At 60.0% G+C, this 45,372-nt stretch carries 47 protein-coding genes and 4 pseudogenes; 24 read left to right on the top strand and 27 right to left on the bottom strand.

Features of this window, described 5'->3' with window-relative positions:
• Positions 1-74: 74 nt before the first annotated feature.
• Complete coding sequence (locus tag AC07S6_RS25180) at positions 75-503, bottom strand: GNAT family N-acetyltransferase (RefSeq protein ID WP_495113285.1); 429 nt, start codon at positions 501-503, stop codon at positions 75-77.
• A gap of 301 nt (positions 504-804) precedes the next feature.
• Here AC07S6_RS25180 and AC07S6_RS25175 point away from each other — a divergent pair, with 301 nt between their 5' ends.
• The 6 genes and pseudogenes from AC07S6_RS25175 to AC07S6_RS25150 all read left to right on the top strand — a co-directional run bounded on the left by AC07S6_RS25175 (position 805) and on the right by AC07S6_RS25150 (position 5,734).
• Complete coding sequence (locus AC07S6_RS25175) at positions 805-1,734, top strand: fatty acid desaturase (protein ID WP_495113284.1); 930 nt, start codon at positions 805-807, stop codon at positions 1,732-1,734.
• Between the two features lie 9 nt (positions 1,735-1,743).
• On the top strand, positions 1,744-2,535 hold the full coding sequence (locus tag AC07S6_RS25170) for a phosphate/phosphite/phosphonate ABC transporter substrate-binding protein (protein ID WP_495113283.1): 792 nt from the start codon (positions 1,744-1,746) through the stop codon (positions 2,533-2,535).
• Positions 2,536-2,643: 108 nt separating this feature from the next.
• Positions 2,644-3,165 (top strand): sigma-70 family RNA polymerase sigma factor, encoded by a 522-nt coding sequence (locus tag AC07S6_RS25165; protein ID WP_495113282.1) that lies wholly within the window; start codon positions 2,644-2,646, stop codon positions 3,163-3,165.
• Positions 3,166-3,275: 110 nt separating this feature from the next.
• Positions 3,276-4,226: an aliphatic sulfonate ABC transporter substrate-binding protein gene (locus tag AC07S6_RS25160; protein WP_495113281.1), complete on the top strand. Its 951-nt coding sequence runs from the start codon at positions 3,276-3,278 to the stop codon at positions 4,224-4,226.
• Between the two features lie 188 nt (positions 4,227-4,414).
• A pseudogene (locus AC07S6_RS25155) lies at positions 4,415-5,188 on the top strand (PAS domain-containing protein); the annotation flags it as partial.
• A gap of 120 nt (positions 5,189-5,308) precedes the next feature.
• Positions 5,309-5,734 carry a methyl-accepting chemotaxis protein gene (locus tag AC07S6_RS25150; protein WP_371321886.1) on the top strand — a complete coding sequence of 142 codons (426 nt, stop codon included), beginning with the start codon at positions 5,309-5,311 and terminating at the stop codon, positions 5,732-5,734.
• 106 nt (positions 5,735-5,840) lie between these two features.
• On the opposite strand, the gene AC07S6_RS25145 is transcribed toward AC07S6_RS25150, so the two are convergent.
• The 4 genes from AC07S6_RS25145 to gntR form a co-directional block, all read right to left on the bottom strand.
• The gene (locus tag AC07S6_RS25145; RefSeq protein ID WP_495113280.1) at positions 5,841-6,302 is read right to left on the bottom strand and encodes a hypothetical protein; all 462 of its coding nucleotides are present in this window, start codon (positions 6,300-6,302) and stop codon (positions 5,841-5,843) included.
• Positions 6,303-6,434: 132 nt separating this feature from the next.
• Positions 6,435-7,841, bottom strand: coding sequence for an MFS transporter (locus AC07S6_RS25140; protein ID WP_197882579.1), 1,407 nt, complete (start codon positions 7,839-7,841; stop codon positions 6,435-6,437).
• Between the two features lie 88 nt (positions 7,842-7,929).
• A complete protein-coding gene (locus AC07S6_RS25135) occupies positions 7,930-8,562 on the bottom strand; it encodes a glutathione S-transferase family protein (protein ID WP_197882577.1) in 633 nt (210 codons plus the stop codon).
• 425 nt (positions 8,563-8,987) lie between these two features.
• Complete coding sequence (gene gntR / locus AC07S6_RS25130) at positions 8,988-10,019, bottom strand: HTH-type transcriptional regulator GntR (RefSeq protein ID WP_161975083.1); 1,032 nt, start codon at positions 10,017-10,019, stop codon at positions 8,988-8,990.
• 225 nt (positions 10,020-10,244) lie between these two features.
• On the opposite strand from gntR, the gene AC07S6_RS25125 reads away from it, so the two are divergent.
• Complete coding sequence (locus AC07S6_RS25125) at positions 10,245-10,778, top strand: gluconokinase (protein ID WP_034128504.1); 534 nt, start codon at positions 10,245-10,247, stop codon at positions 10,776-10,778.
• Between the two features lie 84 nt (positions 10,779-10,862).
• The gene (locus AC07S6_RS25120) at positions 10,863-12,215 is read left to right on the top strand and encodes a GntP family permease (RefSeq protein WP_014719640.1); all 1,353 of its coding nucleotides are present in this window, start codon (positions 10,863-10,865) and stop codon (positions 12,213-12,215) included.
• 153 nt (positions 12,216-12,368) lie between these two features.
• Here AC07S6_RS25120 and alaC read toward each other — a convergent pair whose 3' ends face one another.
• Positions 12,369-13,580 carry an alanine transaminase gene (gene alaC / locus AC07S6_RS25115; RefSeq protein ID WP_495113279.1) on the bottom strand — a complete coding sequence of 404 codons (1,212 nt, stop codon included), beginning with the start codon at positions 13,578-13,580 and terminating at the stop codon, positions 12,369-12,371.
• A gap of 195 nt (positions 13,581-13,775) precedes the next feature.
• Between alaC and AC07S6_RS25110 the strand changes: the two genes are divergently transcribed.
• A complete protein-coding gene (locus tag AC07S6_RS25110; protein ID WP_054896715.1) occupies positions 13,776-14,258 on the top strand; it encodes a GyrI-like domain-containing protein in 483 nt (160 codons plus the stop codon).
• Positions 14,259-14,324: 66 nt separating this feature from the next.
• On the opposite strand, the gene AC07S6_RS25105 is transcribed toward AC07S6_RS25110, so the two are convergent.
• On the bottom strand, positions 14,325-14,816 hold the full coding sequence (locus tag AC07S6_RS25105) for a GNAT family N-acetyltransferase (protein WP_014719637.1): 492 nt from the start codon (positions 14,814-14,816) through the stop codon (positions 14,325-14,327).
• A 145-nt stretch (positions 14,817-14,961) separates the two neighbouring features.
• Here AC07S6_RS25105 and AC07S6_RS25100 point away from each other — a divergent pair, with 145 nt between their 5' ends.
• Genes AC07S6_RS25100 through AC07S6_RS25085 form a run of 4 tightly spaced genes read left to right on the top strand, consistent with a single transcriptional unit; the run spans position 14,962 to position 17,487 of the window.
• Positions 14,962-15,381 (top strand): YybH family protein, encoded by a 420-nt coding sequence (locus AC07S6_RS25100; protein ID WP_072435191.1) that lies wholly within the window; start codon positions 14,962-14,964, stop codon positions 15,379-15,381.
• A gap of 42 nt (positions 15,382-15,423) precedes the next feature.
• The gene (locus AC07S6_RS25095) at positions 15,424-15,777 is read left to right on the top strand and encodes a YciI family protein (RefSeq protein WP_056791533.1); all 354 of its coding nucleotides are present in this window, start codon (positions 15,424-15,426) and stop codon (positions 15,775-15,777) included.
• A 25-nt stretch (positions 15,778-15,802) separates the two neighbouring features.
• Complete coding sequence (locus AC07S6_RS25090; RefSeq protein WP_019819312.1) at positions 15,803-16,279, top strand: SRPBCC family protein; 477 nt, start codon at positions 15,803-15,805, stop codon at positions 16,277-16,279.
• Positions 16,276-17,487: an RNA polymerase sigma factor gene (locus tag AC07S6_RS25085; RefSeq protein WP_495113278.1), complete on the top strand. Its 1,212-nt coding sequence runs from the start codon at positions 16,276-16,278 to the stop codon at positions 17,485-17,487. Before AC07S6_RS25090 ends, AC07S6_RS25085 begins: the two co-directional genes overlap by 4 nt.
• 109 nt (positions 17,488-17,596) lie before the next feature.
• Here the strand turns inward: AC07S6_RS25085 and AC07S6_RS25080 are convergent, their stop codons facing one another.
• Positions 17,597-18,451 carry a LysR family transcriptional regulator gene (locus AC07S6_RS25080; RefSeq protein WP_495113277.1) on the bottom strand — a complete coding sequence of 285 codons (855 nt, stop codon included), beginning with the start codon at positions 18,449-18,451 and terminating at the stop codon, positions 17,597-17,599.
• Positions 18,452-18,539: 88 nt separating this feature from the next.
• On the opposite strand from AC07S6_RS25080, the gene AC07S6_RS25075 reads away from it, so the two are divergent.
• Positions 18,540-18,977 (top strand): multidrug/biocide efflux PACE transporter, encoded by a 438-nt coding sequence (locus AC07S6_RS25075; protein WP_060766497.1) that lies wholly within the window; start codon positions 18,540-18,542, stop codon positions 18,975-18,977.
• A gap of 11 nt (positions 18,978-18,988) precedes the next feature.
• On the opposite strand, the gene AC07S6_RS25070 is transcribed toward AC07S6_RS25075, so the two are convergent.
• The gene (locus tag AC07S6_RS25070; protein ID WP_014719630.1) at positions 18,989-19,747 is read right to left on the bottom strand and encodes an SDR family NAD(P)-dependent oxidoreductase; all 759 of its coding nucleotides are present in this window, start codon (positions 19,745-19,747) and stop codon (positions 18,989-18,991) included.
• A 106-nt stretch (positions 19,748-19,853) separates the two neighbouring features.
• Between AC07S6_RS25070 and AC07S6_RS25065 the strand changes: the two are divergent.
• A pseudogene (locus AC07S6_RS25065) lies at positions 19,854-20,749 on the top strand (LysR family transcriptional regulator).
• Here the strand turns inward: AC07S6_RS25065 and AC07S6_RS25060 are convergent.
• The gene (locus tag AC07S6_RS25060; protein WP_054896724.1) at positions 20,746-21,663 is read right to left on the bottom strand and encodes a LysR family transcriptional regulator; all 918 of its coding nucleotides are present in this window, start codon (positions 21,661-21,663) and stop codon (positions 20,746-20,748) included. The pseudogene AC07S6_RS25065 and the gene AC07S6_RS25060 overlap by 4 nt on opposite strands.
• 249 nt (positions 21,664-21,912) lie before the next feature.
• Here AC07S6_RS25060 and AC07S6_RS25055 point away from each other — a divergent pair, with 249 nt between their 5' ends.
• Genes AC07S6_RS25055 through AC07S6_RS25045 form a run of 3 tightly spaced genes read left to right on the top strand, consistent with a single transcriptional unit; the run spans position 21,913 to position 24,577 of the window.
• Positions 21,913-22,671, top strand: coding sequence for a 5-oxoprolinase subunit PxpA (locus AC07S6_RS25055; protein ID WP_495113276.1), 759 nt, complete (start codon positions 21,913-21,915; stop codon positions 22,669-22,671).
• Between the two features lie 56 nt (positions 22,672-22,727).
• A complete protein-coding gene (locus tag AC07S6_RS25050; RefSeq protein WP_495113275.1) occupies positions 22,728-23,606 on the top strand; it encodes a 5-oxoprolinase subunit B family protein in 879 nt (292 codons plus the stop codon).
• Positions 23,603-24,577, top strand: coding sequence for a 5-oxoprolinase subunit C family protein (locus tag AC07S6_RS25045; RefSeq protein WP_495113274.1), 975 nt, complete (start codon positions 23,603-23,605; stop codon positions 24,575-24,577). Before AC07S6_RS25050 ends, AC07S6_RS25045 begins: the two co-directional genes overlap by 4 nt.
• 114 nt (positions 24,578-24,691) lie before the next feature.
• Here AC07S6_RS25045 and AC07S6_RS25040 read toward each other — a convergent pair whose 3' ends face one another.
• The 3 genes from AC07S6_RS25040 to AC07S6_RS25030 form a co-directional block, all read right to left on the bottom strand.
• Complete coding sequence (locus tag AC07S6_RS25040) at positions 24,692-25,711, bottom strand: transporter (protein ID WP_495113273.1); 1,020 nt, start codon at positions 25,709-25,711, stop codon at positions 24,692-24,694.
• 146 nt (positions 25,712-25,857) lie between these two features.
• A complete protein-coding gene (locus tag AC07S6_RS25035; protein WP_197883916.1) occupies positions 25,858-26,166 on the bottom strand; it encodes a PepSY domain-containing protein in 309 nt (102 codons plus the stop codon).
• Positions 26,167-26,260: 94 nt separating this feature from the next.
• Complete coding sequence (locus AC07S6_RS25030) at positions 26,261-27,388, bottom strand: glycerophosphodiester phosphodiesterase (RefSeq protein ID WP_014719622.1); 1,128 nt, start codon at positions 27,386-27,388, stop codon at positions 26,261-26,263.
• Between the two features lie 232 nt (positions 27,389-27,620).
• On the opposite strand from AC07S6_RS25030, the gene AC07S6_RS25025 reads away from it, so the two are divergent.
• Complete coding sequence (locus AC07S6_RS25025) at positions 27,621-27,944, top strand: DUF2025 family protein (protein ID WP_014719621.1); 324 nt, start codon at positions 27,621-27,623, stop codon at positions 27,942-27,944.
• A gap of 130 nt (positions 27,945-28,074) precedes the next feature.
• Here the strand turns inward: AC07S6_RS25025 and AC07S6_RS25020 are convergent, their stop codons facing one another.
• Positions 28,075-28,395 carry an antibiotic biosynthesis monooxygenase family protein gene (locus tag AC07S6_RS25020; RefSeq protein WP_054918277.1) on the bottom strand — a complete coding sequence of 107 codons (321 nt, stop codon included), beginning with the start codon at positions 28,393-28,395 and terminating at the stop codon, positions 28,075-28,077.
• The gene (locus AC07S6_RS25015; protein WP_197883924.1) at positions 28,392-29,099 is read right to left on the bottom strand and encodes a CTP synthase C-terminal region-related (seleno)protein; all 708 of its coding nucleotides are present in this window, start codon (positions 29,097-29,099) and stop codon (positions 28,392-28,394) included. The genes AC07S6_RS25020 and AC07S6_RS25015 overlap by 4 nt, the downstream gene beginning before the upstream one ends.
• A gap of 79 nt (positions 29,100-29,178) precedes the next feature.
• On the opposite strand from AC07S6_RS25015, the gene AC07S6_RS25010 reads away from it, so the two are divergent.
• On the top strand, positions 29,179-30,063 hold the full coding sequence (locus AC07S6_RS25010; RefSeq protein WP_054896730.1) for a LysR family transcriptional regulator: 885 nt from the start codon (positions 29,179-29,181) through the stop codon (positions 30,061-30,063).
• A 25-nt stretch (positions 30,064-30,088) separates the two neighbouring features.
• Here the strand turns inward: AC07S6_RS25010 and AC07S6_RS25005 are convergent, their stop codons facing one another.
• Both AC07S6_RS25005 and AC07S6_RS25000 read right to left on the bottom strand, forming a co-directional pair.
• On the bottom strand, positions 30,089-31,408 hold the full coding sequence (locus AC07S6_RS25005; protein WP_495113286.1) for a methyl-accepting chemotaxis protein: 1,320 nt from the start codon (positions 31,406-31,408) through the stop codon (positions 30,089-30,091).
• Between the two features lie 326 nt (positions 31,409-31,734).
• Entirely contained in the window at positions 31,735-32,361 is a 627-nt protein-coding gene (locus tag AC07S6_RS25000) for a TetR/AcrR family transcriptional regulator (RefSeq protein ID WP_197883913.1), read from the bottom strand.
• Between the two features lie 122 nt (positions 32,362-32,483).
• Between AC07S6_RS25000 and AC07S6_RS24995 the strand changes: the two genes are divergently transcribed.
• The 3 genes and pseudogenes from AC07S6_RS24995 (at position 32,484) to AC07S6_RS24985 (ending at position 36,023) form a co-directional block, all read left to right on the top strand.
• On the top strand, positions 32,484-33,542 hold the full coding sequence (locus tag AC07S6_RS24995) for an MBL fold metallo-hydrolase (protein ID WP_495113272.1): 1,059 nt from the start codon (positions 32,484-32,486) through the stop codon (positions 33,540-33,542).
• 71 nt (positions 33,543-33,613) lie between these two features.
• Positions 33,614-34,345, top strand: a complete 732-nt coding sequence (locus tag AC07S6_RS24990; protein WP_495113271.1) for a hypothetical protein — start codon at positions 33,614-33,616, stop codon at positions 34,343-34,345.
• 231 nt (positions 34,346-34,576) lie between these two features.
• Positions 34,577-36,023, top strand: a pseudogene (locus tag AC07S6_RS24985) (amidase family protein).
• Positions 36,024-36,133: 110 nt separating this feature from the next.
• Here the strand turns inward: AC07S6_RS24985 and AC07S6_RS24980 are convergent.
• The 7 genes from AC07S6_RS24980 to argH form a co-directional block, all read right to left on the bottom strand.
• Positions 36,134-36,514 (bottom strand): helix-turn-helix domain-containing protein, encoded by a 381-nt coding sequence (locus tag AC07S6_RS24980; protein WP_133634482.1) that lies wholly within the window; start codon positions 36,512-36,514, stop codon positions 36,134-36,136.
• A 90-nt stretch (positions 36,515-36,604) separates the two neighbouring features.
• Positions 36,605-37,555, bottom strand: coding sequence for a hypothetical protein (locus AC07S6_RS24975; RefSeq protein WP_495113270.1), 951 nt, complete (start codon positions 37,553-37,555; stop codon positions 36,605-36,607).
• 54 nt (positions 37,556-37,609) lie between these two features.
• Positions 37,610-38,779 carry an MFS transporter gene (locus tag AC07S6_RS24970; protein WP_495113269.1) on the bottom strand — a complete coding sequence of 390 codons (1,170 nt, stop codon included), beginning with the start codon at positions 38,777-38,779 and terminating at the stop codon, positions 37,610-37,612.
• A 163-nt stretch (positions 38,780-38,942) separates the two neighbouring features.
• Entirely contained in the window at positions 38,943-39,764 is an 822-nt protein-coding gene (locus AC07S6_RS24965; RefSeq protein WP_495113268.1) for an ABC transporter substrate-binding protein, read from the bottom strand.
• 25 nt (positions 39,765-39,789) lie between these two features.
• A complete protein-coding gene (locus AC07S6_RS24960; RefSeq protein ID WP_003193648.1) occupies positions 39,790-40,554 on the bottom strand; it encodes an amino acid ABC transporter ATP-binding protein in 765 nt (254 codons plus the stop codon).
• 24 nt (positions 40,555-40,578) lie between these two features.
• Positions 40,579-41,457: an amino acid ABC transporter permease gene (locus tag AC07S6_RS24955; RefSeq protein WP_197883907.1), complete on the bottom strand. Its 879-nt coding sequence runs from the start codon at positions 41,455-41,457 to the stop codon at positions 40,579-40,581.
• Positions 41,458-41,618: 161 nt separating this feature from the next.
• Positions 41,619-43,046: an argininosuccinate lyase gene (argH, locus tag AC07S6_RS24950; RefSeq protein ID WP_495113267.1), complete on the bottom strand. Its 1,428-nt coding sequence runs from the start codon at positions 43,044-43,046 to the stop codon at positions 41,619-41,621.
• Positions 43,047-43,239: 193 nt separating this feature from the next.
• On the opposite strand from argH, the gene AC07S6_RS24945 reads away from it, so the two are divergent.
• Positions 43,240-44,199 (top strand): LysR family transcriptional regulator, encoded by a 960-nt coding sequence (locus AC07S6_RS24945; protein ID WP_495113266.1) that lies wholly within the window; start codon positions 43,240-43,242, stop codon positions 44,197-44,199.
• Between the two features lie 91 nt (positions 44,200-44,290).
• Here AC07S6_RS24945 and AC07S6_RS24940 read toward each other — a convergent pair whose 3' ends face one another.
• The 3 genes and pseudogenes from AC07S6_RS24940 to AC07S6_RS24930 form a co-directional block, all read right to left on the bottom strand.
• Complete coding sequence (locus AC07S6_RS24940) at positions 44,291-44,938, bottom strand: HAD-IB family hydrolase (protein WP_495113265.1); 648 nt, start codon at positions 44,936-44,938, stop codon at positions 44,291-44,293.
• A 53-nt stretch (positions 44,939-44,991) separates the two neighbouring features.
• Positions 44,992-45,168: an HNH endonuclease gene (locus AC07S6_RS24935; protein WP_420030049.1), complete on the bottom strand. Its 177-nt coding sequence runs from the start codon at positions 45,166-45,168 to the stop codon at positions 44,992-44,994.
• 66 nt (positions 45,169-45,234) lie between these two features.
• Positions 45,235-45,372: pseudogene (locus tag AC07S6_RS24930) on the bottom strand (ribonucleotide-diphosphate reductase subunit beta); the annotation flags it as partial.

The raw sequence follows: 45,372 nt of genomic DNA, 5'->3' as shown, positions 1-45,372 counted from the left end.
CGATAGCGGTGGGCCAGCTACCTTATTTGTAGCTGATACACCGCTATCGCAGGCAAGCCAGCTCCCACATTCGATCAGTGTTTATTCAGGACTGGGGCATTGAGCCCCATCGCAATCATCGGCTTATTGCGCTTGTAACGCACCAGCCGTTCACTCAGCGATTGCGGCAAAACCGTGTCCTGGCTGAACCCCATGCCCTGATACAACCCTTCCAGGTCCGGATGGCACAGCAACCAGACCGTCCCTTCACAACTCGCCACGGCCTCGCCAATCAGTCGCGCCGCTAGCCGCTGGCCACGATAGGTCGGCGCCACAAACACTCCCGTCAGCCACTGCCCACCCATCACCGGGCTCAAGCACAAGCCGGCCACGATCTCGGCATCTCGCACTACCCACAAACGGCCGCCCTTGAGCGCCTTCATCGATGAATTGTGACTGCGGTAAAACTTGTTCAGCAGTGGCCACAGAGGCTCGGCCAGCGGTTCGATGTGCAATGGGGGCATGGGTTCAGACAAGCGTTATCAAGGGCAGGGGATTATAAGCGCCTTCTGCCGGGCAATAGGTGGTATACCCAGTGCTACATCCCCTGTTAGTGGAGCATGCATCATGGCCAAAGGTATGGATTCAAAGAAAGCCGCGAAGAAAAAACCGGCAAAGACCGCGGATGAAAAACGCGCGGACAAGAAGACCAAAAAATCCGAAGCGGGCCTGTTCGGTCACTGAGTTACACGCTTAGAACCAAACGATCTACAAGATTTTCCCGCCTCATTGCACAGAGCAGGAAACACCTGCTCTGAGCTGCCGATGGCCAATTACCTTGATCCGACCCAACGCCGGGAAATCGAAGCCCTGGCGACGACCTTTGTGGCAAGAACCGAATGGCCGACCTGGCTACTGTTGATCGGCGTATATGCCGGCTGGTTCGCGGTGATCCTTGGCAGCCGGTGGCTGGGCCTGTGGCTGAGCATGTTGTTGCTGATTCCGCTGGTGACTCTGTGGCTATCGGTGCAGCACGAATTGCTCCACGGCCACCCGACCCGTTCGTTGTTGCTCAATAAACTCCTCGGCTATGCGCCTTTCGCGGTGTGGTATCCCTATACGCTGTACCGCGACAGCCACCTGTTGCACCACAACGACGACAACCTGACCCTACCGGGCATCGACCCGGAAAGCCGCTACCTCAATCAGCAGCAATGGAACAACAGCTCGCTGTTCGAACGTGGCGTGCATTGGCTGACCAAGACCGTGCTTGGCCGCTTCCTGCTGGCTGCGCCGTTGGCCATTGGCCGGTTGGCCCGTCACGAGTTTCAACGCCTGCCCCAGGTATGGCCGATGTGGCTGGCCCACGGCGCCGTCACTGTGCTGATGCTGAGTTTCATCGCCTACTACAGCGCGCTTGCGGTGTGGCATTACCTGCTGCTGGTCAGCGTGCCAGCGTTGTCCCTGGCTTCGATCCGTTCCTACTATGAGCACCGCCCCCATCCCCGGCCGGAACAGCGCACAGTGCTCAACGAAGCGTCCTGGCCCTGGGCCTGGCTGTTTCTCAACAACAATCTGCACCTGGTGCACCACGATCTGCCAAAGTTGCCGTGGTACCTGCTGCCCAGGGTGTACCGTGCCCGGCGCGAGCAGTGGCTGGCGCGCAGCGGTGGTTTCCTGGTGCAAGGCTACGGCCAGTTGATCAGCCGTCACGGCCTCAAGGCCATCGACAGTCCCCGGCACCCGTTTGCCTGAGAGGCGACCATGAGTGAACACTACGCCGACCTGCGCATGTACGTTGCGCCCGAGCCCATCCAGCAGGCCAATCAACACTGGCTGGCGCGCATCATCGAGCGCTTGAAGCTGCATCGTCTTGATGCCGACCACCTCGACTTCCGCGGCCTGTGGCTGGCGCCGCAATTGCTCGTCAGCCAAACCTGCGGCTACCCGCTGATGACCCAACTGCGCGGCCAGGTGCGCATTATTGGGCGCCCCCGTTACGAGTTGGCCCATAGCAGCCACGGCGAACATTGCAGCCTGCTGTTGACCCGCGCTGACAACCCGCGTACCCGCCTGGCGCAGTTCTACCAGAGCCGCGGCGTGATCAACGGCCACGACTCCAACAGCGGCATGAACCTGCTGCGTGACTGCCTGGCGCCGTTGCAGCGCGACGGGCGTTTCTTCGCCAGAGTCGGCATCAGCGGTGCCCACCGTGAGAGCTTGCGCTGGCTGCGTGAAGGCCACGCCGACCTCGCCGCCATCGACAGCGTCACCTACGACTACCTCGCCCGATTCGCCCCCGAAGAGGTCGCGGGCCTGCGCGTCATCACCCGCAGCGCGCCGAGCCCGACTTTGCCTTACATAGGTGCGCTGGGCTTGAGCGATGCGCAGGTAGCGCAGATTCGTGAGGCGATGAACCTGGCGTTGCAGGACCTGCCGCAGGTGGCGCAAACCCTCGGTGTGCGAGCTGTGCTTCCTGCCAGCGAAGATGACTACCAGGTGGTGCTGGATTACGAGCACAAAGCCGCCAGCATCGGCTATTCGGTACTTCAATAAGGTTATATAAAAATGCGTTTTAAATATTATTAAAGCATAAGAAGCCTTGCTAGGATTGCTTCACCGGAACACCGGACATACCGCGCAACCTACTCAGAAGGAGCCCCTATGTCCGGCGCCGATCGTGCTCACAGCGACTACGTGGGCTCACTGTTTCGCATTCATTACCCTTGGCTGTGCAGCCGCTTGCACCGCTACCTCAACTCCCGTGCCCACGCCGAAGACATCGCCGTCGACGCGTTTGTCCAGCTCTTGAGTGCACCTCAGGTAACGCCGATACGACAGCCTCGCGCATTGCTTACCACCATTGCCCAGCGCCTGGTGTACCAGGTGTGGCGCCGGCGTGACCTGGAGCGTGCCTACCTCGCTGCGCTGGATGACGATGCAGCCTGCGCCGAGGACCGGGCCCAGGTACTCGAAGCCCTGCAAGCGATCGATCTATCGCTCGACCGCTTGCCGGCCAAGGTCAAGACGGCGTTCCTGTTGTCCCGCGTCAACGGCCTGACGTACCCCAAGATCGCCGCCGAACTGGGGATTTCCCAGCGCTCGGTCAGTGACTACATGGCCCGCGCTGTTACCGGACTTGAATCCCACCCCGATCAAATGTGGGAGCTGGCTTGCCTGCGATAGCGGTGAGCCAGCCAACACCTCTGGCCATGACAGGCCGCCATCGCAGGCAAGCCAGCTCCCACACTTCCTGTGCTCACTTTGAATCTGATCGAACCACCAAGAGGCAACTTATGAAAGCAATCAGACACCTGCTGGGCAGTTCGCTGCTGGCATTGGCAGTAATGGCGCAACCCACCTCGGCGGCCGAACCTTCCACGCTGCGCATCGGCTACCAGAAAAGCTCGGTCAGCATGGTGCTCGCCCGTGAGCACAAGCTCTTCGAAGCCGCACTGCCGGGCACTCAGGTGCAGTGGACCGAATTCCTCGGTGGCCCGCCGCTGATCGAAGCGCTCAACGCCGGCAGCCTGGACATCGGCAATATTGGCGATATCCCGCCGATCTTCGCCCAGGCGGCCGGGATCGACTTGCAGTATTTTGCCGTCGAGCCCAACGAGGGCAAGGCCGAAGCAGTGCTGGTGCCCAAGGCCAGCACCGTGCAGAACGTGGCCGAACTCAAGGGCAAGCGCGTGGCATTGCTCAAGGGCTCCAGTGCACACAACCTGTTCCTCAAAAGCCTGCTGCACGCCGGGTTGCAGTGGAAGGATGTGAATGTGGTGTACCTGTCGCCTTCCGACGGCCGCGCCGCGTTCGAACAAGGCAAGGTGGACGCATGGGTGGTGTGGGACCCGTACTACTCGGCCGCCGTGATCGACGGCTCGGCACGTGTGCTGCGGGACGGTCAAGGGTTGAACCCTGCGGGCAGTTTCTTCGTGGTCAACCACCCGTTTGCCAAGCAGCACCCAGAGGCCATCGCCACGATTATCCAGACGCTTGGCAAGGCGCAGCGCCTGTCGCTTGATGAGCCTGCCGCGAGCATCACGCTGATGGCCGGCACCCTGGGCCTGCAACCGGCGGTGGTCAAAAGCTACTTCGAACATCGCTCGCCTGAGCCGATCCGCCCCTTGGCGGCCATCGATATCGCCAACCAGCAACGCACCGCCGACCTGTTTTTTGCCAACGGCCTGATCCCGAAAAAAGTCGATGTGCAGCAGGCTGTCTTCAAGCCCCTTGATCATCCCTGAGCAGCAATGCTGGCGGATTAATGGCCTTGCAGAGTGCCAAGGCCTGTCTATGCTCACCCAGAACCGTTAACGACGCTTGGCCGATAAAGCGTTTCCAATGGTTATTTCCCCATGCAGGTGTACCAGAAATATCCAACGTATGAATGGAATGCGCCCTCCAGGCGCCGGGAATCTAGGGTGATCTGACCATGTTCAACCGCCAGCACAAATCCGACCTGCAAGAAATCCAGCGTTTTTCCTGTGCCCTCACCGAAGCCAACGCCAAGCTTGCCGCCATCAGTCGCTCCATGGCGATGATCGAGTTCGACCGCACGGGAGTGATCCTGAATGCCAACGAACGCTTTTGCCAAACCATGGGCTACAGCGTCGAGGAGATCCGTGGCAAACATCACCGCCTGTTTTGCGAGGAGGTGTATACCCACACCGATGCCTACCACCAGTTGTGGCGCGATCTGGCGCGAGGCGAGGCGCTCAGCGGCACCTTCATGCGCCTTAACAAACGCGGTGAGCAAGTGTGGCTGGAAGCCAGCTATTTGCCGGTGCTGGACAGCGACCATCAGGTACGCAGTGTGATCAAGGTGGCGGCGGATATTTCCGCACGGGTCCATCACGAACACGAAAACCAAAGTCTGATCGACGCCATCAGCCGTTCCATGGCGGTAATCGAATTCACTCCCCAGGGCCAGATCCTCAATGCCAACGACAACTTCCTGCGCACGGTGCAGTACACGCGCGAAGAAATCATCGGCCAGCATCACAGCATGTTTTGCCACCGCAGCGAAGTCGAGTCCCCGGCGTATAAGGCGTTCTGGGCTTCACTCAATCGCGGTGAGTTTCACTCTCACCGCTTCGAACGTAAAAACAAATACGGCAAGACCCTGTTTCTGGAAGCCTCTTACAACCCCATCTTCGACACCCATGGGTGCTTGTACAAAGTGGTGAAGTTCGCCAGCGATATCACCGAGCAAGTCAGCACCCTGCGCACGGCCGCCGACTCGGCCCACGCCACTTCGGTGCAGAACGATGCCTGCGCCCGCAAGGGCTCGCAGGTAGTGCAGCAAACGGTGCAGATCATTGAAGCCATGTCCCACGACCTTAACCAGGCGGCGCAGAGCATCGATGCGGTGAGCAAACAGTCGGACATCATCGGCGCCATCGTGCAAACCATCCGCAGCATTGCCGAACAAACCAACATGCTGGCCCTGAATGCGGCGATTGAAGCCGCGCGGGCGGGCGAGCACGGGCGTGGGTTCGCGGTGGTCGCCGATGAAGTGCGCAGCCTTGCCGCTCGCACCAGCCAGGCCACCGTTGAGATCGTGGACGTGGTGCGCAAGAACCATGACCTGTCGTTGAGCGCCGTGTCGAGCATGCAGTCGAGCTTGAGCCGTACGGGCCTGGGCGTGGAGCTGGCGAACGAGGCGGGGCAGGTGATCCTGGAGATCCAGGAAGGGTCACGGCATGTGGTGGATGCGATCAGTCAGTTCAATTCGACGCTGCAATTGCAATAGCGCAGACCCCGCTCTATGTGGGAGCAGGCTTGCCAGCGATAGCATCACCTCGGTCTGGCAGATCCACCGAGTTGTCTGCATCGCAGGCAAGCCTGCTCGCACCTGTTTAGATCGCGGCCAAGGTTTCTTTAAGTGTCTGGGCTGGCGAAGCAGTAGCCTTCGCCGCCACCTGCTGCTGTTGCTGCTCTTTCAAGCGCTCGGCCACTTGTTTGGCGATGGCGTCTTGTTTGTCCTGGGGCATCGCCTGCACTTGTTCTTCGGTCAGCCCATGTTCCTTGAGTAACTGTTCACGAATACGTTCGGCTGGGGTCTTGCTCATGTATTCGGTGAACTCGGTACGTGCCCCATTAGTTGTGGCCTGTAACTGCACGCGAGTCTTGGCGAAGGCTTCGTCGATGCGATCGCTGGCCTTGTCCAATTCTTTCTGCGCGGCGGGCACTGTCACGCTGTGTTGCGCAGCCTGCAGGGCGCCGCTGTACAGCGCACTGGCGGCGGCGTTGGCGGGGTCCATGTCGGGTCTCGTGATCTGTTGCACGTTCGACGCCGCTTGAGTGTTGTTAACCAGCATGATCGGTCACCTATGAAAACAGACGGTGCGACAGCTGGAGCAAATACTGTGCCGGTTGCCAGACCCCAGTGTTTACTGGGGCTGGCGTCGTCGACGCGGCAAGCCTTCTCCTTGTGCGGCCAACCGTTGCCGTCAGTGAGCGATGTTCTCCAGCGCCAGGTTGCGCGTGCGCGGCCCAAACCAACTGATGGTAATCATCACGATCAACATGCTGCTGGCAATAAACGCCAACACGCCCGGCGTGCCCAGGTGCTCGAGGATAAAACCGATCAACAGGCTGCTGAACACCGTGGATAAACGGCTGAACGAATAACAGAACCCGACCGCTCGCGCACGGATATTGGTGGGGAACAATTCGCTCTGGTACGAGTGATAACTGAAGCTCAGCCAGGCATTGCAGAAGGTGATCATCACCCCGCAGAAAATCAGCCCTAACGCTGTGGTTTGCAGGGCAAACAGGCTGCCGAAGATCACTGCACCCATGGCCGAGCCGACGATTTGCCATTTGTTCTCGAAGCGGTTGGCCACCTTGACGAACAACAGCGGACCCAGCGGGTAGGCGAGGGTGATGATGAAGGCGTAGAGCAGGCTGTGGGTCACGCTGACACCCTGGCCCGAGAGCAAGGCCGGCAGCCAGTTGCCGAAGCCGAAGAAACCGATGGCCTGGAATACATGAAACACGATCAGCATCAAGGCGCGGCGACGGTAGGGCGGCTGCCAGATATCGGCGAAACGGCCATTGCCCTGCACGCTGATCGCTTCGGGTTCCGGTTCGTCCAGCGGCTTGCAGTGATCCTTTCGGCAGCGTGCCTCCAGGTTGTTCAGGATCGTGTCGGCCTCTTCGAAGCGTCCCTTTTGTGCAAGCCAGCGCGGTGACTCCGGCAGGCGCTTGCGCAGTTGCCAGATAAACAATGCAAACACTGCACTGCTCAACACCACCCAGCGCCACCCGGCGATACCGAACGGCGCCTGTGGCACCAGCCACCACGACATCAACGCCACGGCCGGCACCGACAGAAACTGGATAAAAAACGCAAAGGCAAACGCCGAACTGCGCATACGTTTGGGCACCAGCTCCGACAGGTAGGCGTCGATGGTCACCAGTTCGATGCCAAGGCCAATGCCCACCAGAAAGCGCATGCAGATGATGCCCACGGCCGAGGTTTGAATGCCCATCAACACCGTGGCCACCGTGTACCAGACCAACGCAAAGGTGAAAATAGCGCGTCGCCCGAAGCGGTCAGCGATGGGGCTGAGCAGGCTGGCGCCGAGGAACAGGCCGAGGAACGTGGCCGAGGCGAAAGCGGCTTGGTCGGAGAAACCGAAAACACCTTCGCTGCCGGTATGAAAAATCCCGTCGCTGATCAGGCCAGGGCTGATATAGGCGGTTTGGAATAGATCATACAGCTCGAAAAAACCGCCGATGGAGAGTAACGCCACCAGGCGCCAAATAGTGGCGACGGCGGGCAGGCGGTCGATGCGGGCGCTGATGTGGGCGGCGCGGGTGGGGTCTGAGACGCAGGCGGCGAGTGGGGGCATGAATAACCTTCAGTTAGGCGAGTTGGAAGCTTCGAGCTTTAAGCCAAACCGCTATTGGGCTTGGAGCTTAACGTGCGCAACTGCTTCTCTAATTGTGGCCGTCGAGCGCGAACGTCTTGAAACCGGCGTGCTGGCTGAGGCGTTGGTAATACGCCGCGATGGCGGGGTAGGGCGGCCGCTCCATGGGTGTCATCTGCCACCTATGTACCGAAAGGCCTATCAAGATGTCAGCGAGGGTGAACTCTTCGCCAGCCACGTAGGCGCCGGTCTTGGTCAACTGTTGTTCTAGCAGGGCCATCTTGTCATTCCAGGCCTGCACACCCGCCTGGATGCGTTGCGGGTCCTGATAGTCCGGGTTTTGACGCACCAGTGCGTGGAACGCATAGCCCCACGAAGGGTTGAGTTCGGTGGCTTGCCAGTCCATCCACTGTTCGACCCGTGCACGCAAGGCAGGCTCAATGGGTAGCAAGTCATGGCGCTGATAGAGGCCGACAAGGTAGCGGCAGATGGTATTGGACTCCCATAGCACGCCATGGTCGTCGATCAGCACTGGCACCTGGGCGTTGGGGTTCAAGGCGAGGAAATCGGGGGATTGGGTAGGCTTGAAACCGATGCCCCAGTCTTCGCGCACGTAGTCGATGCCCAACTCCTGGCAGGTCCACAGTACTTTTCGCACGTTGATTGAAGAGGTACGACCCAAGATTTTCAGTGAGTGGCCCATGGTGCTTCCCTGGCATCTAAGAGAGTGACCAATCTAGCAGGGGCCGGGCCCGGCGGCGAGGGTGTGAAGCGGGCACGGCCGAAAATGTGGGAGCTGGCTTGCCTTAATGCCAGTCAGTTAAGAGCTAGAGCAGACAACCAGTGACTTGTGGCGAGGGAGCTTGCTCCCGCTGGACTGCGTAGCAGTCCCATTTTTGGGGCCGCTTCGCGCCCCAGCGGGAGCAAGCTCCCTCGCCACAGTTACCGATTCTGTCTTAACTGACTGGCATTATGGCTTGCCTGCGAAAGCGGTGGTTCAGTTGAAGATACGTTGACTGACCCACCGCCTTCGCGAGCAAGCCCGCTCCCACAGGGGACCTGTGCCAGGCGCTGATTCTGTGGACACTACATGGCCCGCTCTCACATTGATTGCGTTCGGCTCGACGCTCAGGTGCTCTCGCGCACCTGCAACTCAAACCCCATATCCACCACTGGCTTGGCCACCTTGTTGCCCGCCATGATCGTCAGCAGATGCTCTGCTGCCCGACGCCCGATGGCTTCCCGTGGGGTGCTGATGCTGCTCAGGCGCGGCACCATGAATGACGAGGCAGGTAGGTCGTTGAAGCCCAGCACCGCCACACGTTCAGGCACCTTGATGCCATGGCGCAGGGCTTCGAGCAGGGCGCCCTGGGCCAGGTCGTCGTTGCCGAAGAAGACCGCGTCTACATCCGGATGGGCGGCCAGCAGTTGCAAAAACAGTTCGCCTCCCAGGCCCACGGAAGACGGGCGTGGCGTCAGCAGCTCCAGCGCCGGATCGTACATGCCGGCCTGTTGCAAGGCGCGGCGAAAGCCTTCGCCACGCAGCAAGGTGCGTTGGTCCAGTTGTGCGCCGATATAGGCCAGGCGCTTGCGCCCCCGGGACAGCAAGTGCGCCGCCGCGGTCTCGCCGGCGGCCAGTTGCGAGAAGCCCACACAGTTCACCCCGGCATTGGGGTCCAGATCCATCATGTACACACAGGGCACATTGCTGGCCTCGACCATTCGTCGCGCGCTTTCGGTGCGGTCAAAACCGGTCAGCAACAAACCCCGTGGCTGGTAGGCCATGTAGTTGCGCAGCAGGTCTTCTTCTTCATCGCGCGAATAATGGGAGTTGCCGATCAGTACTTCAAAGCCCTTGGGCCGCAGTACCTGATGGATAGCTTCGAGGGTTTCGATAAACAGCAGGTTGGACAGTGACGGCACCAGCACCACCACCGAATGGCTCTGCGCCGAGGCCAGGGCGCGGGCGGCGGGGTTGACCACGTAGCTCAGTTCGGCGGCGGCCTGTTGCACTTTTTCCACCAGTTCGGTGGCCACGGTACTTATACCGCGCAGGGCACGGGAGGCGGTGATCGGGCTGACGCCGGCCAGGCGCGCAACTTCATTGAGGGTAGGGCGGCCCGTCGTGCGGGTATTTTTATCGTTCTTGGAGGTCATCAGGCGGCTTGCCAAACAAAAATCGAGGCACTAAGGTAGCGCTGTCTCCAAAGGGCTGCAAATTCTTGGATAAAGGGTTGCCTGATCCTGTCCAGCTCTTGAAGTCAATCTGTTGGAACGGATGCACGCGTCACTCCATAAAAATGACAAGTCGGCGCGGGAAAAGCCTGTTTTTGCACTAGCCTTACGCTATGCAAAGGTAGCGCTATCTGCGTCCTGAGGTGTTTCATGAGTCAACCTGTTACCGCCCTGGTCATCATGGGTGTTTCCGGCTGTGGCAAGTCCAGCGTCAGCCAAGCCCTGTGCGCCCTGAACGGCGCCACTGCCATTGAAGGCGACAGCTTTCACCCTGCCGCGAACATCGAAAAGATGAGCGCCGGCCACCCCCTCAACGACGACGACCGCGCCGGCTGGCTCGACATCCTGTGCGATGAACTGCGTCGTGCGTTGAAAGCGGGCGAGCATCCTGTACTGACCTGTTCGGCCCTGAAGAAAAAATACCGTGACCACCTGCGCGAAGCTGCGCCGGGCCTGGGCTTTGTCTTCCTGGAGCTGACCCGTGAAGTCGCCGCTGACCGCGTGTCTCACCGCCCCGGCCATTTCATGCCGGCAAGCCTGATCGACAGCCAGTTCGCCACCCTTGAATCGCCCAAGGGCGAGCCGCTGACCCTGGCCTTGAACGCCAGTGAGGACAGCGTCGAGGAACTGGCCGCGCAGACCCATACCTGGTGGCGCAAGCACGGCTTTGAACCTACTCATTAATTTTTTGCCGGAAAAGATAGCGCTATCCCCGGCAGGAAGTTCAACACCCGCTTTAATAACAACAACAAACAGGAGAGACCCCCCATGTTTGGCATGTCCCACGAGTCTTACCTGCTGCTAGATGCAGTAGTCACTATCATCGGGTTGATCGTACTGATCACCAAGTTCAAGGTGCACCCGTTCATTGCACTGATCATCGCGGCCGGTTTCCTCGGCCTGACCTCGGGCATGCCCGTGGACAAGATCATCAAGGCGTTCCAGGACGGTTTCGGCGGGGTGCTCGGCTTTGTCGGCATCATCCTCGCGCTGGGCACGATGCTCGGCAAGATGATGGCCGAGTCCGGCGGTGCCGATCAGATCGCCCAGACCCTGATCCGCGCCTTCGGCAAGGAAAAGGTCCAGTGGGCCATGATGTTCGCCGCGTTTCTGGTGGGCATCCCGCTGTTCTTCGAGATCGGCTTTGTGTTGCTGATCCCGCTGGTGTTTATCGTCGCCCGGCGTACCGGCGTGTCGTTGATCAAGATCGGTATCCCGCTGCTGGCCGGTCTGTCGGCGGTGCACGGCCTGGTGCCACCGCACCCGGGCCCGCTGCTGGCCATCGGCGTGTTCGGTGCCGATATCGGCAAGACCATTCTGTACGGCCTGATCGTCGCACTGCCGACCGCCATCATCGCCGGCCCGATCTTCGGTACGTTCATCGCCAAGTACATCCCGGGCAACCCGTCCCAGGAACTGGTGGACCAACTGGCCCGCGAGACCGATAACAAGTCGCTGCCCAGCTTCAGCATCACCCTGGTCACCGTGCTGCTGCCGGTGTTCCTGATGCTGCTCAAAACCTTTGCCGACATCGCGTTCGCCGAAGGCAATGTGGTACGCAACTGGATGGACATGATCGGCCACCCCATCACCGCACTGTTGCTGGCTTTGCTGTTGTCGCTGTACACCTTTGGCCATCGCCAGGGTATCCACTCCAAGCAGATCCTCAAGCTGCTCGACGCCAGCCTTGCGCCCACCGCCGCGATCATCCTGATCATCGGTGCCGGTGGTGGCTTCAAGCAGATGCTGGTGACCAGCGGCGTGGGCGACGTGATCGGCCATATGGCGGTGAACGCGCAGATCAACCCGATCCTGCTGGCGTGGCTGGTGGCGGCGGTGATTCGGATTGCCACCGGTTCAGCGACGGTTGCGACCATTACCGGCGCGGGCATTGTGGTGCCGGTGGTGGGGATGATCCCTGGCGTCAACCGCGAGTTGCTGGTACTGGCGACGGGCGCGGGTTCGTTGATCCTGTCTCACGTCAACGATGCGGGGTTCTGGCTGGTCAAGCAGTACTTCAACATGACCGTGGCCGAGACGTTCAAGACCTGGACGGCGATGGAGACCATTCTGTCGATCGTGGCGCTGATCTTCATCATGTTGCTGTCGTTGGTGGTGTAAGCCACACCACAAAAGCAGTGGCGGCAACTCGATCAAAATGTGGGAGCTGGCTTGCCTGCGATAGCATCACCTCGGTACATCTGAAACACCGAGGTGTCTGCATCGCAGGCAAGCCAGCTCCCACATTAATTGGGTTTCTTCAGGTAGATCAGGTCAGGCTTTGCTGACCAACGCATCCGCCCTGAACATCCCGCGAATCCCACGCACGGCCTGGCGAATCCGATCCTGGTTTTCGATCAGCGCAAAGCGCACATGATCGTCGCCATACTCACCAAAGCCGATGCCCGGCGACACACACACCTTCGCTTCCAATAGCAGTTTCTTGGCAAACTCCAGCGAGCCCATGGCGGCATACTGCTCGGGAATCTTGGCCCAGACGTACATCGACGCCTTCGGGTTCTCCACCATCCAGCCCAATTCATGCAGGCCCTTGACCAGCACGTTGCGACGCTGGCGGTACTGCTCGGCGATGTCCTTCACGCACTGTTGGTCGCCTTCCAGCGCCGCAATCGCCGCCACTTGCAGCGGGGTGAAGGTGCCGTAGTCGTGGTAGCTCTTGATACGTGCCAGGGCGTTGACCAGTTCCGGGTTGCCCACCATGAAGCCGATGCGCCAGCCGGCCATGTTGTAGCTCTTGGACAGGGTGAAAAACTCCACCGCAATGTCCTTGGCGCCGGCCACTTGCATGATCGAGGGGGCTTTCCAGCCGTCGTAGACGATGTCGGCGTAGGCCAGGTCGTGCACCACCAGCACGTCGTACTGCTTGGCCAGGGCGATCACCCGTTCGAAGAAGTCCAGTTCCACACACTGCGCGGTGGGGTTGGACGGGAAGCCGAGGATCATCATCTTCGGCTTGGGGATCGAGCCACGAATCGCGCGCTCCAGCTCTGCGAAGAAATCCACGCCCGGTATCAGCGGCACCGAACGTACTTGGGCGCCGGCAATCACTGCGCCGTAGATATGAATCGGGTAGCTGGGGTTGGGCACCAGCACGGTATCGCCCTGGTCCAGGGTGGCCAGCATCAAGTGCGCCAGGCCTTCTTTGGAACCGATGGTCACGATGGCTTCGGACTCCGGGTCGATATCCACCGCGTAACGGTCCTTGTACCAACGCGAAATCGCCCGGCGCAGGCGCGGAATGCCTTTGGAGGTGGAGTAGCCGTGGGTGTCTTCACGCTGGGCGACGGTGACCATTTTCTCCACGATATGAGGAGGCGTGGCGCCGTCAGGATTACCCATGCTCAAGTCGATGATGTCTTCGCCGCGCCGACGCGCAGCCATCTTCAGCTCGGCAGTGATATTGAAAACATACGGGGGGAGTCGATCTATGCGCGCAAAGCGGCGCGGCGAACCTTGGTCTGCCATTGTTGCCTCGAGGTACGTAAGCGCCCGGAACCGTCCGAGCGACGTCGGCCACTGCGGTGGCCTGCGGGGCAGACAATAAGGGCGATGATGGCCAGTTGTCCAGATGCGTAGGAAATTTTTCTACATGGAGTACAACGCGGATATGCCCCTATACTCGATGCGGGTTTGTTCCCTCATAAGAAGGAGACTGTTCGTATGGATCAGCAGACAAAAAGACCGTTGGAGTCACGCCTGGAAGCCGGTAAGGCCCTGGTGATCGCCGGGGTACAAGGGCGATATTCGAAGGCCACCGTGGGCGATATCCCACGGCTGTGGGAGTTGTTCGATACCTGTATCAAGGACATCAAGAAGCGCGTCGGCGGTGTGACCTACGGGGTGTGCCATAACCCGCATCACGGCGAATTCGATTACCTGGCAGGTGTTGAAGTCCCGGCCAAGAAGGACGTGCCGAGCAATTTCGAGGTGATCGAAATTCCGCCACTCAACTATGCCGTGTTCCCCCACTACGGGCCGGTGCAGGCGCTTGAGCAAACCTACGAGCGCATCATGTTCGAATGGCTGCCGCATTCGGGCTACAAGGTCATGGGTGCGGATTTCGAGCGCTATAGCGCGGACTTCGATGCCAGGAAGGGCACGGGGACGGTGGAAATCTGGCTGCCGATCGGGGAGCGGGGCTGACACTGCACCCGATGTCACGTAAACACGACATGCACGCTTAAAAGTCATGTTTACGTGACATTGCCGCTATGGATTAAACCTGAAACTCAACCGACGCTCATACCCTACACGACCCTTGTACGCCTCACCGCGATCCACCCATCCCGCCCCCAGATACAACCCCATTGCCGCCAGGTTGTGGGCATCCACCGACAACTCCAACCCCTTGATCTGCGGCCAGGCCTCGCGCGCCACGGCGGGCAACGCCTGCAAACACATCTTGCCGTATCCACGCCCCTGTTGATGCCGGTCTACCTGTAGCGCGTGGAGTGTGGCGCTGTGTTCATCGGCCCAATGAGGCAGGCACGGTGGTCGCTTGAGCAGCAAGAACGCCACAGGAAGGTCGTCGACCAACAGCGCAAAGCCCTTGACCCCAGGGCTCGGGTTGGCGAGCAGGGTATTGAGGGCGCAATACATATCACCGCAAAACGGCAGTTGTTCAGGGTGAACTTCGATGGCGCCGACTTGCTGTTGTTGCACAGCATTCAGCGCCTCGTAGGCAACGAGGCGGGTTGGCATGGGGCTGTCCGAACGGCTGCAAGAGAAGTGGCAGTTTATCGGGTTTGGGCTACGGGAAATTATTTTTCAGGGGGATGTCGATTTCCCTTCGGGCCATTCGACTAAGGGTGTCTTCCGTGATTTTCCACCCCAAGGAGTCATCGCCATGAGCACTGCAATCAAGAGCCTGATCGAGCAATGGAAAGACGCCGTCGTCAGTCGTGATATCGACCAGATTGTCAGCTTTTACGCAGACGATATCGTCTCGTTCGACGCCGTAACCGCTCTGCAATTCAAGGGCAAGGCGGCCTACCGCGCGCATTGGGAGGCGTGCATGGAGCACTGCCCCGGCCCCGGCATCTTCGAGTTTCATGAATTGCATGTCGTCGAAGCGCCAGACAGCGCATTTGCCCACTGGCTGGCCCACTGCGGCGGTGCCGGGCCGGATGGTGAGGTAAAGGCCTGCTGGATGCGCGTGACTGCCGGCTACCAGCGTATCGATGGCCAATGGAAGGTGGTGCACGAGCACTGGTCGGCACCGTTTGATATGCAAAGCGGCACGGCGTTGTTCGACCTGAAACCTTGAGCACCGCGAACTATAGTCAGTAGTCCGAAAACGGAGAACGCCATGAAATACCTGTGCCTGATCTACAGCGATGAACAGGTGTTGCACACCTCGCCCGACAGCCCCCACGACTCGGAATGTCTGGCCTACGCCGAGGCCATCCAGGCCAGCGGGCGCATGCTGGCCGCCGAGCCGCTGGAGTCGGTGACCACCGCCACCACCGTGCGCATGCGCAACGGCAAGCTGTCGATCACCGACGGGCCTTTTGCCGAAACCAAGGAGCAGCTCGCCGGGTTCTACCTGATCGACGCCAAGGACCTCAATGAAGCGCTCCAGGTGGCTGGCGGCATTCCGGCAGCCCGGGTCGGCAGTGTGGAAGTGCGCCCCGTGCGCCAATTGAATCTCTCAACACAATAATCAAAAGACTTGAGGAGGTTGCCCCGTGAACATTCAACCCGCCGAATTTGAACTGTCCATCAGCCGCTTGATCGATGCGCCGCGCCGCCGGGTGTTTCGCGCCTGGACCGAGCCAACCCTGCTGCAACAATGGTGGGGCCCCCACGGCATGACCACCCCTGAATGCGAGATGAACCTGTGGGTCGGCGGCTTGTTCCGCACCTTGATGCGCGCCCCGGATGGCAGCGAGTACCCGACCCAAGGCGTGTTCCTGGAGATCGACGCGCCCAACCGCCTGGTGTTTACCGACGCGTTCATGCCGGGTTGGGTGCCTTCGGGCAAGCCGTTCATGAGCGCCGAAGTCACCTTTGAGGAGGTCGGCGAAAAGACCCTCTATACCGCCCGCGCCATGCACTGGAGTGCCGAGGACAAGCAGGCCCACGAAGCCATGGGCTTTCATGACGGCTGGGGCCAGAGCCTGGACCGCCTGGTGAAGTTGGTGACCGAGGATATGGTCGATTGACCCAGCAGATCGACGCTATTTACCGCCGCGAATCACGCCGCGTGCTCGCGACGTTGATTCGTGTGCTGGGGGATTTCGACTTGGCCGAGGAGGCGCTGCACGAAGCATTTTTCGTCGCCCTGCAGCGCTGGCCCGAGGATGGCATGCCGGATAATCCACGGGCGTGGCTGGTGTCCACCGGTCGCTTCAAAGCCATCGACCGCCTGCGTCGGCAGTCGCGTTTTACCCCGTTATTGGAAGAGCAGGCCGAGGCGTTGGAGGCCGCGCCTTGGAGTGATGAAGACGTGGAAGACGACCGCCTGCGCCTGATGTTCACTTGCTGCCACCCAGCGTTGGCAGCCGATGCCCAGGTTGCGCTGACCTTGCGCGAGATCTGCGACCTGAGCACCGAGGCCATCGCTCACGCTTTTCTAGCCACGCCCACCACCATTGCCCAACGCATCGTGCGCGCCAAGGGCAAGATCCGTGAGGCGAGAATTCCCTATCAAGTGCCGTCCCGCGCCGAATTGCCCGAACGATTGGACAGTGTGCTGCGGGTGATTTACCTGGTGTTCAACGAGGGCTATTCGGCCTCAGCGGGTGCCGACCTCACCCGCGAGGACCTGACCTTGGAGGCCATTCGCCTGGGGCGTTTGCTGCTGGAGTTGCTGCCCGAGCCGGAAGTCATGGGCTTGCTGGCGTTAATGTTGCTGCACGAGTCGCGTCGGCCTGCCCGCACTTCTGCCAGCGGCGAACTGGTGCTGTTGGACGCTCAGGATCGTACGCTTTGGGACAGGGCCTTGATCGCTGAAGGCTGCGCATTGGTGGAGCAGGCGCTGATGACGCCACGCTTCGGGCCGTATTGCTTGCAGGCTGCGATTGCCGCCGTGCACGCCGAGGCGCCCAGCGCAGGGGAAACCGATTGGCGGCAGATTGTCGGGCTCTATGATGTATTGCTCAGGTCTGTGCCGTCGCCGGTGATCGAGTTGAACCGTGCGGTAGCGGTGGCGATGGAGCAGGGGCCGTTGGCGGGGTTGGTGCTGGTAGACAACCTTTTGCAGCGCGGTGAGTTGCAGGACTACCACTTGGCGCATTCGGCGCGTGGGGAGTTTTGCCGGCAGTTGGGGCGGTTTGACGAAGCTCGCAGCGCGTACGAAAAAGCGCTGTCGCTGACGCAACAGGCGCCAGAAAAACGCTTCATCACGCGACGCCTCGCCGAACTCAAATAGCCAAAACCATGTTATGACGCCCTGCGATCCAATGTGGGAGCTGGCTTGCCTGCGATAACGGCCTGACAGCCAACGTCTCCCTAACGGCCCCCTCTACATCGCACTTCGTTCATTCCAGCATCTTGCTCAGCAACCAGCTCCCCGCAGGCCCCGGCGGCTGGTGCCGGGACCACAGCGCATCCACCGCCACCGAACGCGGCCAACTGCGCACCTTGAGTTCAACCAACTGGTTGCCGCCAAAGCGCTCCACCAGCCAGCGTGGAATCGGTGCCCAGCCAAACCCCAGCTGTGCCATTTCCATCAGCATCAGGTAACTCGGCGCCGACCATACTCGCTGCGTGCCGCGGTTTTCATTGGGGCTGATGATGCTCGCCAAACGCAACTCCCGGTGTTGTTGCAAGGTGTGCGGGTGAACCTTGTCCAGGTTCGCCAATGGGTGTCCAGGCGAGACAAACAGCGCGATCTCCGTGCGCTCCTCCACCGTGGAGAAGGAAAGGTCCGGCGGGTAGGCTTCTTGTTTTTCGATAAACGCGATCTGCGCCCGGCCACTTTGCACCAGTGCGATCAAGTCTTCGCATTCCGCGATCAGGCATTCCAGCTCAAGGTCCGGGTAGCGTTGCTCGAAGGCCGTTAGGGCGACCTCGAATCGATCGGATTGGTAAGTATCGGACATGGCGAGACTCAACTTCGGCTCCAGGCCTTGCGATAACTGACTGGCTGCCAGCTCCAGGCGGCTACTGGCTTCCAGCACCTGTTCTGCCCGTTGCAGCAAAACCTGCCCCGCGGGCGTGAGGGTCGGCTTGCGGCTGCTGCGGTCAAACAGCACCACGTTCAGGTCGATCTCAAGGCTGGCCACTGCCGCGCTCACGGTGGACTGACTTTTGCCCAGCTTGCGCGCCGCCGCGGAAAACGAGCCTTGGGTGGCAGCCTGGACAAACGCCTGAATCACTTCATGTGAGGCCATGACTATCGCCTTGATCGATGGTTATTGGTTATGAAGTATCGAGAAAAAGCCTGATCATGGCAACCATCGTCACTCACGGAGCCGGGTCATGACCCCTACCAAATCCTTTACTGAACGCGTTTTTCAAGCCCTTGGTTTCGAGGGGTTGGCTTTATTGATTTGCACGCCGCTGTTGGTGTGGATCACCGGCCGGCCAGCGCTGGAGATGGGCGCAGTGACCCTGGGCATCAGCCTGTTGGCACTGAGCTGGAACGTGGTGTTCAACAGCCTGTTCGACCGCCTTAAAAATCGCCTGCAACTGGCCAACGGTGGTTGGACCCGTGTGCTGCATGCGCTGCTGTTTGAAGGCGGCCTGATCCTCTTGGCAGTGCCGTTGATTGCCGCCTTGATGAAGATCAGCCTGTTGGAAGCCTTCATCCTCGACATTGGCGTGTTGTTGTTCTTCCTGCCGTACACCTACGTGTACCACTGGGGTTATGACGTGCTGCGCGAGAAATTCGCCGGTAAAACCCCAGTTACCCCGTAGGCGTGCGTCGCTTATAGGAACATCCCGCCCGACGCCTCGATCCGCTGGCCGGTGATCCAATGACTGCCATCGGCCAGCAAGGTCGAAATCGCCCCGCCAATGTCGTCCGGCAAGCCTACGCGGCCCAGGGCGGTGTTATTGGCAACCATCGCATTCACATCGGTGTTATCGCGCACCGCGCCGCCGCCGAAGTCGGTGGCAATCGCGCCCGGTGCCAGGGTGTTCACGGTAATACCCCGTGGGCCCAGTTCTTTAGCCTGGTAGCGCGACAAGACTTCCACCGCGCCTTTCATGGACGCGTAGGCGGCATACCCCGGCAGGCTGAAGCGCGCCAGGCCGCTGGAGATATTGATGATGCGCCCGCCATCGCTGATCAGCGGCAGCAGTTTCTGCGTGAGGAAAAACGGTGCCTTCACATGGATCGCCACCAACTGGTCGAACTGGGCTTCGGTGGTTTCGGCAAAGCTTGCGTAGGTGCCAACCCCGGCGTTGTTGATCAGGAAGTTGAAATGCTCCTGTGCGAACACATCCTTGAGCAGTGTGCCGATCTGGCCAACGAATGCATCGAAGGTTGCGCTCTGGCTGACGTCCAGTTGCAGCATGGCGGCGCGACCGCCCAAGGCCTCTACCTGGGCAACCACGGCTTGGGCTTCGGCCGCTGCGCTGTGGTAAGTGCCGATGATGTCGATGCCTTGCGCAGCCAGGTGCAGGGCGGCGCTTTTGCCCAGGCCACGGCTAGCGCCAGTGATGAGTGCGATTTTACGGGTCATGGTGCAGTCCTCGAATGGGGTGAGTGGGACTGAGTGTATTTGTCCGGCCATAACGTGATAAACAGGCTGATATCGAAATCACTGGCCGGATAAGGCGAACAATCTAATGAACAAGCTTGAGCTGCTGCGCACCTTCGTACGCGTTACTGAGTTGTCGAGCTTTACCCAGGCCGGCCAAAGCCTGGGCTTGCCGCGCTCTACGGTCTCCGAGCATGTGCAGGCGTTGGAGGAGTTGCTCGGCGCTCGGCTGTTGCAACGCACCACGCGCAAGGTGCAGGCGACCCAGGATGGTCGTGTGTTGTATGAGCGCAGCAAGGATCTGCTGGCGCACATGGAAGAGTTGGAAGGTTTGTTCCGTCAGGACGAAACCCAATTGGCCGGACGCATACGGGTGGACATGCCCAATGTCATGGCGCGGGGCGTGATCTTGCCGAACTTGCCCGCGTTCATGGCGCGCCATCCGCTGATCGACATGGAGATCAGCTGTTCGGACCGCCAGGTGGACCTGATCGCCGAAGGTTTTGTTGCGTGGTGCGCGTCGGCGCCCAGCCCGATCAAACTGTGGTAGCGCGGCGGGTGTGCAGCATGCCGATGGTCAACTGCGCGAGCGCGGCGTACCTGCAACGGTATGGCGTGCCCGAAACCCTGGCAGACCTGGCGCATCATCAGTTGGTGCATTACGTGCGGCCGCTAGGCGCACGCTCGGCCGGGTTCGAATACCTGGTGGGCAACAAGGTGCAGCGGCTGGCGATGGCAGGCCGGGTGACGGTCAACAGCACCGACGCCTATCAATCGGCGTGCCTGGGCGGGTTTGGCATCACCCAGGTGCCGCAGCTCGGCATACGCGACTTATTGGCCAGCGGCGAGTTGATGGCGGTGCTGCCCGACTACCAGGCGCCGCCCTTGGATGTGTCGTTGCTGTACGCCGGCCAGCGGCATCTGCCGTTGCGGGTGCGGGTGTTCATGGACTGGTTGACCGCCACCCTGCAAGCTCATCTTTAACGGCGTGCCGACAACTGCTGGGGCGCCAGGAACGCGTCGTGGAAGTAATCTCGGAACGCTTGCATCGCTGGGGTAAACGCACGCTCGCGGTGCCAGGCCAGGCCGACGCTCATGGGTGTGACCGGGTCGGTCACGGTCAGGGTTTCGATGCGTTTGCCTTCCAGGGACCAGGGCCGGTGTACCAGGTCTGACAGGATCGCCACGCCGCTGCCGTTGGCAACCATGCTGCGCACCGCCTCCACCGAGCTGGTGCGCAGCCGCACCTTGGGCGTTTGCCCGGCCTGTTCCCAGTAGCGCATGGCGCTGTGTTCGGCTTCATCGACGGTGAGCAAGATGTAGGGTTCTTGGGCCACGTCGGCCAGGCTCACGGCACCGCGTTCGCACAATGGGTGATGGCTGGGCAGCCACAGGCGGCGCTCGGAGTTGAACAGAATTTCCGAGACGATATCCGTGTGGGTGAGGTTGGCAGTGAGCACCACAGCCATGTCGAACTGGCCGTCGAGCAGGCCCTGTTCGATGGCCTGGCGCTCCTGTTCGAACACCTCGATGGTCACGTCCGGATGCCAATGCTCCATGCGCTGTAAATGGTGCGGCAGGAAATAACCCAGCACGGTGTAGCTGGCCGCCACCCGCAGCACGCCGCTGGCGCGGTAGTCCGGCAACGGGCTGTTGAGGGCATCTTCCACGCTGCGCACAATCACATAGGCACGGTTGAGAAAATGCCGCCCGGCATCGGTGAGGTTCATGCCTTGGGCCGAGCGCACGAACAACTGCACGCCGAGCATGGCTTCCAGCTCCTTGATCGCTGTGGTCACCGCCGATTGGGAAATATTCAGATGAATTGCTGCCTGGGAAATCTGGCCGATTTCCGCAGTGGCGACGAAATAGCGAACCTGGCGCAAGGTTAAAGACATATCGCACTCTGCTTATTGATCGATCCCACGCTCTGCGTGGGAATGCCTCTTGTGACGCTCCGCGTCACGGTCTTAAGTGCGGACGCAGAGCGTCCATGGCTGCATTCCCACGCAGAGCGTGGGAGCGATCGGGGGTCGAGGATAAAAAGCTATCTGATTTTCAGAAGATGGGCCATCTGATAATAGATCTTCCCAAGGGGTCAAGCCACGGCCTACTTTGCGGGCATCACCTTTGGCGGAGCGACCTTGATGCAGGCAGTGGATTTCAATTCAGACATGGGCGAAGGCTTTGGCCCCTGGACCATCGGCGACGGCGTCGACGCAGAGCTGATGGCCTATATCAGCTCGGCCAATATCGCCACCGGCTTTCACGCAGGCGACCCAGGCACCATGCGCCGTACCGTCGAGCGCGCCAAGCAACGGGGTGTGGCCATCGGCGCACACCCAGGCTTTCGTGACCTGGTGGGTTTCGGTCGTCGGCATATCAACGCACCGGCCCAGGAACTGGTGGACGACATGCTCTACCAGCTCGGTGCCTTGCGTGAAATGGCCCGCGCCCAAGGCGTGACCTTGCAACATATCAAGCCTCACGGCGCGCTCTACATGCACCTGGCCCGCGATGAAGAGGCCGCCCGGCTGCTGGTGCAAAACCTGCAAATCATCGAGCCCACGCTGATGCTGTACTGCATGCCCAACTCGGTGATCTGGCGCATTGCCAAGGAACTGGGGCAGCCGGTGGTGCGCGAGTTTTATGCCGACCGTGAATACGACCTCAGCGGTTCCATCGTGTTTACCCGCAATGTGCGGGCGCTGGACCCCGCCACAGTGGCCGCCCGGGTCTTGCGTGCGTGTCAGGCTGGCCTGGTACGTACCGTCGAAGGCGAAGACCTGGCGATCGAATTCGATTCCATCTGCCTGCACAGCGACACCCCTGGCGCCCTGGAGCTGGTGGAGGCCACCCGTGAAGCCCTGGACCAGGCGGGTATCGACGTCAGACCTCCCCAATAAGAGCCAACCCTTACTTTTTTGCCTGCCTTTCTACAATGATTCCAAGAGGAACAGACATGGCTGAAACGTCCCCCATCCGCTACAGCTTCGGCGGTGATGAACACCTGTTTGCCGAGGTCAGCAACAGCATGTCCCTGGAGGCTTTTTTCAAGGGCATGGCGGTGACCCGCGCCGTGGAGCGCCTGGCACTGGAAGGCGTACTGGATGTCTGCCTGGCCAACGCATCGTTCCAGATTCGCTTCGACCCTGACCGCATCGCCCCTCACGCGCTGCTCGACGCCGTGCAAAGCGCCGAAACCCAGGCCGTGGCCGAACGCACCTTGCGCACGCGCATCATCGAAATCCCGGTGCTCTATAACGACCCCTGGACCCACGAAACCCTGATGCGTTTTCGTGACCGCCACCAAGACCCCAGCGGCACAGACCTGGAATACGCGGCACGCATCAATGGCCTGGCCGACGTGGACGCGTTCATCGCCGCCCACAGTGGCGCGCCGTGGTTTGTGTCAATGGTCGGCTTTGTCGCAGGCTTGCCGTTCATGTTCCAGATGGTCGAACGCGAGCGGCAATTGCAGGTGCCCAAATACCTGCGCCCACGCACCGACACGCCGAAACTGACCCTGGGCCATGGCGGCTGCTTTGGGTGTATCTACTCAGTGCGAGGGGCGGGCGGTTACCAGATGTTCGGCGTTACCCCGGCACCGATCTACGACCCGGCGCAGCAGTTGGCGTACCTCAAGGAGCACATGGTGTTCTTCCGCCCTGGCGATATCGTGCAGTTCAAGCCGATGGACCGCGAGGCTTATGACCTGGCGGTCGCCGAGGTGGACGCCGGTCGTTTCGACTTGCGCATCCGCCCGGTGGAGTTTTCCCTGGATGCCTTTCTTGCTGACCCCATCGGCTACCCGAAAACCCTGCAGGAGGCGCTGGCATGATCAAGGTCCTCAAACCTGGCCTCGCCACCTCCGTGCAGGACCTGGGCCGCGAAGGTTATTACCACTTGGGCATCCCGCCGTCGGGGGCGCTGGACCAATACGCGTTGAGTGCGGCCAACCACTTGGTGGGCAATCCTGTGGGCGCGGCGGGCCTGGAATGCACGCTGATCGGGCCGGAGCTGGAGTTCCAGCAGGACGCGCTGGTGGCCTTGAGCGGCGCCTTGATGTCGCCGCGCCTGGACGGTGAAGTGGTGCACCAGGACACCGCCTTTGCCGTGCGCGCCGGGCAGGTGCTGCGGTTCGAGTTTCCCAAGGCCGGCGCACGCACCTACCTCGCCGTCGCCGGCGGTATCGACGTGCCGTTGGTGCTCGGCAGCCGCTCCACCTACACACTCGGCGCCCTCGGCGGGTTTAACGGCCGACGCTTGCAGGAGGGCGATCAATTGCCGATCGGTACCGCTAGCGGTATGGGCCGTGCGGGCAACAGCTTGCCGATGGCGTTGCGGCGTTCGGTCGGCGGCGATGTGACGTTGCGGGTAGTGCCGGGGCTGTATTACGAGCGCTTGACTGACGAGGCCAAAAGCAGCTTTTTTGCCGAACCGTGGACGGTGGGCTCCGAGGCCGATCGCATCGGCTACCGCTTCAAGGGCGGCAGCGCGTTGAGCTTCCAGCCACGGGAACAGCCGTTTGGCGCGGGCTCCGATCCTTCCAACATCGTGGACAGTTGCTACCCGATTGGCTCGATTCAAGTACCGGCGGGGCTGGAGCCGATTGTGCTGCACCGCGATGCGGTGTCGGGCGGTGGCTACGCGATGATTGGCACGGTGATCAGCGCCGACCTGGACTTGATCGGGCAGATGCAGCCCAACCAGCGAGCGGGGTTTGTGGCGGTGAGCCTCGAGGAGGCTTTGGAGGCGCGGCGGGTGTACAAGAAGCGGCTCAAAGCGATGATGGGACTCTTCAATCACTGAATAAACGCAAACTCCTGTGGGAGCTGGCTTGCCTGCGATAGCGGTGGGCCAGCTTGCATTGTGTTGGCTGATACACCATCGCAGGCAAGCCAGCTCCCCCAGTTGGGGCTTATTTCAATTTGAGAATTTGCGGAATGCCCACCGTCCAGCGATCAGGGTGAAGGTTGCGACCAAGGCCACCAGTATCCAGAAGCCTTCCGGGTCTTGGGATAGGGGCACCCCACCCACATTCATGCCAAAAAAACCGGCAATGATGTTGATCGGCAGCGTCAGCACCGTCACCACTGTGAGGGTAAACAATGTGCGGTTGCTCTGTTCATTGAGGTTGGCGGCGATCTCTTCCTGCAACAGTTTGATGCGTTCCCCCAAGGCGGTCAGGTCGTTGATGATCAGCGCAAACTCCTCGGTGGATTTGCGTAACTCCTTCACGTCTTCCTTTTGCAGCCATTGCGGCGGGCGATTGAGCAGGCGCAGCAGCGAGCCCGGTTCCAGCGCCAGCAGGCGTTGCAGGCGCACCAGCACGCGGCGGGCGGCGCCCAGTTCGGCACGGTTGGTGGACAGGCGCGAAGACAACAGCTGATCCTCGATATGGTCGACGCTGATACTGGTCTTGCGCACGATCTGCGTCAGCACTTCACCCTGGTCGCGCAGCAGGTGCACCAACAGCTCCAAGGGGGAGCGAAAGTGTTCGCCGGCCTTCACCGACGAGCGCAATTTATCCACCGAGTGCAAAGGCTGCAGGCGCGCGCTCACCAGCAAGCGGCTGCGAGCGCACACCCATAGCGTGGAAATATCCGACGACACCATGCTGCTGAAGTTGAACACCACATCGTTGACCACTGCCAACAAGGTCGAGTCCACATGCTCGATGCGCGTGGAGCGTGAGCCCTCATGCAAGGCTTCAAAAAACTCTTCCGGCAGCGACAAATGCGCCTGCATCCAGCGCTCGCAGGCGGCGTGCGCCAGGTTCAGGTGCAGCCACAGGAATTCGTCCGGGTCTGGCGGGTGCTGTAAGGTGGCGAGGGCGGTGGCGGAATCAATTTGTTGGCCTTTCTCGCCGGGGCGAAAACGAAAACCGTAAAGCAGGCCAAACAGATCGGAATCTTGATGGCCGTGGTCGATGCTGTGGTTCATGGCGACTCGCAGAGAAAGGGCCTGTAGGACGTTTCACAGGTTCCTGAGCGAATCATTGCAAGGTGGTATGACGGTTATGTGACGGTTTGAGGCGCGCATAAAAAAACGCGCCACCCGAAGGTGGCGCGTTTTTTGGAAGATTAGGCTCAAGTGTCGAGTTTGTCTTCGAGCACCGCGCCAGTTTTGGCGTCGAGCTTCACTTCGAATTGCTTGCCGGCAGTATCAGTCAATTCAACTTCGTAGACCAGGACGCCGCTATTGTTGTGGTCCAACTCGGTGTCATTGATGGTGGCGCCCGCGTGCTTGGACAAGGCGGTAGCGTTGAGTTTGTCGAAAGGCATCACGGCGCCGGACTTGAGCAGGCCTTCGATATGATCCGGACGAACATCAGCCTGGGCCAGGCCGGCGGTCATAGTCAGAGCAGTAGCTGCGAATAGGGCAGTCAAGGTTTTCATGGTGTGTGTCCTTCTTAGGTTGAGCTGTTTAAGTGGCGCCAGATTAACCAGCGCAACTTAACTCATCCTTAATGGCTCACTGACACCAACGCTTTTAGTACTTATGGTCGTTGAGCAGGTCTTGCACGCTGGACGACGGCCAGCGCTTGTAGAACTTCAACAGCTCGGCGGCGCGGTTGGTGAAGATGCCATCGACGCCGGCCTTCATGACCTTCTCGAAGTCCACCGGCTCATCCACGGTATACACATGCACCAGCAGGCCCTTGTCGTGGGTCAGCTTGTTCATTTCCGGCTTCACCAGGTCGGTGTAGCTCTGGTCGCCGTGGTCGGTCAGCTCAGCCGACGGGCCGGTGCCGATGGCGCCGAGGCTTTTGGCCTCATCGACCCACTTTTCGAATTCGGCGGCGTCTTTGGGTTCTTGCTTGGCGTAGTAGGCGGCCTTGGTGGATTCGCCAGACTCGGCGAAGGTCACTTTGGATTTGGGCTCGATGCTGCCTTCACCCACCCACAACAGCAGGATTTTCGGAGTGTTGGGCATTTCCTTCTGCAGCTCTTTGAGGCTGGCGGTTTCGAAGGTTTGCAGCACCACGCGGCCCTTGCCTTGGCCGACACCGGTGTTGCTTTTGCCCAGCTTGGAGCCGGCAGAGCTCAGCCAGCCTTTGTCGAGCAGCTTGTTTTTCAGGTCAGCTTCGATACCGGGGAACTGCTTGGGCTCCTTGGTCTCGATGTACAGGCCGGGTTTGTGCGAGGGGTTGCCTTCGGCGATCTTGATGATGTCGTCCAGGCTCAGGATTTTCAGGCCAACGAAACCAGGGCGCGCGCGGTCCGGGTAGGCGGCGTTGAACCAGCTGCCGGCGTCGAGGGTTTGCAGTTCTTTCCAGGTGAACTCGTTGGCAGGCGCGTCTTTGCGCTCGGGGAACTTGGTAGCAACGTCGGTGGTGCGCTGCAGGTTGTTGTCGTGCAGGGCGAACAGTACACCGTCCTTGCTGCGTTGCAAGTCCAGTTCCAGGTAGTCGGCACCCAAGTCGCGTGCAACCTTGTAGGCAGCAGCGGTGGATTCAGGCGCATCGTAGGAAGCACCACGGTGAGCGATCACGGCAGGGTAGGGAATGCCTTCGTTTGTCGCCAATTCGGCCGGGCTGACCGGCTCGGCAGCCTGTGCCTGGCCAAGGCCGAGCATCAACGCCAGCAGCAAGGCGCTTTTGGAAAACGTGACAGGCATATGCGAAGTCCTTTCGTGGAGGTAACTTTGAGAAGGTGTCCTTTTTAACAATTGATTGCGAACGGCGCTATCACCAAACCGACATTAACGTGCGCACCGGCCAATTTTGTCGACTTTTTTGCAGGGTGTTGCAGTATTCTTACGGGTAGCTGCCCCGCCAGAGGGCGGTATTTTCTGCCACGCGTGTAAACCATCTTTCCAGTCCCTGTGGGACTTTTCAGTGAGGTTTACCATGCGCATCACTTCCGAGCTTATCTGCCAGGCCGCCGACCAACTCCAGGGATTTGTCGGCCTCAACCGCAAGACCGGCCAGTACATCGTACGATTCAGCGAAGACTCATTCGGCATGGACGTGGCCGATGACGGCATCATCCCCACGGCCGAGTTCGTCTGGCTGCCGGCCGCCGACCACACCATGACCCTGTGCCGAGCGCGCCTGCAGTTGTTGCTCGACCAGAATATCGACGAACGCATCAACATCACCGAGCCGCTGCGTGTGTATATGCGCCGGGTAGAGATCCCGCAGATCAGCGCGTTGCGTAGTTTGGTGAGCTGAGCGTCCGCGATTGCTAACGATGACGAGCAAATGTGGGAGCTGGCTTGCCTGCGATAGTATCACTGCGGTTTCACTGCATCACCGAGGTGTCTGCATCGCAGGCAAGCCAGCTCCCACCGGGTTCGGTGATTCAAGTGGAGAAGGTGTAGGCCCGCTCTACCTTGCATACCCGTGTGTGAAACGCCTCATACCAGGTGGCCCGCCCTTGCTCGCGCACCTGCCGATGCTCGGCCTGCTGTTTCCAGGCCAGTATCGCCGCCTCACTGGCCCAGTAGGACACGGTGATCCCCAGTCCATCCTCCCGCGCCGATTCCACCCCAAGGAACCCCGGTTGTTGCCTGGCCAGTTCCAGCATGCGTGTGGCGGCCTCGCCATAACCCAGGTCGGCGCCGGTGCGCAGCGAGCTGAAAATCACCGCGTAATAAGGTGGGGCGGGTGTCTTGGCGATCATACCGATACCTCCTGGCAGGCCTTGAGCAGCGCAATCGTCAGCGGCGGCGTGATGCCCTTGAGTGCGGCGCGTTCGGGCTGGAACAGGGTAGCGACGAAGAACGGGTGGTCGAGCAGTTCCACCGCGCGCAGATCGCCCGCCGAATCGTGGCCGGTGGGAATCAGGTTGGCGTCCAGCAGGGCGTCGGCAAAGGCGGGGTTGATGCCGTAGCGGCAACGGTAACCCTCGTGGATGTCAAGGCGGCCGTAGGCCTGGGCAATGCGCGTGTACGGGGCCAGGCGTACGGTGTCGCTCACCTCCACCAGGGAGCAGTTCAGCGGCGTGATGACAGCGCGTTCAGCATCCGGCATTAATTCGCCGTGCTGGGCATCGGCCCAGCCGAGCACATGGCGGGCATATTCCAGCACGGCATGTTGAAAACCGCCGCAGGTACCGAGGAAAGGGCGACCTTGTTCGCGGGCAAAACGTATCGCCCGTAAGGCGCCGTCGACATCGCGATAGGGGCTGCCGGGCACGCACCAGAAACCGTCGAAGTCGCTCAGGGCAGAAGTGGAGGTGAGGGTGTCGGTGGCCAGCCATTGCACTTGGACGTTCAGGCCCAGAACGTCGGCGGCCTGTTGCAGGGCCATGGGAATGGCCTGGTGGGCGGTCACATCGGGGTTGTAATCACCGATCAGGGCAAGGTGCAGCGCGGGGGTTGGCATCATGTACGTCCATGACTTGTGGTGGGGTGATACCCACTATAGATTGGCGCTCACGCAATCAATATTGGCGTTTTCCCATATGTTCAATGCAGTCACGCACTATCAAATCGACTACGCCGACCTGTCGTTGATCCTGGCCCTGGTGCGCGGCGGTACCCTGGCGCGGGCGGCGGCGCTGCTGCGGGTCGATGTATCCACGGTGTTCCGTGCGGTGCGGCGGCTGGAGGCGGCGCTGGGCCAGACCCTGTTTGAAAAAAGCCGTGCCGGTTATTTGCCCACCAGCCTGGCGAGCAACCTGGCCCAACAGGCCGAGCGTGCCGAGCAGGCGCTGGAGGCGGCGCGTATTGGCGTGGAGCAGGGCGGTGAAGTGATCAGCGGTACCGTGCGCCTGACCTGCACCGACTCGGTGTTGCAAGGTTTGCTGTTGCCGGCCCTCGCGCAGTTCATGCCGGCCTACCCGGCGTTGACCCTGGAACTGAGCACCTCCAATGACTTCGCCAACCTCAGCCGCCGCGATGCGGATATCGCCCTGCGCCTGACCAAGACGCCGCCAGCGCATCTTGTCGGACGTTGCCTGGGGGCGGTGACCTATCAGGTGTGTGCCAGTGCCGACTATGCGCGCCTGCACCCAGACCATGAGTGGGCCGACCTGGCCTGGATCGCGCCGGACGATTTTTTACCCGATCACCCCACCGTCATCTGGCGCCGTGAGCATTTGCCGGGCGTGCGTCCCCGTTATCGGTGCAACAGCATGCAGTCGGTGACCGAATTAGTGCGCGCGGGGTTGGGCGTGGCGGCGCTGCCGGAGTTTCTGATGGGCGATGGCCTGCAACCGCTGGGCCCTGCGCTGGCAGGGCACGATACGGCGCTGTGGTTGCTGACGCGGCCTGATTGCCGGGCGTTACGCTCGGTGGTGACGCTATTTGATGAACTGGGGCGGCATGTGCGCTGGCTGCGGAGTTAACCTGCAGACAGCCAGCGCCAATGGCTCAGCGATTGCCCCGCTCATTGGCAAACGCACTTACCGCTTGTACTGCTTCGCCGGTGCCTTCGCGAATCTGCAGGATCACCGTGCCGGCCTGGTTGGCCAGCTCCACACCTTGGGCGGCGCGGTCGCGGGTGGCGTCCATGCTGTCGATGGCTTGGCGGGTTTCGTCCTGGATCATGGCGATCATGCCGGAGATTTCCGCGGTGGAGCCGCTGGTGCGCGCCGCCAGTTGCCGCACTTCATCGGCCACCACGGCAAAGCCACGGCCCTGCTCGCCGGCGCGGGCGGCTTCAATGGCGGCGTTGAGGGCCAGCAGATTGGTCTGGTCGGCAATGCCGCGAATGGTATTGACGATGGCGGTGATCTGTTGCGAGCGTTCGCCGAGTTTGGCGATCAGTTGCGAAGAAGTGTCGATATCCACGGCAATTTCGCGCATGCCGCTGGCTGTCTTCTGAATCACCTCAGCGCCTTTTTCCGCCATCTCCTGGGTGTTCAACGACAGGTGATAAGCCTGGGCGGCGCTCTGTGCGTCAGCGGCATGCTGTAGCACGCGGGCGGTGACGTCCGAGGCGAACTTCACCACTTTGCACAAGCGCCCGCTGGCGTCGTACACCGGGTTGTAGTTGGCTTCCAGCCACACGACCTGGCCGTGTTTATCCACCCGCTCGAACTGGCCATTGAACAGCTCGCCCTGGTTCAAGCGCTTCCAGAACTCGCTGTAGGCCGCACTGTTGGCCAGTTCGGCCGTGCAAAACAGGCGGTGATGCTTGCCCTGGATCTGCGCCAGGCTGTAGCCCATGCGCTGCAGGAAATTGCCGTTGGCGGTGATGATGGTGCCGTCGAGGTTGAACTCGATCATCGCCATGGCGCGGTCGATGGCTGCAAGCTTGGCGTTGGCTTCGCTCTCGGCTTGCAGGCGCGGGGTGACGTCCATGGCGTATTTCACCACTTTGATTACATTCCCCGCTTCATCCCGTACCGGGTTATAGCTGGCTTCCAGCCACACCGAGGCGCCGTTGCCGCCTACTCGTTCAAAGGTGCCCGACTGGAATTGGCCGTTGCGCAGGTGCGTCCATAACTGGTTGTAGTCCGCGCTGCGGGCGAACGCCGGGGTACAGAACATCCGATGGGGCTGGCCCAGAATCTGTTCGGCGCGGTAGCCCATGGTCTTGAAGAAGTTGTCATTGGCGCGCAGCACGGTACCTTGCAGGTCGAATTCGATCACGGCCATGGAGCGCTCGATGGCGTCCAGCAGGCTGGTCTGTTGGGCAAGGCTGTGTTGCAGGGTACTGATGGTTTTCTTGTGAGCGTTGAATAGCATGGTGGAGGGCTCGGGCATGCAAGCGTATGCGGGGTCCATGTATTTGCGCCTGACCCCGTAGGGCCCCTGGCCTTACGGTTGACTTGCTCATTGCCAGCTTCCTGGTGCTGACAGAGGGGGGTAGAACAACGGTGTCAGAGTGATCAACCGACCTGGAAGTTCGCCCGTCAGGCAGGACTATTTTGACCAGGCGACCAATGGCGGCATTATGCTATTGCGGCAGGCCGGCGAATGAAGTTTCAGACGAGGTGTCATCAGACAACTCAGGGCGGATGGGCGACCACGCAACGGGTGGAATACGCCAAAACGCTCTGCAATAACGCGCCTTAGTATGAGGGCGGAGTGCTGGCTTCGTAGCCGGCCAGGAACAGGTCGATGGCTGATTCGATAACACCTGCCTGGGCGGCAGGGTCGAGCGTGGGCTGGCCGAGGGTAATCTGCGGCCAGAATGCAAAGGCCTTGAGCAGGCTTTGGATCTGGTGGGCGGCGAACGCCGGGTCGGTGCAGGTGAGGCGGCCGTCTTCCTGGGCGGCGCGCACCCATTGGGTAAAGCCTTCTTCTCGTGCGCTGAGGCGGTTGACCATGTCTTGAGCGCGTTCCGGCGAATGAATGGTGGCAGCAATGGCTACGCGTGCCAGGTCGAGGAAGTTGGCGTCCGACATCATCTGCATTTTCGCTTCCAGCAACGTGCGCAGTTGGTCGCGCAGCGGGCGGTCGCTGGTATAGATCACGTCCAATTGGGCAACGCTGCTGGCCCATAGTTGGTGGAGGATTTCGGCGAACAGTTCTTCCTTGCTGGGGAAATGGTTGTACACCGTGCGCTTGGAAACGCCAGCAGTGGCGGCGATCTTGTCCATGCTGGTGACCTCGAAGCCGTGCTCGCGAAATTCGGCAATCGCCGCCGCCACGATGGCTTCGCGTTTACGCTCGGTGAGGCGTTTGGGGGCAGTCATGGAAGGCATTCGACTCAACAATGAAATTACACCGGGCAGTTTACTTGCTCCGGATTTTGTTGCAATCTAGAAACTACACTGTGCAGTGTAATACTTGAGCGGACCGCCGGAGTCACATCGTCATGGCCACTATTTCAACCCGTCTCGACCCTCCGCCCTCGGCACCCAAGCCTGCCGAGCAGGGCCTGGGGCACTTCAGCAACGACACTCCGGTGCAGCAAGGTGGCTTGGGCAAGACCCTGCGCATTTTCTGGAACATGCTATTCAACAAGCCGCGCACGACACGGCCGGTGGGGCAGATTCCGGTACAGCCACTGACCCGCGAGCAGTTATTGGCCGCCCCTGATCACAGCGTGTATCGCCTCGGCCATTCAACCGTGCTGCTGAAAGTGCGTGGTAAATTCTGGGTCACCGACCCGGTGTTTGCCGAACGCGCCTCGCCATTGCGTTGGGCCGGCCCCAAGCGTTTTCATCAGCCGCCTATCAGTCTTGATGAGCTGCCAGCGCTGGAAGCGGTGATTCTTTCCCACAATCATTACGACCATCTCGACCGCAAAGCGGTGGTGCAATTGGCCGAAAAGACCCGCTACTTCCTGGCGCCCCTGGGCGTGGGTGACACGCTGGTCAAATGGGGCGTAGACGCCAGCAAAGTGCGCCAGTTGGAGTGGTGGCAGGGCATCGAAGTCGATGGCGTTCGTTTTGTCTGCACGCCGGCTCAGCACTTTTCAGGGCGCGGCCTGTTTGATGGCAACCAGACCCTGTGGTGCTCATGGGTGATGATCGACGACACGCGGCGTATCTTTTTTAGTGGCGACACGGGCTATTTCGACGGTTTCAAACGCATCGGCGAGCAATACGGGCCGTTTGACCTGACCCTGATGGAAACCGGCGCTTACAACGTCGATTGGCCCCATGTACACATGCAGCCGGAGCAAACGCTGCAGGCGCATATCGACCTTAAAGGGCGCTGGCTGCTGCCGATTCACAATGGCACCTTCGACCTGGCCTTCCACGCCTGGCATGAGCCTTTCGACCGCATCATGGCCCTGGCCTGGGAGCGCAATGTTTCGATCACCACTCCAGCGATGGGTCAGGCTTTTCGCTTGAACCAGCCTGAGCGCGGGCGTGCCTGGTGGCTGGAAGTGGAACCTCAATCGGTCAACGAACACGCAGCAGGCTGAGCCAAAGGCCCGTTTGGAAAAGAGCTTTTCAGCGAATTTCAGCCCTGCGACAAAGGTCAAGAGAGAGTGCGATGATCCCCCGGGAATTTTATCTCCGGGAGGATGTTTCGATGGACAGCCATTGTAAGAAACTTTGGAAGATGGGTTTGCCGTGTGCGTCAGCTCAACCGCTGCAATCGCTAATGAACGCCGTCGACGTTCCCGCTTCACCCCACGGTGCCGCTCCCCCTTCTATTGTCTTTGGCACCGAGCAACGTGCGGGCGCCACGCCCATACCTGGGTATAACGCTCTGGCTCCCCATATACGGCCGGTGCGCGATCCCGCGCTATCGCTGATCGCCATCAGCGGCGTTGACCCTACCGAACCGGTAATGGTGGAGGTACCGCTGGTATTGAATAACACCACCTTCACCGCCTCGCTGGCGCTTACGGGATATCGTATCGGCTATGCCGAGCATTATGTGCAGGGCAAGCAGGTTGATCGGGTCGAACGCAGTGCGGCCTTGAACCGAGTCTTCGACACCCTGCGCCAGGCTGGTGCGCAATGCGTGGCAGTGGATATGCAGCGCAGCGGTGATTGTCAGCAGGCCTGTCATGAAATCGACGAACTGGTGGCAGGTCTTCGCCTTGATGCCTTGGTGTCAGAGGATCCCGAAGCTGCCTTTCATCACGCCTGTAGAAGCGGCTACCCCAGTATGTGTGAAACCCTGGAAGACGGCTCCAAGGTCTGGTTTTACGGTGCGCGCTGGGCGGGTGATCGCTTGGCGGCACTGGTACGAGCTTACCGCGTGCTGCGGCCGTAGGTATTGATGCCTACATCGGGCTGGGAAGGGTAGGACGCGGTGGCAGGATTCGCCTGAAATAGTGGTGGGTTGTCGGCTCTTAGACTGGTGCGGCGCTATCGACCGATAGCTCTCATACTCAGTCAAACAGAGGGGCACTTCATGATCGGACCAGTTTCGGCAGGTGGATGGGCCACAGGCTTGTTTCAGGAGCTTTCAAACCCTGTGCAAGGTTTCAAGAGTGCCTGCCAGATGTCAGCGGAGATGGCCCAAGGAGGCGGCGTCACCTCAGAGTCACTGTTGAAGGACTCGCTCAAGCAAATTGCCAATATTGATCGTGGGCTACAGGGCGGCAATGCGTTTTTGGAAACCAACCCGGATGCCATGAGGGAGGCGAAGGCCCGCGATCAGGAACGTGCCAATGGCCGCGTACGCGGGTACTTGCATGGCGTGCCGATAGCGCTCAAGGATGTCTTTGAAACCAACGACCGCATGCAGACCAGTGCAGGTTCGAAGGCGTTGGTGGGCGCGCCGGCCACTAAAACCGCCAAGGTTGTCGAGAATTTGTTGAAGCACGGAGTAGTGATCGTGGGGAAAACCAATATGAGTGAGTTCTCCAACTTTCGCTCACTTTCACCTGCGGATGGCTGGAGCTCCCGAGGTGGTCAGACGCTTAACCCCCCATCGACTCGGAGGGCCGGTGGCGGGGTCCAGTTCAGGTTCGGCAGTGGCGGTCGCCCAAGGGCATGTGCCTGTGGCATTGGGGTTGGAAACCAACGGATCGATCATCACCCCTGCCGCCTACAATGGTGTGTTTGGCCTGAAAACAACAACGGGCCTTGTCAGTACCGAAGGCGTCATGACCAGTACGCGCATGGATGCGGTGGGGACTTTCACCCGCAATATCTGTGATGCTGCAGAAGCGCTTAACGCAATGACCGAGACCACTGCCTACACCAAGGGACTGTGCGCCGATGCCTTGAAGGGCAAGCGAATTGGCTACACCCCTTTACCTGAGCTGTCCGTAGAGGAGGCCAAGGACCCAGCCAAGCGGGCAGACCGCAAGCACTATGAGGCGGCGCTCGAAGTCATGAAGGCCCAGGGGGCGATTCTGGTGCCGATGCAGCGGTTGGATGCTGGTGTCCCCGATCAAGCCTATGAGGTTTATAACGAGGCGCTGTTCTCGGAGGTCAAGCAACAGCTGGAAGACTACCTGGCTGGACGAGAAGGTTTGCCGGTCAAATCACTCTCTGAGCTGATTGCTTTTATCAACCGCACCCAGAAACCTGGTGAGCCTGACCAGAAACTGCTGGAAATGATCAATGAGCTGGAGACCACCCAGGAAAAACGCGATGCGCTGTGGGAAGCCATCCTTCCTATATTTCGGAAAACCATTGATGACCCCATGAAGGAGCACAAGCTCGACGCCATGGTGTCGAACTTCCAGTCCCACAATTATTTTTTCAGTGCAGCGGCCGGGTACCCAGGCATATCCGTTCCGTCAGGCATGGATGAGGAAGGCATGCCCACGGCACTTTATGTGTATGGCTCCGCCAACAGTGAAGCCACCTTACTGTCAGTCGCCTATGGTTATGAACAAGCCTCACAGGCCATTCAAAAACCGGCTTTTCTCCCAGGTGCTCCCTTCACACCGACACCTGTCAGTACAGATGACGTGGTTGAGATTACTGAAACTTGAGTTTGAATCAGCCTCTGCAGACAGTTGCGTCGCAGAGGTTGTGCCAGGGTTCAATCGACCGCCACAAGTACATTTGAAACCATTGAAGTGTCCAGGGACACGCCTGGGCTCTACGCACCATTGGGTTGAGGCGTTTGTGAGTCGATGGTGGCGGTGGTTGAACCCATCAATCGGGAGATGAGGCCTTGTGCAGAAGGTTGCGCTGCGGCGGTATCAAACCGACGCGCACTCATCCCCCACCCCGGTGCGAACCCCGGGAAAAACACCAACCCTTCGGCCTCCAGGCGAAACGCCAGGATCAAACGGGTTTCATCGTCCACGTCGCCGTGGTCTTCCAATTGTTCAATCGCTTGCACCGCCACGCCAGCCTGGCGAGCCAGCGCTTCGCGGCTCCAGCCCAGCATGACGCGCGCCTGCGCGCAGTGTTTGGCGGTGAATTGATGCAGGACGATCTGTTGTTCTACGAAAGAACTCATTGCCAGAGAGGACATGGGGTTTCTCCAGGTTCGACAGGGGAGGTGCAACTATACTGTTTTTTTGTACAGTTGTTTCTACCGCTCATCCACTGGCGTTGCAACCCCTTATGATTCCAGCCCCGGTGCCTCACGAATAATCAGGTGATCCAGATTCTCGATCCTGGCGCTGAATACCCCGAACGTCTGCTCGGGGTTTTTCTGGCTGGGCACCTGCACAAGCTGCGGCGTGACCCCATAGAAAAAGCAATACAGCGACCGTTCACTGCTGGCCGCCGCCTTGATCTGCTCCAGGAATGCCGTGCGCTTGCGGTAGTTTTCGATGAGCTTTTTGCTCAGGTAGACGTTCACCGAATAAGGCTTCCTGTCGAGCCACACCTTCTTTTCGAAGTCGATGCGAAAACTGCTGGTGTAGTCCTTGATGGTCTTGATCTTGCCCCAGTAAATCAAACCCTGGTTGTCTTGCAGGTATTCGATCTTCTTGAAGAATGCCCAGTAGGTCGCCGCGTGCTCACCGATCTTCAAAGGCATGGCCTTGAGCTTGTCCTTGTCATCGATGTTGGACACGTAGCACTCCACCGGGTGTGCGAATACGCTGGTTTTGTCCGGGATCGAGTCATTGCTGCCAGAAGAGGTGGTAGCGCGGTTTGCGGGCGCTTTCGTCGGCTCCTGAAGGACGCTTCCAGCGGTGCCGACTACCGGCGTTCTAGGCTCGTACAGTCGCCGCGTCAGCACAAATTCCGATGGGAAATTTTCCTCACGCTCGTCGTCATTTTCACCCGTCGCAGGTTTATGGCTGCCGGCATAGCGGCAGCCGTCGATATGCCGCGTGCCGGGTTTGTTCTTGAAGTGCGGCGTGCGCAGGTAGTTGACGTTCTTGGCGTTGAAAGTGCTCAACGCATTGGTGCTATCGAACGCCGCGCGGCAGGCGTCGTTGGGGCACAGGAAGCTGTCCTTGTCGGAATCGAACGCGGTGGTTTCGTCGAAATTCAGGTCTCGTACGTCATAGATCGACACCTTGTCGTCGAGACTCAGGCTGTAGGCCGTGTCGAATTTCATGGGGCTCGGGTCCTTCAGAGGTTTGGCTATTAATAGCCGGATCTTGCGTAAATATCAGCAAGAACCTGCCACGCGTCGCCCGCTCAAGAAACACAGGGTGCCGCCCATGGCCGTGAGTGCGGCCAAGGCAAAGAACATGCTGGTGGGCGCCGCATTGATCAGCAGATAGCCGCAAATCACCGGGCTCATGGCCCCGCCAAACGCGGCCAGGTTCTGTGCCCCGTAATAACTGCCCCGTAGTGCATCCGGCGCGATGGTGTCGATAAACAGGAACTCTGAGGGATAGATGATCATCTCGCCCAAGGTGAACACAAACATCGCCAGGCACCAGCTCAGCAGACTGTTTGCCTGGCTGAAGCCGACCAGCCCGGCAATAAACAGCAAGGTGCCTAGCACGATCCAATGGCGCAGTTGCTCGCGCTTGAGAAATCGGCCGATTTGGTACTGCATCAAAATCACGGTGATGGCGTTGCAGGCGAGCACCGCAGACAAAATTTTCAGTGCTTGGTCAGATGTGTAGGCCACTAGCAAAAACTGCGACAGATACAGGGTGTAGCGTCCATGGACGATGGTGCTCAACAGGCTGCCGCTGGTGAACAGGATCAACGTGCGGTCGCTGCGCAAGGTGTGCAGGGTGCTGAGAAAACTCTGGGGTTTATGACGCTCGTCCCGTTGAGTCGGCGCGATACCGATCATCAGGAACAGGCTGCCAAAGGCAATGGCACTGGCAATCAGGAACGGCGCCCACGGCAGTTGGCCGGCGATCAATACACCCAACATCGGGCCCGTTGCATAACCGACATTGGTCAGGGTGTAGCGCAGGGAAAACACCTTGGCGCGCTCACCCACCGGCAGGTTCTCGCTGATGATCGCCTTGGAGCCGATCAGGAACAGCGCCGACGCGGCTTCAGTCACAACAAGGGTCAGCGTGGTGAGGTAGAGGTTGCTGGCAAAGGTCAGCAACAAAAAACCGATGGAACTGGAGAGCATGGCCAGGATCAGCAGTTTGCGCTTTTCCAGGCGATCGATGATGTAGCCGCCATACAACCCCATGAGCGTGGCGATGAACACCGCGACCCCCATCAGCAGGCCGATATCCTGCTGGTTGAGGCCCAGGCGTGTGCTCAGCCAGAGGGCCAGCAATGGGCTGGTCATGGCACGGCTGACCACGATGGTCACCGAGCAGATCATCAGGCGACGGATTACCAGGGAGTAGGTGGCCACGGTGGGGTGGGCTCCTTGTGATTCTTACCTACACGACTCAGATCACCAGCGAACGCAGATTGAGTGTGGGAGCTGGCTTGCCTGCGATAGCGGAGTAACAGCCAACATTGTTTTAGCTGACCCACCGTTATCGCAGGCAAGCCAGCTCCCACATTCGATGGCGTTATTGGCCAGAGTTGATGGTGATTTTTTCTACCGCACCTTGTTCCAGATCCCACTTCTTCAGGATCTTGCCGTAAGTCCCATCATCAATCATGCCCTGCAACGCCTCACTGATCGCCATGACCAACTCGGTATTGCTCTTCTCAATCCCAAGCCCGGTGAATTGCTTGGAAATCGCCAGCCCCACCGGCTTGTACTTGCCCTTGTCCAGCGACATCAAATAAGGAATGGTCTCGCTGCCCTGCATCGCCGCATCCAGGCGGTTCTGCTGCAACTGCGCCCGCGCATCCGCCGAGCCTTCGGTGCCGATCACCACGATTGCCGGCTTACCCGCCGCCTCGCAGTTTGCCTTGCTCCAGGCGGTAATTTCCGACGGCCAGGTGGTGCGGCGGCTGGTGCCGACTTTTTTACCGCACAGGTCGGTCAATTCCTTGATCTCTTCGCGCTTGGCCAGTGTGTACAGCTGCGGGCCGCTGGTGAAGTAGTCGATGAAGGTCACGGCTTTCTGGCGCTCGGCGGTGTCGGTCATGCCTGACAGCACAATGTCGACGCGCTTGGTGGTCAGGCCGCTGAGCATTTGTTCGAAGCCGGTTTCCTGCCATTTGATCTTCACGCCCAGTCGCTCGGCCAGGGCGTTGCCCAGGTCGAAATCAAAACCGGTGAGTTTGTTGGTGGCCGGGTCCTTGAAGTCCATCGGCGGGTAGTTCGGCACGATGGCCGCGCTGATCTCACCCTTGTCCTTGATGGCTTGCGGCAAGGCCGCGAATACACACGAGGAGGCCATCAGGCCTGCAAGCAAAGTAGGGATAAACATCTTCTTCATGGGGGCGTTCTCGTTAGTTTTTTAGTTAAGTGCGAACGGCAGAAATAAAGCTTTGGGTACGCGGGTTTTGTGGGCTTATTAGAATGTCTTCCGGGCTGCCGGCTTCCACAATCTGGCCGGCGTCCATAAACACCATGCGGTTGGACACTTCGCGAGCGAAGCCCAATTCATGGGTGACTACGATCATGGTCATGCCGGTGGTGGCCAAATCGCGCATCACCGACAGCACTTCACCTACCAGCTCCGGGTCGAGGGCTGACGTGGGTTCGTCAAACAGCATCAACTTGGGGCGCATCGCCAAGGCACGGGCGATTGCCACACGCTGTTGCTGACCACCGGACAACTCCACCGGATAAGCATTGCGCTTGTCCGCCAGGCCAACGCGGGCCAGCAGTTCCAGCGCGTCTTCGATGGCTTCCTTGGGCGAGCGCTTGAGCACCTGGCACGGGCCTTCGATGATGTTTTGCAACACGGTCATGTGCGGGAACAAATTGAAACGCTGGAACACCATGCCGGTGGCCAGGCGCTGGCGGGCGATCTGCGCTTCGTTCATCTCGTGCAGCTTGTTGCCGACTACCCGATAACCGACCAGTTCGCCGTCGACCCACAGGCCGCCCTTGTCGATTTTTTCCAGCTGGTTGACGCAACGCAGCAGGGTACTTTTGCCCGAGCCGGACGGGCCGATGATGCACATCACCTCGCCTTGCTCGACCTCGATATTGATGTCACGCAGGGCGTGATACTGGTCGTAATACTTGTTCAGGTTGACAGCCTTGACGATGCTTCTCATGGGGCAAATCTCCTCAACCCAGGCTTACGAACGCTTGCCGGCGCCGCGGGCAAAACGACGCTCGAGGCGGCTTTGACCAAATGAAAGAACCGTCACCACCGCCAGGTACCAGATGCCCGCCACAATCAGCAGCTCCATCACCCGGGCGTTGGCGTAGTAGATGTTTTGCGCGTTGTGCAGCAGTTCCGAGTACTGGATCACACTGGCCAGGCTGGTCATTTTCACCATGCTGATGAACTCGTTGCCTACGGGCGGGATGATCACGCGCATCGCCTGCGGCAGAATGATCCTGCGCAGCGCCTGCAGGCTCGGCATGCCGATGGACTTGGCCGCCTCGTATTGGCCGGTGTCCACCGACAGCAAGCCGGCACGCACCACTTCAGCGGTGTAGGCGCCCTGGTTTATGCTCAAGCCGAGCAGGGCGGCCACGAATGGCGTCATCAGGTCCACGGTGTCGATGCTGAACAGGCCCGGAATCGTGATCACCGGGAAGATCAACGCCAGGTTGAACCACAGCAGCAGCTGCAAAATCAGCGGTGTACCGCGAAACAACCAGGTATAGGTGATGGCCACGTAACGCAGGATCGGGTTGGCCGACATGCGCATGATCGCCGTGATCACTCCGATCACTACGCCCAATGCCATCGCCAGGATCGACATGACGATGGTGTTCACCAGGCCCCAGAGGATGGCTTGCGACGTAAGGAACTGGCCAATGTAGGACCATTCGATCTGGCCATTGGCAAACGCGCGCAACAGCGCCGCCAACACAATCACGATCAGGGTGGCAAAAAACATCCGCCCGTAATAGCGCCGCGGCACATGTTCGTACCGGGTGATATCGAACTGGTTTTCGGACAACTTGCGCTCGGCTTCCAAGCGCTCGGCAGGGGTTTGGTTCATGCTGCTACTCCAAAATTTATTCTTGATGCGTGATCGTTCCCACGCTCCGCGTGGGAACGCCGCCTCGGACGCTCCGCGTCCCGCCGTTGGCGCGTAACGTGACGACGCGGAGCGTCACGGGATGCATTCCCACGCAGTGCGTGGGAACGATCGTCACCGGCTTAAATCCGAAATCCTTGATAACTTTCAGTCCACTTTTGCTGAGCCGCCAACGCCATCTTCAACCGCCCAATCTGCTCCTTCACCCGCTCCGGCGCCGTCCCACCCCACCCACTGCGCGCCGCAATCGCCGCCTCCAGGGTCAGGCAATCACGCACGTCCGGGGTGAGCCGCCCATCCACCTCGGCCAACATCGCCGGTGAGGCTTGCCACAACTCAATCTCATGCTGCTCACAGGCCTGCACCAGCGCGCCGGTAATCTCATGCGCCTCCTTGAACGGCACACCACGGGTGGCCAACCAATCCGCCACCTCAGTCGCCAAGGTAAAGCCCATCGGTGCCTGGCGTCGTAGCTCCTCTACCTGCACCTTCATGGTCGCCACCATCCCGGCCATCGCCGGCAACACCAGCAGCAAGGTGTCCACACTGTCCAACACGCTGTGCTTGTCTTCACTCAAATCGCGGTTGTACGACAGTGGCAACGACTTGAGCGTCGACATCAACCCGGTCAGGTTGCCGATCAAACGCCCGGCCTTGCCCCGCGCCAGTTCGGCAATGTCCGGGTTCTTTTTCTGCGGCATGATCGAACTGCCGGTGGCGTAGGCATCGTCTAGCACTACCCAGCTAAACTGGCGCGACGACCACAGGCAAAACTCCTCCGACAGCCGCGAAATATTCACCCCGAGCATGCCGGCCACAAACAGGAACTCCGCCACATGGTCACGGCTGGCGACGGCGTCTATGGAGTTTTCGCATGGCCCGGTGTAGCCCATTTCCTTGGCCGAGTGCTGCGGCTGACGTGCTATCGCGGAACCCGCCATCGCTGCCGCGCCCAACGGCGACAGGGCCGTACGTGCATCCCAATCCACCAGGCGCTGCACATCGCGCAGCATCGACTGCGCGTGAGCCAGCAAATGATGGGCAAACACAATGGGTTGCGCCTGCTGCAAATGGGTGAAGCCCGGGCAGATGCTCTGCACATGTTGCTCGGCCTGTTCAACCAACGCCTGCTGCAGGCCCAACACCTCAGTGGCGATGGTGCGTGCATGGTCACGCAGGAACAGGCGCAGATCATTGGCCGTCTGGTCATTGCGCGAGCGTCCGGCGCGCAACTTGCCGCCCAGGGCACCGAGGCGCTCGGTCAATACGCGTTCGATAAAGGTGTGTACGTCCTCGTCATCCAGGGTGGGATGTAGGCGACCGGCGGCGAAATCCTCACCGATACGGTCCAGGGCTTCGAGGGTGCGCAGGGTTTCCGATTCATCCAGCAAACCGGCGCGCTGCAACTCACGGGCATGGGCGCGGGAGCCGGCCAGGTCGTAGGGCGTGAGGCGAAAATAGCGCTCAGGGCAACGCGACAACGCGGCCAACGCCGCAGACGGACCGGTCTTGAAACGAGCGCCCCAAAGGCGGTCGGTGGGCTGGGACATGGGTGTTCCTCACGCTTGTTTTTAGAAGAGTCGGAGGCAGTTTCAACAGAAGTTTATCGGTGTAGAACCGACGTCTGACGCGCCGTATTCAAGGTTGCCAAGGGCGGATGTTTATGTTCATTATCGCCGCCTGGCTATGTTCAAGGATTGGGTTCAAGCCTGTTGAATATGGCACTCGAGGTCAACGCGCATTATGGAAACCCCACTTTCCACTTCTGGAAACCTGCCGCCAAAACCCGGCACACGAGCACCACTGCAACTGAGTGGGCTGGACTTCAAATTGCTGCGGGTATTTATGGCCGTGGTCGAAGCCGGCGGCTTCAGTGCCGCGCAAAACGAGCTGAACGTGGGCCTGGCGGCCATCAGCAAACAGATCTCCGACCTCGAGATTCGCATCGGCATGCGCCTGTGCACACGGGGCCGCGAAGGGTTCGGGCTGACCGAAGAAGGCAAGTTGGTGTATCAGGCATCCATCGAGTTATTTACCTCGGTGGACAGTTTTCGCGACAAGCTTAGTTCGGCGCAGAATGAACTCATCGGCGACCTGAGTGTGGGCGTTATCGATAACACCGTCTCCGACGTTAATTCCCCCCTGATTAACGCCCTCGGCAACTTACATCGCCAATCGCCAAAAATAAGATTGCGCCTACACGCCTCGCAATTGGACGAAGTTGAACGTGGGGTAGTGGAAGGGCGACTGGTCGCCGGCATCGTCCCGGTGTACCAACGTCGTGAAGAATTCGACTACTTCCCGCTCTACGAAGAAAAGGCCCACGCCTACTGCGCCGTAGGGCATCCCTTGTTCACTGCGAGCGACATCACCCCCGACGCTCTTCGCCAATACGAAGTGGTCAACCATCGGTATGCGATCCATCGCGACAAGGCCAACTTCGTCAGCCACGACAGCCAGTCCGCCTCGGCTTCACAAGTGGAAGCCGTCGCCATCCTGATCCTCACCGGCCGCTTCCTGGGCTTTCTGCCAGAACACTACGCCACGCCACTGGTAAGGGAAGGGCGCCTGCGCGCACTGTGCCCAGAGCAGGTTCATTTAAGCACCGCGTTCAACCTGATCCTGCGCCACAACGCGCCGAGAAGCCCGATGGTAAAAGCCTTCGCCACAGCGCTGGGTGTAGACCTGAAGACGTCGGCCTAAGCCTCAACAAAGCTCAAATGTGGGAGCTGTCGAGCCCCAGCGAGGCTGCGAAGGGATCGCCTCGGTCTCCCGCCAACCCCACCCACCCGCATCACCGCTGCAACCGAGCCCGCTTTTTCTTCTTCGCATGAAAATGCCGAAAATGCGCATCCTGCGCCGCCGCCAACAACTCCCGATCCCCACGCGTATCGCCCCAGGCCCTGAGCCGATACTCCCCTAGGTCCCCATACACCGCCTCAAGCCGCAACACCTTGTTCTCGCAACGGCAATTATTTCCGGTGAGCTTGCCGGTCAGCACCCCATCCACCACCTCAAGCTCAGTACCGATCAAGCGGATGCCAAGCCGGTCGGCAAACGGCTGCAATACCAACGCCGGCGACGCCGAACACAGCGTCACCACCGCCCCGGACTTCACCTCATCCGCCACCGACTGCAAACCGCTCGGGCGCATCAGCTTGCTCCAGCGCGCCTGGCAATATTCCTGCGCTTGCTGCTCAATCCAAGCCTTCTCCACCCCGGTCATGAAGGTGCGAATCAACTGCGCCTTCAACTCATCCCGGCTGATCTGCCGCACCAAAAACCGCAGCCCCGGCACCGCCAGCTTGACCATCCGGCCATAAAACTCACCGGGGCCAAAGGCAAACTTGAGGAAGGGCACGAAACTGTCGTGGTGGGTGAGGGTGCCGTCGAAGTCAAAGACGGAAAGTACTTTGGCGTCTGCGGGGCCGGCTTCGAGCATGTCTGGGTTCACGGGTTGGCCTCGGTCCTATCTAATAATTTTTTAAGCATGCATCAACTGTGACAGCAAGAGTCTGCTCCCGTGCCAATCTTCCGATCTTGGCGTAAATCTCTTCGGTAAAACCGGTGACAACGCTGATGGCAATTGGGGCACAAGGCTACAGCATTGGTGGGGCGATCCGAACCCTTCCGGGCCAGGTGTTTGAAGTGATGTACTTCAAGAAATAGCAAATTCCTTTTTTACCGACGAAAAAAAGCCCTGAACATGCCAGGGCTTCCTTTAGCGCTTAGTCCGGATCAATCCCAGCTCAACGCGCCGCCGGTCTGATACTCGATCACACGGGTCTCGAAGAAGTTCTTCTCTTTCTTCAAGTCCATGATCTCGCTCATCCACGGGAACGGGTTGGTGGTGCCTGGGTACTCTTCCTTCAAGCC

The sequence above is a fragment of the Pseudomonas sp. GW821-FHT07B01 genome (genome assembly GCF_059419065.1).
The sequence above is the reverse complement of the archived record's forward strand: the minus strand, read 5'-3'. Positions and strand labels throughout refer to the sequence as shown.

Bases quoted from the DNA above. Each gene is read 5' to 3' on its own strand.
- AC07S6_RS25110 (WP_054896715.1), top strand. From the start codon at position 13,776: ATGGATCAGCAGACAAAAAGACCGTTGGAGTCACGCCTGGAAGCCGGT.
- AC07S6_RS25010 (WP_054896730.1), top strand. From the start codon at position 29,179: ATGTTCAATGCAGTCACGCACTATCAAATCGACTACGCCGACCTGTCG.
- AC07S6_RS25045 (WP_495113274.1), top strand. From the start codon at position 23,603: ATGATCAAGGTCCTCAAACCTGGCCTCGCCACCTCCGTGCAGGACCTG.
- AC07S6_RS25170 (WP_495113283.1), top strand. From the start codon at position 1,744: ATGAGTGAACACTACGCCGACCTGCGCATGTACGTTGCGCCCGAGCCC.
- AC07S6_RS25140 (WP_197882579.1), bottom strand. From the start codon at position 7,841: ATGCCCCCACTCGCCGCCTGCGTCTCAGACCCCACCCGCGCCGCCCAC.
- AC07S6_RS25105 (WP_014719637.1), bottom strand. From the start codon at position 14,816: ATGCCAACCCGCCTCGTTGCCTACGAGGCGCTGAATGCTGTGCAACAA.
- AC07S6_RS25020 (WP_054918277.1), bottom strand. From the start codon at position 28,395: ATGATCGCCAAGACACCCGCCCCACCTTATTACGCGGTGATTTTCAGC.
- AC07S6_RS25180 (WP_495113285.1), bottom strand. From the start codon at position 503: ATGCCCCCATTGCACATCGAACCGCTGGCCGAGCCTCTGTGGCCACTG.
- AC07S6_RS25050 (WP_495113275.1), top strand. From the start codon at position 22,728: ATGGCTGAAACGTCCCCCATCCGCTACAGCTTCGGCGGTGATGAACAC.
- AC07S6_RS25035 (WP_197883916.1), bottom strand. From the start codon at position 26,166: ATGAAAACCTTGACTGCCCTATTCGCAGCTACTGCTCTGACTATGACC.
- AC07S6_RS25175 (WP_495113284.1), top strand. From the start codon at position 805: ATGGCCAATTACCTTGATCCGACCCAACGCCGGGAAATCGAAGCCCTG.
- argH (WP_495113267.1), bottom strand. From the start codon at position 43,046: ATGTCCCAGCCCACCGACCGCCTTTGGGGCGCTCGTTTCAAGACCGGT.
- AC07S6_RS25125 (WP_034128504.1), top strand. From the start codon at position 10,245: ATGAGTCAACCTGTTACCGCCCTGGTCATCATGGGTGTTTCCGGCTGT.
- AC07S6_RS25100 (WP_072435191.1), top strand. From the start codon at position 14,962: ATGAGCACTGCAATCAAGAGCCTGATCGAGCAATGGAAAGACGCCGTC.
- AC07S6_RS24965 (WP_495113268.1), bottom strand. From the start codon at position 39,764: ATGAAGAAGATGTTTATCCCTACTTTGCTTGCAGGCCTGATGGCCTCC.
- AC07S6_RS24955 (WP_197883907.1), bottom strand. From the start codon at position 41,457: ATGAACCAAACCCCTGCCGAGCGCTTGGAAGCCGAGCGCAAGTTGTCC.
- AC07S6_RS25025 (WP_014719621.1), top strand. From the start codon at position 27,621: ATGCGCATCACTTCCGAGCTTATCTGCCAGGCCGCCGACCAACTCCAG.
- AC07S6_RS25075 (WP_060766497.1), top strand. From the start codon at position 18,540: ATGACCCCTACCAAATCCTTTACTGAACGCGTTTTTCAAGCCCTTGGT.
- AC07S6_RS25145 (WP_495113280.1), bottom strand. From the start codon at position 6,302: ATGCTGGTTAACAACACTCAAGCGGCGTCGAACGTGCAACAGATCACG.
- AC07S6_RS25120 (WP_014719640.1), top strand. From the start codon at position 10,863: ATGTTTGGCATGTCCCACGAGTCTTACCTGCTGCTAGATGCAGTAGTC.
- AC07S6_RS25080 (WP_495113277.1), bottom strand. From the start codon at position 18,451: ATGGCCTCACATGAAGTGATTCAGGCGTTTGTCCAGGCTGCCACCCAA.
- AC07S6_RS25060 (WP_054896724.1), bottom strand. From the start codon at position 21,663: ATGTCTTTAACCTTGCGCCAGGTTCGCTATTTCGTCGCCACTGCGGAA.
- AC07S6_RS25000 (WP_197883913.1), bottom strand. From the start codon at position 32,361: ATGACTGCCCCCAAACGCCTCACCGAGCGTAAACGCGAAGCCATCGTG.
- AC07S6_RS25015 (WP_197883924.1), bottom strand. From the start codon at position 29,099: ATGCCAACCCCCGCGCTGCACCTTGCCCTGATCGGTGATTACAACCCC.
- AC07S6_RS24975 (WP_495113270.1), bottom strand. From the start codon at position 37,555: ATGAAATTCGACACGGCCTACAGCCTGAGTCTCGACGACAAGGTGTCG.
- AC07S6_RS25070 (WP_014719630.1), bottom strand. From the start codon at position 19,747: ATGACCCGTAAAATCGCACTCATCACTGGCGCTAGCCGTGGCCTGGGC.
- AC07S6_RS25095 (WP_056791533.1), top strand. From the start codon at position 15,424: ATGAAATACCTGTGCCTGATCTACAGCGATGAACAGGTGTTGCACACC.
- AC07S6_RS25150 (WP_371321886.1), top strand. From the start codon at position 5,309: ATGTCCCACGACCTTAACCAGGCGGCGCAGAGCATCGATGCGGTGAGC.
- AC07S6_RS24960 (WP_003193648.1), bottom strand. From the start codon at position 40,554: ATGAGAAGCATCGTCAAGGCTGTCAACCTGAACAAGTATTACGACCAG.
- AC07S6_RS25055 (WP_495113276.1), top strand. From the start codon at position 21,913: ATGCAGGCAGTGGATTTCAATTCAGACATGGGCGAAGGCTTTGGCCCC.
- alaC (WP_495113279.1), bottom strand. From the start codon at position 13,580: ATGGCAGACCAAGGTTCGCCGCGCCGCTTTGCGCGCATAGATCGACTC.
- AC07S6_RS25160 (WP_495113281.1), top strand. From the start codon at position 3,276: ATGAAAGCAATCAGACACCTGCTGGGCAGTTCGCTGCTGGCATTGGCA.
- AC07S6_RS25135 (WP_197882577.1), bottom strand. From the start codon at position 8,562: ATGGGCCACTCACTGAAAATCTTGGGTCGTACCTCTTCAATCAACGTG.
- AC07S6_RS25030 (WP_014719622.1), bottom strand. From the start codon at position 27,388: ATGCCTGTCACGTTTTCCAAAAGCGCCTTGCTGCTGGCGTTGATGCTC.
- AC07S6_RS25005 (WP_495113286.1), bottom strand. From the start codon at position 31,408: ATGCTATTCAACGCTCACAAGAAAACCATCAGTACCCTGCAACACAGC.
- AC07S6_RS24945 (WP_495113266.1), top strand. From the start codon at position 43,240: ATGGAAACCCCACTTTCCACTTCTGGAAACCTGCCGCCAAAACCCGGC.
- AC07S6_RS24995 (WP_495113272.1), top strand. From the start codon at position 32,484: ATGGCCACTATTTCAACCCGTCTCGACCCTCCGCCCTCGGCACCCAAG.
- AC07S6_RS24990 (WP_495113271.1), top strand. From the start codon at position 33,614: ATGATCCCCCGGGAATTTTATCTCCGGGAGGATGTTTCGATGGACAGC.
- AC07S6_RS25040 (WP_495113273.1), bottom strand. From the start codon at position 25,711: ATGAACCACAGCATCGACCACGGCCATCAAGATTCCGATCTGTTTGGC.
- AC07S6_RS24980 (WP_133634482.1), bottom strand. From the start codon at position 36,514: ATGTCCTCTCTGGCAATGAGTTCTTTCGTAGAACAACAGATCGTCCTG.
- AC07S6_RS24940 (WP_495113265.1), bottom strand. From the start codon at position 44,938: ATGCTCGAAGCCGGCCCCGCAGACGCCAAAGTACTTTCCGTCTTTGAC.
- AC07S6_RS25165 (WP_495113282.1), top strand. From the start codon at position 2,644: ATGTCCGGCGCCGATCGTGCTCACAGCGACTACGTGGGCTCACTGTTT.